This window comes from Streptomyces sp. NPDC005438 (genome assembly GCF_040606315.1).
In the GTDB taxonomy this organism is placed as follows: Bacteria; Actinomycetota; Actinomycetes; order Streptomycetales; family Streptomycetaceae; genus Streptomyces.
Map to the genome: position 1 here is coordinate 345,061 of NZ_JBEXEP010000004.1, position 57,671 is coordinate 402,731.

General features: G+C 72.6%; 47 protein-coding genes (2 of these 47 only partly in view). 28 read left to right on the forward strand and 19 right to left on the reverse strand.

All coding sequences use genetic code 11. The features are described 5' to 3' along the window. The 4 genes from ABZT14_RS11810 to ABZT14_RS11825 form a co-directional block, all read left to right on the forward strand. Positions 1–478, forward strand: the 3' portion of a protein-coding gene (locus ABZT14_RS11810) for an HGGxSTG domain-containing protein (RefSeq protein WP_356299858.1). Its footprint begins 245 nt before the window's first position; the window shows 478 of its 723 coding nt (coding positions 246–723); the start codon falls outside the window, past its left edge; its stop codon occupies positions 476–478. Between the two features lie 172 nt (positions 479–650). Next, the gene (locus ABZT14_RS11815; RefSeq protein WP_356299860.1) at positions 651–818 is read left to right on the forward strand and encodes a type II toxin-antitoxin system Phd/YefM family antitoxin; all 168 of its coding nucleotides are present in this window, start codon (positions 651–653) and stop codon (positions 816–818) included. 75 nt (positions 819–893) lie between these two features. Next, positions 894–1,061, forward strand: coding sequence for a hypothetical protein (locus ABZT14_RS11820; protein WP_356299863.1), 168 nt, complete (start codon positions 894–896; stop codon positions 1,059–1,061). A gap of 23 nt (positions 1,062–1,084) precedes the next feature. Continuing rightward, positions 1,085–1,696, forward strand: a complete 612-nt coding sequence (locus ABZT14_RS11825; protein ID WP_356299866.1) for a hypothetical protein — start codon at positions 1,085–1,087, stop codon at positions 1,694–1,696. A gap of 31 nt (positions 1,697–1,727) precedes the next feature. On the opposite strand, the gene ABZT14_RS11830 is transcribed toward ABZT14_RS11825, so the two are convergent. The 3 genes from ABZT14_RS11830 to ABZT14_RS11840 are packed head-to-tail and all read right to left on the reverse strand — an operon-like array spanning position 1,728 to position 4,080. After that, positions 1,728–2,249 (reverse strand): hypothetical protein, encoded by a 522-nt coding sequence (locus ABZT14_RS11830; RefSeq protein ID WP_356299868.1) that lies wholly within the window; start codon positions 2,247–2,249, stop codon positions 1,728–1,730. Between the two features lie 56 nt (positions 2,250–2,305). Further along, positions 2,306–2,836 (reverse strand): GNAT family N-acetyltransferase, encoded by a 531-nt coding sequence (locus ABZT14_RS11835; RefSeq protein WP_356299871.1) that lies wholly within the window; start codon positions 2,834–2,836, stop codon positions 2,306–2,308. Continuing rightward, the gene (locus tag ABZT14_RS11840; RefSeq protein ID WP_356299874.1) at positions 2,833–4,080 is read right to left on the reverse strand and encodes an XRE family transcriptional regulator; all 1,248 of its coding nucleotides are present in this window, start codon (positions 4,078–4,080) and stop codon (positions 2,833–2,835) included. Before ABZT14_RS11840 ends, ABZT14_RS11835 begins: the two co-directional genes overlap by 4 nt. 248 nt (positions 4,081–4,328) lie before the next feature. Here ABZT14_RS11840 and ABZT14_RS11845 point away from each other — a divergent pair, with 248 nt between their 5' ends. The 3 genes from ABZT14_RS11845 (at position 4,329) to ABZT14_RS11855 (ending at position 5,857) form a co-directional block, all read left to right on the forward strand. Continuing rightward, positions 4,329–4,742 carry an ATP-binding protein gene (locus ABZT14_RS11845; protein ID WP_356299877.1) on the forward strand — a complete coding sequence of 138 codons (414 nt, stop codon included), beginning with the start codon at positions 4,329–4,331 and terminating at the stop codon, positions 4,740–4,742. After that, positions 4,739–4,924 (forward strand): hypothetical protein, encoded by a 186-nt coding sequence (locus ABZT14_RS11850; protein ID WP_356299880.1) that lies wholly within the window; start codon positions 4,739–4,741, stop codon positions 4,922–4,924. Before ABZT14_RS11845 ends, ABZT14_RS11850 begins: the two co-directional genes overlap by 4 nt. Before the next feature lie 411 nt (positions 4,925–5,335). Further along, complete coding sequence (locus ABZT14_RS11855) at positions 5,336–5,857, forward strand: YceI family protein (RefSeq protein WP_356299882.1); 522 nt, start codon at positions 5,336–5,338, stop codon at positions 5,855–5,857. A gap of 132 nt (positions 5,858–5,989) precedes the next feature. On the opposite strand, the gene ABZT14_RS11860 is transcribed toward ABZT14_RS11855, so the two are convergent. From ABZT14_RS11860 to ABZT14_RS11875, 4 genes are all read right to left on the reverse strand, one after another. Next, entirely contained in the window at positions 5,990–7,612 is a 1,623-nt protein-coding gene (locus ABZT14_RS11860) for a hypothetical protein (protein ID WP_356299885.1), read from the reverse strand. Between the two features lie 637 nt (positions 7,613–8,249). After that, a complete protein-coding gene (locus ABZT14_RS11865; RefSeq protein ID WP_356299888.1) occupies positions 8,250–9,710 on the reverse strand; it encodes a TIGR00366 family protein in 1,461 nt (486 codons plus the stop codon). Positions 9,711–9,735: 25 nt separating this feature from the next. Continuing rightward, the gene (locus tag ABZT14_RS11870; protein WP_356299891.1) at positions 9,736–10,677 is read right to left on the reverse strand and encodes an ornithine cyclodeaminase family protein; all 942 of its coding nucleotides are present in this window, start codon (positions 10,675–10,677) and stop codon (positions 9,736–9,738) included. A gap of 26 nt (positions 10,678–10,703) precedes the next feature. Next, positions 10,704–14,090, reverse strand: a complete 3,387-nt coding sequence (locus ABZT14_RS11875; protein WP_356299894.1) for a molybdopterin-dependent oxidoreductase — start codon at positions 14,088–14,090, stop codon at positions 10,704–10,706. A 209-nt stretch (positions 14,091–14,299) separates the two neighbouring features. On the opposite strand from ABZT14_RS11875, the gene ABZT14_RS11880 reads away from it, so the two are divergent. Together ABZT14_RS11880 and ABZT14_RS11885 are read left to right on the forward strand one after the other, a co-directional pair. Next, positions 14,300–14,983 carry a GntR family transcriptional regulator gene (locus ABZT14_RS11880; RefSeq protein ID WP_356299897.1) on the forward strand — a complete coding sequence of 228 codons (684 nt, stop codon included), beginning with the start codon at positions 14,300–14,302 and terminating at the stop codon, positions 14,981–14,983. A gap of 104 nt (positions 14,984–15,087) precedes the next feature. Then, positions 15,088–15,894 (forward strand): class I SAM-dependent methyltransferase, encoded by an 807-nt coding sequence (locus ABZT14_RS11885; protein WP_356299899.1) that lies wholly within the window; start codon positions 15,088–15,090, stop codon positions 15,892–15,894. On the opposite strand, the gene ABZT14_RS11890 is transcribed toward ABZT14_RS11885, so the two are convergent. After that, positions 15,895–17,475 (reverse strand): serine hydrolase domain-containing protein, encoded by a 1,581-nt coding sequence (locus tag ABZT14_RS11890; RefSeq protein WP_356299902.1) that lies wholly within the window; start codon positions 17,473–17,475, stop codon positions 15,895–15,897. A gap of 86 nt (positions 17,476–17,561) precedes the next feature. On the opposite strand from ABZT14_RS11890, the gene ABZT14_RS11895 reads away from it, so the two are divergent. Continuing rightward, entirely contained in the window at positions 17,562–18,188 is a 627-nt protein-coding gene (locus ABZT14_RS11895; protein WP_356299904.1) for a TetR/AcrR family transcriptional regulator, read from the forward strand. A gap of 39 nt (positions 18,189–18,227) precedes the next feature. On the opposite strand, the gene ABZT14_RS11900 is transcribed toward ABZT14_RS11895, so the two are convergent. Beyond that, the gene (locus ABZT14_RS11900) at positions 18,228–18,620 is read right to left on the reverse strand and encodes an MmcQ/YjbR family DNA-binding protein (protein WP_356299907.1); all 393 of its coding nucleotides are present in this window, start codon (positions 18,618–18,620) and stop codon (positions 18,228–18,230) included. Positions 18,621–18,828: 208 nt separating this feature from the next. Next, positions 18,829–19,473: a YceI family protein gene (locus ABZT14_RS11905; RefSeq protein ID WP_356299910.1), complete on the reverse strand. Its 645-nt coding sequence runs from the start codon at positions 19,471–19,473 to the stop codon at positions 18,829–18,831. A 701-nt stretch (positions 19,474–20,174) separates the two neighbouring features. Between ABZT14_RS11905 and ABZT14_RS11910 the strand changes: the two genes are divergently transcribed. Next, positions 20,175–21,866, forward strand: coding sequence for a SpoIIE family protein phosphatase (locus ABZT14_RS11910; protein ID WP_356300187.1), 1,692 nt, complete (start codon positions 20,175–20,177; stop codon positions 21,864–21,866). A 156-nt stretch (positions 21,867–22,022) separates the two neighbouring features. Beyond that, positions 22,023–22,331, forward strand: a complete 309-nt coding sequence (locus ABZT14_RS11915) for a hypothetical protein (protein WP_356299912.1) — start codon at positions 22,023–22,025, stop codon at positions 22,329–22,331. A gap of 112 nt (positions 22,332–22,443) precedes the next feature. On the opposite strand, the gene ABZT14_RS11920 is transcribed toward ABZT14_RS11915, so the two are convergent. Then, positions 22,444–22,983 carry a YbjN domain-containing protein gene (locus ABZT14_RS11920; RefSeq protein ID WP_356299914.1) on the reverse strand — a complete coding sequence of 180 codons (540 nt, stop codon included), beginning with the start codon at positions 22,981–22,983 and terminating at the stop codon, positions 22,444–22,446. 178 nt (positions 22,984–23,161) lie between these two features. Between ABZT14_RS11920 and ABZT14_RS11925 the strand changes: the two genes are divergently transcribed. Both ABZT14_RS11925 and ABZT14_RS11930 read left to right on the forward strand, forming a co-directional pair. Then, complete coding sequence (locus ABZT14_RS11925; RefSeq protein WP_356299917.1) at positions 23,162–23,941, forward strand: hypothetical protein; 780 nt, start codon at positions 23,162–23,164, stop codon at positions 23,939–23,941. A gap of 65 nt (positions 23,942–24,006) precedes the next feature. Then, positions 24,007–24,639 carry a hypothetical protein gene (locus ABZT14_RS11930; RefSeq protein WP_356299920.1) on the forward strand — a complete coding sequence of 211 codons (633 nt, stop codon included), beginning with the start codon at positions 24,007–24,009 and terminating at the stop codon, positions 24,637–24,639. An 873-nt stretch (positions 24,640–25,512) separates the two neighbouring features. Here ABZT14_RS11930 and clpB read toward each other — a convergent pair. Then, positions 25,513–28,107 (reverse strand): ATP-dependent chaperone ClpB, encoded by a 2,595-nt coding sequence (gene clpB / locus ABZT14_RS11935; protein WP_356299923.1) that lies wholly within the window; start codon positions 28,105–28,107, stop codon positions 25,513–25,515. 125 nt (positions 28,108–28,232) lie between these two features. On the opposite strand from clpB, the gene ABZT14_RS11940 reads away from it, so the two are divergent. The 4 genes from ABZT14_RS11940 to ABZT14_RS11955 all read left to right on the forward strand — a co-directional run bounded on the left by ABZT14_RS11940 (position 28,233) and on the right by ABZT14_RS11955 (position 31,090). Next, complete coding sequence (locus ABZT14_RS11940; RefSeq protein WP_356299926.1) at positions 28,233–28,703, forward strand: pyridoxamine 5'-phosphate oxidase family protein; 471 nt, start codon at positions 28,233–28,235, stop codon at positions 28,701–28,703. A 259-nt stretch (positions 28,704–28,962) separates the two neighbouring features. Further along, positions 28,963–29,736 (forward strand): enoyl-ACP reductase FabI, encoded by a 774-nt coding sequence (gene fabI / locus ABZT14_RS11945; protein WP_356299929.1) that lies wholly within the window; start codon positions 28,963–28,965, stop codon positions 29,734–29,736. A 210-nt stretch (positions 29,737–29,946) separates the two neighbouring features. Next, positions 29,947–30,444 carry a hypothetical protein gene (locus tag ABZT14_RS11950; RefSeq protein WP_356299931.1) on the forward strand — a complete coding sequence of 166 codons (498 nt, stop codon included), beginning with the start codon at positions 29,947–29,949 and terminating at the stop codon, positions 30,442–30,444. Between the two features lie 319 nt (positions 30,445–30,763). Then, positions 30,764–31,090, forward strand: coding sequence for a hypothetical protein (locus ABZT14_RS11955; protein WP_356299933.1), 327 nt, complete (start codon positions 30,764–30,766; stop codon positions 31,088–31,090). A 108-nt stretch (positions 31,091–31,198) separates the two neighbouring features. Here the strand turns inward: ABZT14_RS11955 and ABZT14_RS11960 are convergent, their stop codons facing one another. Further along, positions 31,199–32,482: an adenylosuccinate synthase gene (locus ABZT14_RS11960; protein ID WP_356299936.1), complete on the reverse strand. Its 1,284-nt coding sequence runs from the start codon at positions 32,480–32,482 to the stop codon at positions 31,199–31,201. A 247-nt stretch (positions 32,483–32,729) separates the two neighbouring features. On the opposite strand from ABZT14_RS11960, the gene ABZT14_RS11965 reads away from it, so the two are divergent. Next, positions 32,730–33,533 carry a diacylglycerol kinase gene (locus tag ABZT14_RS11965; RefSeq protein ID WP_356299938.1) on the forward strand — a complete coding sequence of 268 codons (804 nt, stop codon included), beginning with the start codon at positions 32,730–32,732 and terminating at the stop codon, positions 33,531–33,533. A gap of 227 nt (positions 33,534–33,760) precedes the next feature. Here the strand turns inward: ABZT14_RS11965 and ABZT14_RS11970 are convergent, their stop codons facing one another. Beyond that, complete coding sequence (locus ABZT14_RS11970; RefSeq protein ID WP_356299941.1) at positions 33,761–34,294, reverse strand: MarR family transcriptional regulator; 534 nt, start codon at positions 34,292–34,294, stop codon at positions 33,761–33,763. A 133-nt stretch (positions 34,295–34,427) separates the two neighbouring features. Between ABZT14_RS11970 and ABZT14_RS11975 the strand changes: the two genes are divergently transcribed. Then, complete coding sequence (locus ABZT14_RS11975; protein WP_356299944.1) at positions 34,428–35,348, forward strand: ABC transporter ATP-binding protein; 921 nt, start codon at positions 34,428–34,430, stop codon at positions 35,346–35,348. Beyond that, positions 35,345–36,985 carry an ABC transporter permease gene (locus ABZT14_RS11980; RefSeq protein WP_356299947.1) on the forward strand — a complete coding sequence of 547 codons (1,641 nt, stop codon included), beginning with the start codon at positions 35,345–35,347 and terminating at the stop codon, positions 36,983–36,985. The genes ABZT14_RS11975 and ABZT14_RS11980 overlap by 4 nt, the downstream gene beginning before the upstream one ends. 480 nt (positions 36,986–37,465) lie before the next feature. Here the strand turns inward: ABZT14_RS11980 and ABZT14_RS11985 are convergent, their stop codons facing one another. The 3 genes from ABZT14_RS11985 to ABZT14_RS11995 form a co-directional block, all read right to left on the reverse strand. Continuing rightward, positions 37,466–39,358: a serine/threonine-protein kinase gene (locus ABZT14_RS11985; protein ID WP_356299950.1), complete on the reverse strand. Its 1,893-nt coding sequence runs from the start codon at positions 39,356–39,358 to the stop codon at positions 37,466–37,468. A 14-nt stretch (positions 39,359–39,372) separates the two neighbouring features. Then, on the reverse strand, positions 39,373–41,187 hold the full coding sequence (locus ABZT14_RS11990; RefSeq protein ID WP_356299953.1) for a protein kinase: 1,815 nt from the start codon (positions 41,185–41,187) through the stop codon (positions 39,373–39,375). A gap of 420 nt (positions 41,188–41,607) precedes the next feature. Next, positions 41,608–43,380 carry a protein kinase gene (locus tag ABZT14_RS11995; protein WP_356299956.1) on the reverse strand — a complete coding sequence of 591 codons (1,773 nt, stop codon included), beginning with the start codon at positions 43,378–43,380 and terminating at the stop codon, positions 41,608–41,610. Positions 43,381–43,797: 417 nt separating this feature from the next. Here ABZT14_RS11995 and ABZT14_RS12000 point away from each other — a divergent pair, with 417 nt between their 5' ends. The 3 genes from ABZT14_RS12000 (at position 43,798) to ABZT14_RS12010 (ending at position 46,744) form a co-directional block, all read left to right on the forward strand. Next, positions 43,798–45,165, forward strand: a complete 1,368-nt coding sequence (locus ABZT14_RS12000; protein ID WP_356299959.1) for an aspartate aminotransferase family protein — start codon at positions 43,798–43,800, stop codon at positions 45,163–45,165. A gap of 4 nt (positions 45,166–45,169) precedes the next feature. Continuing rightward, positions 45,170–45,949, forward strand: a complete 780-nt coding sequence (locus ABZT14_RS12005) for a GntR family transcriptional regulator (protein ID WP_356299962.1) — start codon at positions 45,170–45,172, stop codon at positions 45,947–45,949. Between the two features lie 144 nt (positions 45,950–46,093). Then, a complete protein-coding gene (locus tag ABZT14_RS12010; protein WP_356299965.1) occupies positions 46,094–46,744 on the forward strand; it encodes a hypothetical protein in 651 nt (216 codons plus the stop codon). Positions 46,745–47,393: 649 nt separating this feature from the next. On the opposite strand, the gene ABZT14_RS12015 is transcribed toward ABZT14_RS12010, so the two are convergent. Next, positions 47,394–48,086: an SLATT domain-containing protein gene (locus ABZT14_RS12015; RefSeq protein ID WP_356300190.1), complete on the reverse strand. Its 693-nt coding sequence runs from the start codon at positions 48,084–48,086 to the stop codon at positions 47,394–47,396. Positions 48,087–49,208: 1,122 nt separating this feature from the next. Between ABZT14_RS12015 and purD the strand changes: the two genes are divergently transcribed. The 4 genes from purD (at position 49,209) to ABZT14_RS12035 (ending at position 56,345) form a co-directional block, all read left to right on the forward strand. Further along, positions 49,209–50,483, forward strand: coding sequence for a phosphoribosylamine--glycine ligase (purD, locus tag ABZT14_RS12020; protein ID WP_356299968.1), 1,275 nt, complete (start codon positions 49,209–49,211; stop codon positions 50,481–50,483). 590 nt (positions 50,484–51,073) lie between these two features. Beyond that, the gene (locus ABZT14_RS12025) at positions 51,074–52,690 is read left to right on the forward strand and encodes a hypothetical protein (RefSeq protein ID WP_356299970.1); all 1,617 of its coding nucleotides are present in this window, start codon (positions 51,074–51,076) and stop codon (positions 52,688–52,690) included. 344 nt (positions 52,691–53,034) lie between these two features. After that, complete coding sequence (locus tag ABZT14_RS12030) at positions 53,035–54,507, forward strand: N,N-dimethylformamidase beta subunit family domain-containing protein (RefSeq protein WP_356299973.1); 1,473 nt, start codon at positions 53,035–53,037, stop codon at positions 54,505–54,507. A 938-nt stretch (positions 54,508–55,445) separates the two neighbouring features. After that, positions 55,446–56,345, forward strand: coding sequence for a phosphoribosylaminoimidazolesuccinocarboxamide synthase (locus ABZT14_RS12035; RefSeq protein ID WP_356299976.1), 900 nt, complete (start codon positions 55,446–55,448; stop codon positions 56,343–56,345). 975 nt (positions 56,346–57,320) lie between these two features. Here ABZT14_RS12035 and ABZT14_RS12040 read toward each other — a convergent pair. After that, positions 57,321–57,671 carry the 3' end of a carbon-nitrogen family hydrolase gene (locus ABZT14_RS12040; protein WP_356300193.1) on the reverse strand. Its footprint extends 426 nt past the window's final position, so the window shows 351 of its 777 coding nt (coding positions 427–777); the start codon falls outside the window, past its right edge — the gene reads right to left on this strand; its stop codon occupies positions 57,321–57,323.

Below are 57,671 nucleotides of genomic sequence, written 5' to 3' on the forward strand. Positions count from 1 at the left end.
CGCCCGCGCCGACTGGGAGGCGACCTACGGGGAGTTGGGCGACGCCGAGGACCCGGGCTTGATCATGCAGCGCGAGATCCAGTGGACGGCCGCACACGTGAAGTGGCTGCGGGACCGGGTGCAGGAGACGGAGGCCGAGGCGCTGGTGTGGGGTGTGGAGTCTGAGGCCGACAAGGGCGCCACCGAGTTCCCGGGCATCGACACCACGTACTCGGCCCGCATCCACGGCTGGGTGCGGCTGTACGGGCAGGAGCGGGACCGCCTGTTCAAGATGATCGAGACGGCGGCCCGGATCGGTCTGGACGAGCGCCTGGTACGGCTCCAGGAGATCCAGACGACGATCATGTTCGAGATCGTGAACCGTGCGCTGGAGACCTTCGGGGTGGAAGCCCGGAAGCCGGAGGCATCCACGGTGATGGCCTCGGTGGTCCGGGAGGTGATGGCGGAGCGTCAGGCCCGGGGCCTGCCCGCCGCGTGACCGCCCGAGCCCTGTTCGCGCCCCGGACGGGGCTTGGGTGCGTCCGGCCCGCCCCAGCCCCGCAGACGGCCGCCTACGGCCCCGGCGAAGCGGCCCCGCGGTTGCTACCACGCTACCTCTGACCTGCGAAAACAGGTCTGAGCACCCGTAAAGACGGGAGTAAACTGTGTACATGGATGAAGCCACCCGCATCGGTCTCCGCGACCTCCGCCCCGACCTCGGGCGCCGCGTCGATGCGGCCTACTTCCAGGGCGAGCCGACCGTGATCACCAAGAACGGTGAACCGCGCGCCGTGCTCGTGCCCTTCGAGTGGTTCGAGACCGTCACCGCAGCCGAGTAACGAAGCGGCCCCGCCCGAGAGTTGCAGCTCCCGAACAGGGCCTAGCCGACCACCAGACATCACCTGGAGTTCGACATGTTCAACGCTACCGTCACCGCCCCGGCCCCCCGGACCGAGACCGCGCCGCTCTCCCCCCTGCGGTGCCTCCAGCTCGTCGCGGCGGCCCTGGAGCCCACCCCGGACGTACTCCGCTACCGCGCCGCACTCGCGGCCCTGGTGGATCCGCGCGGTGGCACCCGGTGAGCCCGGCCCGTACTCCGTTCTGGGTGCGCGTACTCGCCACCGTTGGGCGGCCGGTCGTACTCGTCGTCGCACTCGGCATGTGCGCCCCCGGCGAGTACCACCTTGCCCGCCTCGCGGGCTGGAGCGACCCCTTCGCCTACGGGATGCCGGTCGTGCTGTCCGCGTACGCGGGGATTGCCGCTGCCGTGGCGTCCGCCCGCCGTGCGGGCGAGCCCGGCCGCTGGTCCGCGATCGTCGGCGCGGGGCTCGCGCTCGTGCTCGCCATCGCCGCACAGGTCGTCTCGCACCTGATCGGCACCGGCCACGCACCCGCCGACACCCCCGTACTCGTGGCGGCCACCTCGCTCGTACCCCCGGCGGTCGTCGGTCACCTGCTGCACTTGGCCGCGATGCCCGCCGTACCCGAGCAGCCGCCGGTACTCGCGGCCGTGCCCGCATCCGAGCGGGTACGCCCCGCACCCCGTACCCGCACTCGCGCCGTACCCGCCGCGCCGGGTACCCCGGACCCGCTCACCGCGCGGGTACGGCAGGAGTACGCCGACGGGTACCCCTCGGTGCGGGAGCTGAAGACCCGGTACTCGATCGGGCAGGCCCGCGCCCAGCGCATCCGGGACGGCCTGGCAACGGCGGGCTGAACACGAGCAGGCGTGTTACCAAGCTGCCCAGTCAGGGCGCCTGATCTGCGTCTGTCTGGAGCGCCTTACGCCCGGCCCATACGAATTTCGTCAAGCCTTCCCGTACGTCACCTGTGATGTCACCGCCGAAGCCGATCGGCCGTCCATCGTCATCACTTGGCTCCCCCGTCTCGAACATAATGAAGGCGTTTGCGTGCAGGTCACCGAAGGCATCCACCACCGCGTGTGCTGCTTCGCTCACAGCGTCCGGTCCTTCTAAGTCCACTTCCGCGAGAAGGTGTTGCAACCTAGAAAACCGAGTGTCAAGTACGCGGTGGATGGCTCCTGCAGGGGCTTCGTGCGTTTCCTCTGACACGAGGTCCCAGACAGCCTCGTTGGCTTCCCGACACGCCGTCAGAAAGTCACTGTAGATCTTCCGCCTCGGCTCCCGGAGTGCCAGTTTCGCGTTGCTCCTCACCTGGGCCTTCGTCTGCCAATAGGCAAGAAACGCGCCCAACGACGCTACGGCGCCGGTGATCCCGGCGCCGAGCACCGCTGCAAGTCCTGAATCCATGAGTGCATGATGTCTGCTTGCTGCACCGCTACGGCTCCGGGGCGAAAAACCAGCAGTCAGGGCAGCGGCAGATCCACCAGCATCACGGCGTACACCGGGGAGTCGGGGAACGGCTGGTCCTCTCCGATCTTGCGGTAGCCCCACGACTCGTAGAGAGACTGGACCTTCGGGTGCGTCACGTCCACCAGCAGCGCCGCCAGGTCGTCGTCCCGAGCATCCATCAGGGCCCGGTGCAGCCGCTCCGCCGCGCCCGTCTTCCGCCACTGCTCACGTACCATCAGCTCCGAGAAGTGGAACGTGCGGGCCTTCTCCGGCGCCGGGTCCAGGTGCTCCCGCCACCACTCCCGGCCCTCTGCGCCCGGGGCGCCATAGGCGAAGCCCGCTACCTCGTCCCCGTCGTACGCGATCACGCAGGAGAAGCCGGGGTTCCCGCCCCAGTGGTCCACGAACCAGGGGAACTTCCGCCTGAATTCGTCATCGGCCATGCGGTCGGCGTGCACATCCGCGTGCACGTCGATGAGCACCTGCCGGATCTCCGACAGGTCGTCGTGGCCGTAGTGGCGTAGCTCCAAGGCGGGGGTCGTCATCGAACTTGGCTCCATTCTGATCGGTATCGGTCTTCCCACTCTCGTGCGGTCACGGAGTCCGGCGCCAGAGTGATCAAGTCGCGGAGGAAGTCCCCGAGATAGGACCGCATCCGGCCCGGCAGGGGATCACCGGCCATGAGCGCGAACACCCGATCCGCCGTGGCGCACGCCTGGTCTACGTCGCGCTGGTGGAGCTGGGTGAGGGCGAGTTGCAGCGTGGCCAGCGCGCGGTTGCGGCGGTACTGCTTCGGGATGGTGGCCAAGGCTCGGTGAGAGGCCGCCTCCGCGCCCGCTGCGTCCCCGATCTCGTCCCGCACGATGGCGGTGATAGCCATCAACTCCGCAGACCCGTAGAAGGCCACCCAGGACGGCCGGAGCTCGTCCATGCCTGCCTTCGTCAAGGCGTCTTCCGCATGCCCCAGCGACCGCAGGGCGCCCCGCCGGTCCCCGGCGCTGGAATGGCCGATGGCCGTACGGGCGTGGGCGAGGGAGGCGAACAGGGGGTCTCGGCGGGTGATGGTGGTCGCCTGGGCAGCCTGGCCCGCGTCCACGGCTTGCGAGAACTCCCCGCGATGCAGCGCGAGCATGGCGTGCGAGTTCCACACGCGAAGCTCCGCCACCGGGTCCTTCGCCATGCCCGCCAGGTACAGCGCGCGGTTCAGGTGCCCCAGCGCGCGGTCACTCTGGCGAGCGTCCACGGCCGACCAGGCGGCCGACGCGGTGTAGTTCGCGGCCACGCTGAAGAGGCGCTGACGGATGCGCTGGGAGGCGGCCCGCTTCTGCAACTCCAGGGCCTCGGTGGCGCCCGCCAGGGCGGACCGCTCCAGGGCCTCGTGCCCGCCTCTGGAGGCGTCCAGGGCCGTCAGGGCGTCCAGGCCGCTGCGGAGCCGGATCACGTCCGTGGTGCCGACTGAGTGCGGCCGGGCGGCGACCAGGGGCACGACGGCGGCGGTCGTGCCGGTGGCGGCGGTGAGGAAGTTCCTGCGGCGCACAGGGTCCTCCGTCCTCGTAGGGCTGCGTCTGCCCGCCGGGGGCCTGAAGCCCAGTTCCTCGGCGGTACAGCCGAATACTGCCTCCAGGGCTTCCCGCTGCCGAGGGTGAGGCCATCGGGTCTTTCCGGTCAGCCAGTGCCGCACTGTCCGGTCACTGACGGTGCCTTCCCTGCCGAGCGACCGGAGGTAGTCGTTCACGGCCTCCGCCAACTCGGCCTGGGTCAGTGCTTCTTCGGCCAGTGCATCCGTCAAGTGCCTGTTCGCCTCCACGGTTTCAAGGTAGCGAGGTAGCGGGATTTCGGCGTGGGAGCGACCGCGAAATTTCCGGTTGCCGCTGGTGCACGCTGGCGCGAGTTTTCCTCACGGTCTGTCACATCACCTCGTTCACTGAGTGACGGGCCGCCATCAACAGGACAGCGCGACGGCCCACTGGAGTGGTCCGCCCCTGCGTCCCCCGTCGGGGGCGGGCCGCACCTCCCGCTCACCGACGAGGGGTCCTGATGACCGTGACCACCACATCCCGACCGACCGGGCATCCCGGCTACAGCGAGACCCTGCCCCGGGAGCCCGAGAGCGCCGCGACCGCCCGCCGCCTGGTGCGCGCCGCGTGTGCTGCGTGGCACCTGGACGACCTGGCCGAAGAAGGCGCGCTGGTCGTCTCCGAGCTGGTGGCGAACGCCGTCCAGCACGCCCGGCGCGAGAGCATCCGCGTGGTGGTGGAGCGCGCGGCTCAGGACGTGGTGCGGGTGGCGGTCGCGGACCTCTCCCGGGAACGGCCCGTGGAGCGCGAGGCGGACGACGATGAAGAGGGCGGGCGCGGCCTGCTTCTCGTGGCGGCGCTGGCCGCCGACTGGGGCACCGACGAACGGCACTGGGGGAAGGTCGTCTGGGCGGACCTGGAGGGCGTGAAGTGAGCGAGAAGCGGAGCCCGTGGGTGGGCGATCTGGTCCACGACGAGGACACCGACCGGGACGGCATCGTCACGGACGTACAGGGCGGTGCCCTGTGGGTGCTGCGCCCCGAGATGGGGACGGGCCGCCAGTGGACCTCGGAGCACCCCGAGCGCCTGACCGTGCTGGAGGCGCGGCAGAGCTGAAGCACGGCGAAGCCCCGGCCGGTGAACACCACCGAGCCGGGGCTTCGTCGTCTCACGGTCGTCTCACACAGATCTCACAGACTGGGTGGACTCACGTGGAAAATCGGCGCTGAGCTGGACGTTTTCGCGTGCGTGGAGACTCCTTGGACTCACAGAGACGGGGTTCGTACAACTACGGATCAGAAGGTTGCAGGTTCGAATCCTGCCGAGCGCGCAGCGAGAGAGCAGTTCAGAGGCCCCGCCTCCCTCAGAGGGAGACGGGGCCTTCTGCGTTTTCCGCGGCGTGATCCCGGGTGGGGCGTCCCCGTGGCCGGGGTCGGAGTTCGCTGAGGGCGGGGCGTGGCGGTCCGGTGGGTGAGAGAGTCTGACGAGCCAGACAGCGCGCGACCGAGGGTTCGGAGGGACCGGGACATGAGTACAGCGGGTGTGGAGGGGCTGCCGAGGACCGGCGGCTACGTGATCGACACGGAGGCGTCGACGGTGCGGTTCCGTACCCGCGCCATGTTCGGGCTGCTGCCGGTGCGCGGGACCTTCGCGATCAGCGAGGGCCGGATCACGGTGGGCGACCCGGTGGAGGAGTCCGCGGTACGGGTGTCCGTGGCCGCCGCGACCTTCGACTCGGGCAACACCAAGCGGGACGACCACGTGCGGTCGGACGACTACCTGGACGTCGAGAACCACCCCGAGATCGTCTTCGTCAGCGAACAGGCGGAGCGGTCCGGTGAAGGGGGCTACCTGGACGGGGTGTTGACCGTCCGGGGGGTCACCACCCCGCTGGAGGTGGCCGTGGACTCGGTGACCGTCGACGGTGACCGCTTCACCGCGCGGGGCAGCGCCGAGGTGGACCGTTACGCGATGGGGCTGACGAACGCCAAGGGGATGACGGGCCGGCGCCTGAAGGTGGAGTTGCAGGTCGTGGCCACCGCCGAGTGACCGTGACCTCAGGGGACGCGTGCCTGGAGCGCCCTCGAAGGGCGCGAGGGATCAGACGGGTGAGTGCTCCGGCCCGGAGCACTCACCCGTGCGCGTACCGGTCCGTCCCCGTCGAGGGGCCGGTCGGTCGGGTCAGGGTTTGAGGAGGGGGCGGAGGGCGTCGCGGACGTTCTTCCTGGAGGGGGTGACGTGGGTGTTGGACGGCGGGCCGATGTCGGTGCCGTAGGTCTCGTACCGCAGGACACGGGGGCAACTGGAGCCGCTGATCTGGATCTTTCGGTCGGCCACGAGCTTGCCGGTGCGTAGTTCGTAGACCTTCACCGGGAGCTTGATCCGACGGAAGGTCACCTTGTAGGGGAAGCTTGAGAGCTTGCGCTTCTCGTAGAGGCAGGAGCCCACCGAGTCGCCGTTCTTCTCCTCCCCGACGCAGACCACCGTGGTGGCTTTGGTGGGGTCGGTCGTACGCCAGCCGCCCGGAAGCTTGCCGGTGTACTTGGAGCCGCCGTGGACCAGGGCGCGGTTGTGCCCCTTGCGGTAGGGGGCGGCGGCGCTGTACCGGGCGGGCTCGTCGCAGTAGCGGGGCAGGGCGTCGCCGTAGCCCCCGGTGAGCAGGCCGCGCACCTTCCGCAGTTCCAGGGCGTGGGTGGCGCGGGTGACACCCGCGCGGGCGGCCTTCGCCTGGGTGCTGTCGGGATGGTGGTCGACCACCTCCTGGTAGCGGGCACGGGCCTTGGCCCAGGCGTCGTCCTCCATCAGGGAGTCGCCGCACTTCCTGAGCGCGGCGGGCACGGTACGCGCGGCGGCGCGGGTGGAGCGGTCCAGCAGGTCGCCGGTGCGCTCGCGCTGCCACAGCCACCTGGTGACGGCGGCGGTGTCGCAGGGCTCCCGGGCGGCTCTCCCGGAAACCTGGCCGAGGAAGGTGTCGAGGGTGGTCGCGGTGATCGCCCGGTTGCCGGGCAGTACGGCGGAGAGGGTACGGAATCCCCGCTCCAGGGCGCCGGTGTCACCGCGTAGGCCGGTGCGCAGGTCGCGGGAGGCGGCCCGAAGGCGGTCGCAGGACCGGGCCAGCCGATCTCCGCGCGCGGCGTCGGGGGCGTCGGCCAGCCGGGTACCGAACCACAACTCGGACTGCCGCCCGGTGAGTTCGGGGCAGTCGCCGTCCTGGTGGGCCGCCCGTACCTGGTCCGCGACCCGCAGGCCGTCGAACCGCAGGAAGCCGGCGAGGAGCAGGACGACCAGTGCGGCCCCGCCCCAGATCAGGTGGGGACGTTGCCAGCCGATCCGGCGCCTCGGGCCGACCGGGGGCTGCCCGGTCTGGGGCTGCCCGGTCGGGGCGGGGTCGGGGGGCGTCTCGTGGTGGTCCGGCGCTGGGGTGTCGGCGGGTTCTGCGGGTGCTGCGGGCTCCGCCGCGGGGGCGTCAGCCGCTGGCGGTTCGCCGCTCCTGTCGGGGGTGGTGCCGGGTTCCGTGGCCGGGGGTGGGGACGCCGGGTCCGTCACGGTACGGGCGAGCCAGGCGCCGTGGGCGATGCCGGCCGCCCAGAACAGGAGCAGCAGGAGGTCGCACCACGGGGAGGCGACCGTGTACACCACGGTGAGCAGGGTGACGGTGCCGAGAAGCGCGAGGGCCGCCGGCAGCCGGCGCCCCATCAGGGCGTAACCCGCCCCGGGGAGGGCGGCGTTGGCGAGGCCGGCCAGCAGGGGGTCGGCGGGCTCGCGCGCCGGAGGGGGTAGCGCGAGTCGGAGGCGCTCCACCACGCGGGACGTCAGCCCGGGCCCTCTCGGAGTGGGGGGCGGGTAGGGCGGTGGGGGAGGAAAGGCCGGGGGCGGCGGTAGGTCCCCGGGCGATGTGGTCATGATGCTCCTGCCCTTCGGTGTGCCGGTTCGGATCGGGTGTCTCGGTGGGGCCGGTCACGTCGAGCGGTCCCCCCGTGCCCGATCGCCGTGACCGGCCCCACCGGGTCCCATCAGAGAGGACCGGCTTCCTGTTCAGCACCTGGACAGCGGTGACGTGAACAGGGTTTTTCGCGGTCAGATCCCGCCGCACGGGCCGGAGTTGGTGTCGGGGCGTGGGCCGTGTGCGGCGTCGCCGTTCCGTGCGGAGGGGCAGGGTGACCGGACGGTGCCTTTACCTCGTACGTAACGGCACGGTGGCCCCGTTGCCCCCCTGTCCCGTCGTACTTACGGGAGCGGTGACCGGGATCGGCCGTCGCCCCGCCCGCGCGGGCATCGTGCCCGGGCGCTGGCTGGCTCCGGCGCCCGGGCCCCCACCTCCCCGGGAGGTCGTCCCCATCCGCCTTCCACCGGGGAACTCCGCGCACCCACCCCCTGGCTTCCCCCGCCCCACGTGGTGTGGCCCCCTCCGGGGAGGGGGCCACGAGGTGCGGGTGGTGGGTCAGGGTACGGCGGGTGGGCTGTAGCCGAGGGTGTAGGAGAGCCCGGTCAGCAGGGCGAGGGCCAGGGGTGCGAGGAACAGCAGCTGGAGGAAGGTGAAGCCCACCAGGTGCCGTGCCCTCAGTTTGAGGATGCCGAGCAGCGGCAGCATCCAGAACGGGTTGATGAGGTTGGGGAGGGACTCGGCGACGTTGTAGACCTGCACGGTCCAGCCGAGGTTGGCGTGCAGGTCGTTCGCCGCGTCCATCACGTAGGGCGCCTCGATCAGCCACTTGCCGCCGCCGGAGGGGATGAAGAAGCCGAGGACGGCCGAGTAGACCGCCACCACCAGGGGGAAGGGCGCCGCCGAGGACAGCGAGGTGAACGCCTGGGTGACGTAGTCGGCGACCGAGTGGCCGGCGCCGTTGGTGGGGCGGGTGAGTACGGCGGCGATCGAGGCGTAGATGGGGAACTGGATCAGCACGCCGCTGGTGGCGGGAACCGCCTTGGCCACGGCGGTGAGGAAGCTGCGGGGGCGCCAGTGCAGCAGCATCCCCAGCAGCAGGAACAGCAGGTTGTAGGTGTTGAGGCCGGAGATGGCCACCAGGGGGTCGGAGCTGGCGAACTCCTGGACCGCCCAGCCCACGCCGAGGGCCACCACCAGTACGGTCAGCAGCGGGCTGTACTCCAGCCACTCGCCGGGCCGTGAGCGGGGCGGCAGCTTCTCCTCCTCCTCGGTGTCGAGGTCCACGCCCAGGTCGTGGGCGCTGCGGACCTGCGGGCCCCGGGGCGCGGAGAAGTAGGCGACGGTGACCACCACGGCGATCAGTACGACGGCGATCAGCATCGACTGCCACAGGAAGATGGTGTCGCGGAACGGGATGACCCCGGTGATCGGCATCAGGTTCTTGGGGATGCTCTCGGGGTTGGCCTGGAGCTGGGCGGCCGAGGAGCTGATGCCCAGGGCCCAGACGCTGCCCAGTCCCATGAAGGCCGCGGCTCCGGCGGCCCGGTAGTCGAGCCGTAGCTCGTCGCGGCGGGCCATCTGCCGGGCCAGCAGGCCGGAGAAGATCAGGCTGAACCCCCAGTTGAACAGGGAGCTGACGGTGCTCACGGTGGCGATCAGGGCGATCGCCCTCGGCCCGTCGGAGGGGACCGCCGCGATCCGGGCGATCAGCCGGTGGGCCACCGGCGCGGTGGCCACCACGTACCCGCCGATGGCGACGAAGGCCATCTGCATGGCGAAGGGGATCAGGTCCCAGAAGCCGTTGCCGAACTCCTGGGTGACCGAGGCGGGGGAGGCGCCGATGGACAGCGCGGCGGCGGTCACCACCACGAGGGCGATCAGCGCGAAGATGAACGCCTCGGGGAACCACTTCTCGGAGAAGTTCGACATACGGACCGCCAGACGTGACAGCGGTCCGGTCTCCTCGGTGCCGGCCGGTTCTCCCTGGGGGCCGGGTACGGCTTTGCTTGCCTGCATCACTGCTCCTGGGTGCTGGATGGGGTCACGTGCTGGTGTAGACGGTCACGGCCGCGACGAGGTCGGTCAGTCCGGTGCCCACGGTCTTGAAAACGGTGATCTCCCCCTCCTCGCGCGGCCGGGGGGTGGTCCGGGCGCACAGTTCGGGGAGGGTGGCGGCGACGTCCTCTTCGGTGAGGACGCCCCGGGCGAGCGCGGTGGCGATCTCCCCGGCCTCGGTGAGGGCGACCGGGTGGTCGACGAACACGGTGGCGCGGCCCAGCAGGGAGGGGTCGACCTCGTGCATCTCGGGGCGGAAGCTGCCGATCAGGTCCAGGTGGGTGCCGGGGGTGATCCACTCGTCACGGAGTACCGGTTCGCGGGCCAGGGTGGCGGTGGTGATCAGGTCGGCCCGCCCCACGGCCGAGGGCAGGTCCTCCACGGGGCTGGCGTTGACGCCGCGCCGTACCAGGTCGGCCGCGAGTGCCCGGGCGCCGGCCGGGTTGTGGGGGTCGGCGACCAGGGTGGTGCTGAGGTGGGGGCGTACGGCGGCGTAGGCGTCGTACACCGCGCCGCCGATGTGACCGGTGCCGACGATCAGGTGGGTGCGGGCGTCCTCGGGGGACAGCAGGGCCGCCCCGAGGGCCGCGGTGGCGACGGTACGGCGGCGGGTCAGCTCGCCCCCGTCGATCAGGGCGAGGTGTTCTCCGGTGCGCCCGTCGGCCAGTACGTAGGCGGAGGACAGGGCGGGCAGGTTCCGGGCGGCGTTGCCGGGAAAGACGTCGACCAGCTTCACCCCGAGGAACTCCCGGTTCCAGGCGGGCATCACCAGCAGGGTCGCCCCGGCCTCCTCGGCGGTCCCCTCGTCCAGGGCGTAGTGCTTCCTGGGGGGTACGGAGGCCTCGGTGGCCATGCCGGACCGCAGGGCCGGGATGAGGACGGGGTAGTCCAGCCGGTCGGCGGTCCGGGCGGCGTCGAAGTACTGCACGGGGTGGTTTCTCCTCCGGTCGTGGTTCAGGCGTCCAGGACGACGTCGCTGGTGGGGACGGCCTGGCAGGTGAGGCAGGCGTCCTGGGCGTCGGGGGGTTCGGTGAGGTGGGTGACCGAGCCGGCGAGCAACCGCACCGCGCAGCTCTCGCACTGGCCGACCCGGCAACCGCTGGGCAGCCGCAGCCCGTTGCGTTGGGCGAGGTCCAGCAGGGGGCCGTCCTGGGGTTGCCAGGTGAGGGTGCTGCCGGAGGCGCGGAAGGTGACCTCGTACCGGGCGTCGCCCTCGGGCAGGGCCATCGGGGGTGGGGCGAACCGTTCGGAGAAGATCTCGAAGCGGGGTACGCCCCGGGCCACCAGTCCCTCGGTGACCTCGCGGATCATGGTGTCCGGGCCGCAGAGGTAGAAGCGGGCCCGCTCCTCGATGTCCCGTGGCGAGACGGACTCGGCGGTCACCCGGCCCAGGTGTTCGTAGGTGCGGCCGATCCGGTCCTCGGGGCCGGGGCGGCTCAGGTGCCGCACCAGGCGCAGCCGGGGCAGGCGCGCGGCCAGCCGGAGGACGCGGTCGCGGAAGCAGGAGTCGGCGCTGTCGCGGTCGCCCTTGTGCAGGGTGATCCGCTGGCCCTCGGGGTGGTGGCGGGCCATCTCCTCCAGCTGGCTGAGGAAGGGGGTGATGCCCACTCCGGCGGCCAGCGCGACCACGGGGAACGGCGGGTCGACGGGGAGGGTGAACCCTCCGGTGGGTGGGCCGAGGGTGACGGTGTCGCCGACCCGCAGGGAGGTGTGGACGTGGGTGGAGGCGGCGCCGCCGGGCAGGAGCCGTACGCCGATGGCCCGCCCCTCGCCCGGTGCGCTGGTGAGGGAGTACGACCGGACCACCTCGGCCCCGCCCCGGAGGCCACTGAGGGTCACCTCGACGTACTGCCCGGGGCGGTGGGGTACCAGGTCGGCCCCGGTGCCGTCGGCGGGGCGCAGCCGCAGTTCGGTCACGTCCCGGCCCTGGGGGACCTTCTCCACCACGGTGAACGGGTGGGTGCCGCCCCGGGGTCGGGGTCGGTCCGGGTGGTCGGAGGGCACGCCGATGTCGCAGGGGACGCCCCGCATCTGGAGGGAGCCGCTGACCGGGTCGGCGGGCCGGCCGGAGACGGCGGCGTTGAAGTTGGCGCCGCCGCGCACCGGGTCGTGTCCGGGCAGGCCGAGGTCGGGGGACTCCTCCCACCAGCCGTACTCGGCCACCACCACCCGGGGGTCGAGGTCGGGGTCCAGGACGGCACGCATCTGGAAGGCGCCCCGGTCGGTACGCACCCGCACCAGGTCGCCGTCGGCGAAGCCGCGTCGGCGGGCGAGGTCGGGGGCCACCTCGACGGTGGGTTCCGGGTGGCGGCGGCGCAGGGAGGGCAGGGCGCGGTGCTGGCTGTGGCAGTAGTAGCCGTTCTTGGCGCTGGTCAGCAGCAGGGGCAGGGTGTCCGGGTGGGTCGGGCCGGCGTCCGGTACGCCGGGCTGGCCGGCTTCGGCCAGCCGCGCGGAGTACAGCTCCACCCGGCGGCTGGGGGTGGCGAACCCGGTGACCCGGCCCCGCTCGTCGCGTTCGGCGTACTTGCGGTAGCGGGTCTCCAGGGGGAAGCGGACGCCTTCCGGGAAGCGGCGCAGTGCGTCGGTGGTGAGGCCGGAGGGGCGCAGCTGGTGGTTCCAGGCGGCCTCGATGTCGCCGTGGAAGAAGTCGTCGCCCATGCCTAGTCGGCAGGCCAGGTCGAAGACGATCTCGGTGTCGGAACGGGAGGCGCCGACCGGTTCGACCATCCGTTGGCGCAGCTGGACCCGTTCCTGGGCGGTCTGGCTGATCTCGAAGCCGACCTTGAGGGCCTCGCGTTCCCAGGGGCTGTTGACCGGGAGGACGAGGTCGGCGTACTCGGCGGTGGGGTTGAGGAACAGGTCGCAGTGGACGAAGAAGTCCAACGCGGCCAGGGCCTCCCGGCCGCGTTCCGGGTCGGGTTGGGAGACCAGCAGGTTGGCGCCGAAGGCCATCAGGGCCCGCACCCGGTACGGGACGTGATCGAGCATCGCGGTGTAGAGGTCGTGGCTGGTGACCCAGCCGGTGGCCGGTGGTCCGAGGGGCCGTTCGGCCAGGCCGAGGGTCTTGGCGCGCTGCTCGGGGGCCATCTGGTCCAGCGAGGTGACCGGGTTGACCGGCACCCTGGGCCACAGGACGTTGCCGCCGGGGGCGTCGTAGCAGCCCTTGAGGGCGTAGAGGGTGGCGATGGCCCGTTCGGTCTGGGTGGCGTTGCCGTGCTGGCCCACCCCGGTCCAGGAGTGGTAGGCGACGGTGCGGGCGGCGGCGAACTCCTCGGCGAAGGCGAGGAGTTCGTCCTCCGGTATCCAGGTGTGCCGGGCGGTCTCGGCCGGGGTCCACGGTGCGCAGGCGCGGGCGTACAGCTCGAACGCGGGGTGGACGGTCACCGGCCGCCGTCCGCCGTCCACCCGGAGGGGCACGATGTACTCCCCGCGCAGCGCGAGGTCCTCGGGGCGTTCGGCGGGGTGGCGGGTGTCGTAGGGGCGGGGGTGGCCGGTGGCCAGGTCCCAGACCGTGAGGCCGTCGCCGGCGTCCGGGTCCAGTTCGTCGGCCCGTAGTGGTTGCCCGGTGTCCTGGCGGATCAGGGTGGGGCCGTTGGTCCAGGACCGTACGAAGGCGTCGTCGTAGTGGCCGCCGGTGATGAGGTGGCGGGCGACGCCGAGGGCCAGGGCGGCGTCCGTGCCGGGGCGGACGCGCATCCAGTGGTCGGCGTCCCGGGCGCTGGTGGAGCGGCGGGGGTCGACGACCGCGAGCCGGGCGCCACGGTCCAGGCCCTCGCGTACCGCGACGGCCTGGGCCAGCCAGGTCTTGGCGGGGTTGTGGCCCCACAGCACGGCGAGGTCGGTGGCGGAGTAGTCGGCGGTGGGCTGGCCGCTGCCGAAGGTGAAGGCGTGGGCGAAGTCCTTGTGCCAGTTGCAGATCTCGGTGGAGTAGCAGGTGTTGGAGGCGCCCATCAGGCGGATGAGGCGTTCGACCCAGTCGATGGAGTCGGACATCGGCGTACCGCTGGGTGAGGTGACCGCGAAGGCGATGGCCTCGGCGCCGTTCTCCTCGCGGAGGGTGGAGAACCGTTCGGCGACGGTGGCCATGGCCTCCTCCCAGCTGATCTCCTCCCAGCCGGGGTCGTCGGCGCCCTTGGGGCGGGTACGGCGCAGGGGGCTGGTCAGCCGGCGGGTGCTGTGCGCGATCTCCGGGGCCGCGCGGCCCTTGGGACACAGCGCGGTGCCGGTGGGGTGCTCGGGGTCGGGTGCCACCTGGGTCATCCGCCCGGACTCGACGGTGTACACCGCGCCGCAGCGGGACCGGCACAGGGTGCAGTATCCGCGCTTCTTCTCAGACGACACGGGTGGGTCCTTCCGTGCGGGGACGAGCGGGGGCACTGGTCAGGGGGAGGCCGGTGGCTACCAGTGGTGGGGCCGTGGGTGGTGTCGCCGTGGGGGTGGGGCGACGAATCCATCTGGCCGGTAATCGATTACCGCTTAGCGTTGCCGGGTAGTATGCGAACCGCCGAATCGCGGTGTCAAGGCTCGGGGGAGCGAGAGGGAGGCGTCGGGTGCAGCGACTTCAGCGGGTGAGCCTGCGGGACCAGGCCCTGGTGATCGTGCGGCAGGCCATCGTCTCGGGGGAGATCGGACCGAACGAGATCTACTCGGCCTCCGCCCTGGCCAGCCGGCTCGGAGTGTCCAACAGCCCGGTACGCGAGGCCATGCTGACCCTGGTCAACCAGGGCATCCTGGAGCCGGTCCGCAACCGGGGCTTCCGCATCGTGCCGATCAGCGAGCACGACCTCGACGAGATCGGGGAGATGCGCCGGATGCTGGAGATCCCCGGGGTGGCCGCCCTGGTGGAGCGCGCCAGCGACCGGGACATCGAGGCCCTGCGCCCCGTCGCCACCGAGATCGAGACGGCCGCGCGCTCCGGCGACATTCCCGTCTTCCTGGAGGCGGACCGCCGCTTCCACCTGGGGCTGCTGGAACTGGGCGGCAACAGCCGGCTGGTGGAGACGGTCGCCCAACTCCGCGACCAGACCCGGCTGTACGGGGTCAGCGCCCTCGCCGAACAGGGCACCCTCCAGCAGACCGCGCCCGAGCACTTCGAGATCCTGGACGCCCTGCTGGCCCGGGACGTGGCCGGGGTGGAGGAGGTCATGACCCGCCACCTGGACCACGTCCGTGGCGAGTGGGCCGCCCGTACCCCGGAGAGCGCCTCCCGGGCGGGTTCGGCACCCTCCTCCTGAACCGGCGCGCCCCGGTGGCGGGTGGGCGGTGACCGCTGGCCCCCGCTCCGAGGACACCGGAGCCGACGACAGCTTAGGCTTGCCTCACCTGTGAGGGGGTGCGTATGGACGGGTCGGAGCTGTCCGGGGTTTCCAGAACCACGCTGTGGACGCTGCACAACCGGGCCACCGAGGCCGCGCGGCCCCGGCCCCTGCTCGAAGACCCCCAGGCCGTGCGGCTGTTGAGGGAGATCGACTACCCGTACGAAGAGACCTTCGGCAAGCCCAGCCAGAGCCACGCGCTCCGTGCCCTGTGCTTCGACCGGGTCGTCCGGCGCTTCCGACGGGAGTGGCCCCAGGGCACGGTGGTCGCGCTCGGGGAGGGGCTCCAGACCGGCTACTGGCGGCTGGGCGACCGGCGGGCGCCGTGGGTGACGGTGGACCTGCCCGAGGTGGTCGCCCTGCGGCGGCGGCTGCTGCCCGAGGAGGGCAACCTCCGCCAGCTCGCCCTGTCGGCCCTGGACCGCTCCTGGCAGGACGAGGTCGAACCCGGCCAGGGGGTGCTGCTGTCGGCCGAGGGCCTGCTGATGTACTTCGAGCCGGAGCAGGTGTACGCGCTGCTCAGGGACTGCGCCCGGCGGTTCCCCGGGGGCTGGATGATCTTCGACAGCATCCCCCACTGGTTCAGCCGCAGGACGCTGCGGGGCCTGCGGCTCACCCCCGGATACACCGCGCCGCCCATGCCGTTCGCCCTGTCCGTACCCGAGGCCGCGAGGTTGCCGGAGCGGGTGCCGGGCCTGGCCTCGGCCACCGACCTGCCCCTGCCCCCGGGCCGGGGACCGTGGCGGTATGCCGCCACCCTGGGCGGCCTGCCCCTGCTGCGGGGCGTGCGCCCCTCGATCACCCTGGTCCGGTTCGCCCACCGCTCCTAGCTAGGCGTCCACCGGTCCCCCGGGGCTCGACCGGCGGGCCCGGTGGAGCCGTCGGGCGGTCAGCCAGAGCCGCTGGAGCGCCAGGAGCGGGGCGAGTACGAGTGCGGCACGGACGCTCCAGCCCAGGTCGGGGGCCCAGAGGGCGATGGTGGACAGGTCGCTGTCCACCATCGCGGGCAGCCCCCACCCCAGCAGCGCGGTCAGGCCCAGCGCCCCGGTCACGGCCAGCCCCCCGGTGACCGCGGTCCGCCGGGGGGTGCGGGGGGTACGGGCGGTGGGGCGCCGTAGCGCGGGGGCGAGGAGGGCCAGCAGCAGGAGCGGCACCAGGGCGCAGGTGGCCCAGGGCAGCCCGGTGAACAGCGGGTCGGCCCCGGTGGTGGTGGGGTGGGTGCCGGAGAGGATCTGGGCGGCCCCGAACGCGGCGTCGGTGAACTGCCGGTCGCGGAGCACGCTGAACGCGTTCTGGAGCAGGATCACGGCGCGGTCGCTGTCCGGCAGCAGCACCACCATCGCCTGGTAGCCGGGAAGGGCGCCGCTGTGCCAGACGGCTCGTTGTCCGGTGCCCTCCAGGGTGGTGACCGACCAGCCGAGGCCGTAGTGGTCGCCGCTGCTGGCGACCTGGCCCCGGTGGGTCTCGGCGACCCCCCGGGCGGAAAGCACCCGCTGGCCGTCGAGTGCGCCCCCGTTGAGCTGTGCCCGGGCGAACCGGGCGAGGTCACCGACGGTCCCGCCGAGGTAGCCGTAGGGGGTGCCGGAGCCGTCGAAGGGCGCGTCGAACCGTACGGGGTGGCCGAGGAGTTGGCGGTGTCCGGGGCTGACCCGCTGGCGCCGGAAGTCCCGTTCGGTGGCGACCGCGTGCCGCATCCGCAGGGGGTCGAGGACCTCGCGGCGTAGCTGTGTGGCGAAGGGGCGGCCGGTCAGCTCCTCCACCAGTGCCCCGAGGACGGCGTATCCGGCGCTGGAGTAGGAGTAGGCGCGGCCCGGGGGCGCGGCGGGGCGGACGTCGGCGAGGTCGCGTACCGCCCGACGGAGCCCGTCGGGGCGGTTGTCGTAGCGGTCGGACACCAGGTCGCTGGCCGAACGGGGCAGCCCGCTGGTGTGGGTGAGCAGGTGGCGCACCGTGATCCGGGCGGAGGCGTCCGGGTCGGCCAGCCGGAACCAGGGCAGGTGGGCGCGGACGGGGTCGTCCAGGTCGAGGCGTCCGGCCTCGGCGAGCTGGGTCACGGTCAGGGCGGTGAACGGCTTGGCCACCGAGCCCCAGAGGAAGGGGGTGCCCGGGGTGACGGGTCGGCCGTCGCCGTCCCGGCCGTAGCCCCGGGTGTGGGTCACCCGGCCTCGTTCGACGACGGCCAGCGCGGCTCCGGGGGTGCCGGTGGCCGCCATCCGTTCCCGTATGTGGGCGTCGACCCGGGCCAGCCGCTGCCGGTCGGTGCGGGAGCCCTCGTGCGGGGTGGCGGCCACCGCCGGGGTGGTGCCGGTCAGCAGGGTCAGGAGGACGAGAAGGGTGGGGAGGGTGAGAAGGGTGGGGAGCGACTTCCCCACCCGGTGCGGGGGTCGGCCGTGCGGGAGGCGGGGTGCCATGGGGGTCCGTTCGGTGGGCGGCGGATTTTTGCAATATAGCCGTACGGTTTAAGGCTCGGCAAGGCACGGCTGGCTACCCTGGCCCCATGCCGAAGGTCGTCGATCACCAGGAACGGCGCGCCCAGGTCGCCGAAGCCGTCCAGGAGTTGATCACCGAGGGCGGCCTGGACCGGGTCACCGTGGCACGCACGGCGGCCACCGCCGGGGTCTCCGTCGGACACGTGCAGCACTACTTCCGCAGCAAGGACGAGATGCTGCTGTTCACCCACGACAGGGTGGTCGCCGGCATCCTCGGCCGGGTCTCGAAGCTGGAGGAACGGGCGGCCGAACAGCGCCTGCCCATCCGCGAGGTGGTCACCGAGGGGCTGGCCGAGTGGCTGCCCTTGGACGCCCGGCGACGCTCGGCGTTCCGGGTCACCCTGGCCTTCCTCGGCCGTACCGTCGACAACCCACGACTGGCCCGCGCCCACGCCGAGACCGGACGGCACATCAGGGAACTGCTGGCCCGGGCGGTACGCAACGGCAAGGAGTGCGGGGAGGTGCCGGAGGAGACCGACCCGGAACGGGCCGCGCTCGAACTCCACTGCCTGGCCGAGGGGTTGGCCGCCCAGCTCGGCTCCGACCCCGACCCGGCGACCGCCGACGCCGCCCGGGAGACGCTCGCCGCGCGGGTGGGCGGGGTCTTCCCCGGCCGCTGCCGGCAGTACGACTGACCCGCGCCCGGGCCGGTCAGCGCTCCCCAGGTGCCTGGATCAGCGGCTGTCGGGGCGCTCGGGGAGCGACCGCACCAGTCGGGCCGGAGCCACCGTCCGGTAGGCGTCCTCCACCAGTTCGGCCACCTCGTCCCAGTCGGGCGCCCGGCCCGACTCCAGCACCAGGCGCACGCCCAGCCAACCCCGGCCACCGACATAGGGCGGGCGGAAGAAGCGTTCGGGATCCTCGGCGAGCAGCGCGGACTGGGCGCCGTCGGGCGCCGCGCACCAGAAACCGGTGTTGCCGTCGCCGTGGTGGTCGTCCACCCAGCTGAGGAACATGCGGCGGACGAAGAAGGACGGCGACCCGTGGCTGACCCGCTCGGTCACCTCGGGCAGGGCGAGGCAGCGGGTGCGTACCGCCTGGAACAGCGCGTCAGGGTCCTGGGCCATGCGGCGCACGGTACGTCGCGGTGGCCGTACGTACCAGGGGAACACCCCGACGGGGCACGGTGGCGCGGGGCGGGCCGCCCGGTCGGGGTGGGGGACCACCGAGGTCACCGACCGGGCCCGCTGTCCTGGCGGCCGGCCCCGGGTGCTCCCCTTCCCGTCTTGTCGGCGGGGGGCCTGGGGTGGCCGCGCGCACCGGGGCGCGGAATCCTCAGGAGACGCGGATCGCGGAGATGTCCAGCTCCAGCTTGATCTTCTCGCTCACCAGCACACCGCCCGTTTCCAGGGCCGCGTTCCAGGTCAGACCCCATTCGGTGCGGTTGATGTGGGTCGTACCGTCGAATCCGACCCTTTCCACACCAAAGGCGTCGACCACCGAACCGGTATAGACAAGGTCCATGGTCACCATTCGGACCTGGTTTTTGATCGCCAGTTCTCCGGTCATTTGGTAGGAGTCTTCACTGGTCTGTTCCGCTGAAATACTGCGGAACGTAATCTCGGGGTAACGCTCCACATCGAAGAAGTCCGGGCTTCGTAGATGTTCGTCCCGCTGATCGACTCGGGTGTCGATGCTGCCGACCTGGATCCGCACCTGGGCCCAGCAGAATTCGGGGTGCTCCCCGTCGAGGTGCAGGTGGCCCTCGAAATCGGTGAAAATGCCTCGGACCCGGGTGACCATGGCGTGCCGGGCGGCGAACCCCATGCTGCTGTGCGCGGGGTCCAGGACCCAGTCACCGGTCAGCTTGAGCTTGGACAGGTCCGTGGTGAACGTCGGGCGGGCCGGGGCGCGTTGGGGCTCCACCGGTGCCGGCGCGGTCGCGTGCTCTTTTCTGCGGAGGAGACTCAGAAGGCCCATGGGTGCCCTTTCCTGTACTGGTATTTCCGGGATTCCCAACTGGGATAAGGCGGCAAAAGAGGGGTCGATGTCAAGGGCTGCCGTCCGGGGGGTTTCGTGTCGTGGTGAATGTACCGGATTCTCCGCCGCCCGGTCGCGGGTGAATTGACGCGCCGTTCATGGCACCCAGTGTCTTCCGGGCGACTTCGGCGACCCTCATTCGGAATTGCCGAACGGTGTCGTTCACGCGCCACGGACGAACCGCCGACCGGGAAAGCGTACGCGCTCGCCGGAGGTCCGATGAGGTCCAATTGGGAGTCGCGGAGGCCGGGTTGGAACAGCCGCCCCTTTCCGGTACCGCGTGACGCGCGGGCCTCCCCGCCGTACGGGCCGCCCCGCCGTGACCCAAGATCGTCACGGCCCGTGGGCGTGACCGGGCCGTGTGAAGGGCCCGTACCCGCTTCCCTCCGGCATCTCGACGGGCCCCACGGGGGTGACCTAGTGTCCTGAAAGGTCGGGGGCGAGCGCCCAGCGGCCCGTGGCGTGCCGCCCCCTCGTGGGACAGACCGTCCGTGGCCCAGCCGACAGGCGGCACCCCTGCCACCGGGTGACACTGAGAGTCACAGGATGGCCATGGAGCGGGACAGGAGGCCAGCACGGTGAACCGTGGCAGTCGCGAGCGGCGCCCGTCCCGGTGGGGCGACGTCTCCCGACCCTTTCGGCTGCGCCGGAAGACCTCGGCTCTCATCGAGCGGCTCGACGAACGCGGCCGGCTGGCCTGGCTGAACGACGCCAGCTCACAGATCGGCACCACCCTCGACCTGGAGCAGACCGCCCGGGAACTCGCCCGGTTCGCGGTGCCCAGACTGGCCGACGCCTGCGCGGTGGACCTGCTGGAGGCGGTCCTGCGGGGCGAGGAGGGGAAACGGGTGATGGGGGCCGAGGTCCCGGTCATCCGCGCGATAGCCGTCCACACCGTGCCGGAGCTACAGATCCTGGAGTCGGACCCCATCGGCAGCGTCTCCGCGCACCCCGGCGCCCTGATGACCGACCGCTGCCTGATGCGTCGCGAGTCGGTGCTCATCAGCCACCTCACCGAGGCGGACCTGGCGAAGGTGGCCCCGACCGAACGGCGGGCCCGCAAGATGCGGGAGGCCCGGGTGCACAGCTACATGGCGGTGCCGTTGATGGCACGCGGCGTGCTGCTCGGTACGGCGGACTTCGCGCGGGCCGGCGGCAGCCCCGCGTTCACCGCGACCGACGTGGCCCTGGCGGAGCAACTCGCCTCCAAGGCGGCGGTGTTCATCGACAACGCCCGCCTCTACGGCAGGGAACGCGAACACGTGGTGACCCTGCAACGCAGCCTGCTGCCCCGGGCGGTGCCCAGCACCCCCGGCCTGTCGGTGCGCGCCCACTACGCCCCGGCGTCGGAGGCGCGCGGGGTCGGCGGTGACTGGTACGACGTGGTGGCGCTGCCCGGCGGCCGTACCGCGCTGGTGGTGGGCGACGTGATGGGGCACGGACTGTCCGGGGCGGCCACCATGGGGCGGCTGCGGGCGGTGGCCCGCACCCTGATGACCCTGGACATCGCGCCGGAACGGGTACTGGCCCGACTCGACCTGGCCACCCGCGACCTGGAGGACGACCAGGTGGCGACCTGTCTGTGCGCGGTCTACGACCCGGCCGACGGCACCTACACCCTGGCCAGCGCCGGGCACCCCCCGCCGTTGCTGGTGGCCCCGGACGGGTCGACCGCCTTCCTGAACGTACCGGTGGGGGCCCCGCTGGGGGCGGGGGTGATCCCCTACGACGCCCTGGAGCACCGGATGCCGGACGGCGCCCGGCTGGTGCTCTACAGCGACGGACTGGTCAAGAACCGGGACGACGACGTGGACACCCAGCTGGAGGGGCTGCGGCGGTCGGCGTCCACGCTCGGCCCGGAGGGGCTGGACGACGGCCGGCTGCTGGACCCGGTGCCCGGTGGCGACGGCCGGTTCGACGAGAGCGTGCTGGTGGTGGCGCGGACCGGAGGAGGCGTCGAGCCACGGCTGCGGGTGTGGGACCTGCCCCTGGACGGTACGGCCGCCTCGGCGGCCCGCAAGCTGGTCAACGAACAGCTGCTGCTGTGGGAGCTGCCGGACCTGGTGGACGTGACCGAACTGGTGGTCAGCGAGCTGGTGGCCAACGCCCTGCGGTACGGCGACGGGCCCGGCAAGCTGCGGCTGATGTACGACGAGCGGCTGATGATCGAGGTGTCGGACACCGGACCCGACCTGCCGCAGATCCAGCACGCCGGGGTCCAGGACGAGGGCGGCCGGGGCCTGCAACTGATCAACATGCTGTGCCGCAGCTGGGGTTCGTGCCGTACGCCGGCCGGCAAGGTGGTGTGGGCCGAGCAGGAGGTGCCCGGGTAGGCCGGGTCCGCTCCCGTCACCCGCGACGGGGCGGGCCGTACCCACGCGGGGTTGAGTAGCCGTACTCAGGTGCGCGGGCGGTACCGCGACGAGAGTGGGAGGCGTCGAGGGACACCAGTACGAACGCGGGAGGAACCGGTGACGGTGACAGTGACGGTGAGATCAGTGATGTCGGCGATGTGGGACAACTGGCTCTCGCGGACCTACCTGGCGCTGGTGGCCGCCTCCGTGCTCTTCGTGGTGTGGGACACCCTCTACGTCGAACACGAGGACGCCTCGCTGGCTGGGGTGTGGCCGCTGCTCGCCACCGCGCCCACCTCCGTGGCTTTGCTGAGGGCCCTGCCGGACTCGCCGGCCGGCTACTACGTCCTGGTGCCTCTGGCCGCCGGACTGAACGCGCTGGTGCTCGGCCACCTGGTGCGGCTGAGCCGGCAGGGGCGGTACGAGCGGCTGAACCTCGACTGAGGCGTCCCCGTCAGAACAGGCGGAACAGGCAGGACAGTCGGGACAGGGGTGGGACGGACGGAAGGGGCGGCCCGGGTGAAGCACCCGGGCCGCCCCTCACACGATCCGTGACTCAGCTGTCGTCGGAGTCCGAGTCGGAGTCGGAGCCGGACTCGGCGTCCTTCTCCAGACCCAACTGCTCCACCAGCCACTTGTCGAACTCGATGGAGGCACGCACCCAGCTGACGGTGCTGGAGACGAAGTGCTCCAGGGAGACGCCGGTGCCGATCAGCATCTGCGCCTCGCCCACCAGACGTACGGTGCCGTCGTCGTGGGTGTGGCTGTAGACCTTGGGCCACAGGGTGCGACGGTTCCAGTCGTCGATGGACTCCAGCAGCAACTGCTTGTCGTCGATCGAGTGTGGACGGTCGTAGAACGTGCGGACGGAGAAGACCTGCTGCTCCTCCTCGCCACGGAACATGAAGTACGTGCGGAATTCCTCCCACGGCGCGGCGAGGTCACCCTCGTCGTCGACGACGTACTTCAGCTCCATCTGCTCGAGGAGCTGCTTGACCAGGTCCTGGTCGGGCACCACAGGACCGGTCGGGCCGGAGTCCTGCGGCTCGGGCTGGTTGCCCCCGAAGTTCGGAATCGAGGACGGGTCGATACTCACCGTGGATGTCCCTTCATAAGGTTGTCGCCATCCTCCCCCATCAACGCCCAGTCCTGGCAAGCCCGGAGGTGCCGGGGGCGCGTCGTTGCCTCCCCTCCCAGTGTCCGCCCTTTCCCCGCGCCCCGCCGACCCGCAACCGCTTCCCGTCCTGCGGGCGTCACGGTGGGGGGAGGCGGTTATGGGAGGCGGCGCGGTCCGGTACGGGTTCCAGCGGGCACTGTTCGTGCCGCTGTCGCTGTGCGGTGCGGTGCTCGCCCTGGGCGCCCCGCTCCAGGACAGCACCGTGGACGCGCTGGCCCTCGCGGGGTTCGCCATGCTGTCGCTGTGGGCCGCCGCCGTACTGCCTGGCTGGCTGACGGGGGCCCGGCCCAGTGGAAGGGACCCGTTGGCGGCCCTCGGGCCGGCCTACTCCTCCGGGCGTTCGGCAGTCGCGGTACGGGCCCTGCGGGGGACCCTGGCGCTGGCGTCACGCCTGGTGTTCGCGTCGGTCTTCCTGTGCTTCGCCGTACTGACCGGGAGGCTCGGGGTGGCCGCCCTCGTCGCTCCCCCCGACCTGGGGACGCTGGTCGGAGTGCCTCTGGGCGTGCTGGTGGGCGTGCCGCTGGGACTGGCCTCGGCCGCGCTGGCACTGGGGGGCGGCTGGCAGACGCTGGTCATCCTGCTGGGCCGCGAGTGGTCGTCGTACGGGGGTTACCGGGAGCAGTCGGTGCGGCGGGTCGAGGTCCGTTGGGCACCGCTGCCCCAAGACCCCCGACGGGAACGGGAGCGGTCCGGCACGCCCCTGGGGCGGGCCAGGACCTCGGTCGCGGCGGCGCTGTGCGCCCTGGGCGCGCTGTCGTCCCTCGCCGTGGTGGCGCTGCTGCTGGTAGGCCACCACTACGCGGAGGCCCTGGCGGGGGTGGCGACGGCCGCCACCCTGCTCGGGGGCGGGGTGGCCGTAGTCCGAGGGAGCGGGTGAGGGCGGTGCGGTCGGCTACGGCGACGATGGCGCCGCGAACTGTCACGAAGCGAGGGGGAAGCGGGATGACTGGTGGACGTAGGACCAGGGCGGTGGCGCTGACCGCGTTGGCCGTGGTGCTGTTCCTGGGCGCCACGCTGCTCGCGCTGAGCGTGTTGGGGTTCCTGTTGGAGAACCACTATGTGAACGCCCTGGTGGCGGCGGGGTTCGTCGGGCTGCTGGTCTGGGGCGGGGTGGCCCTGGTCCTCCGGGCACGGCGTACGCCCCCTCCGGTACGCGGAGGGCTGACCGAGACGTCGAAGCGGATCGCCGCACGGAAGCGGGGCGGCGCCGGGGGCAGAAGGCTGAGCACCGGCCAACGGGTCTTCCGCCTCTGCTGCGCGGTGCCCCTGCTGCTGGTCGCGGTCAGCCTGCTGCCGGCCGCCGTGTACGGGATGTTCCAGGGCGAGGAACCGCCCGTCATGGGGATGGTGTTGGGGTTCGGCGGTCTGTGCGGGTACGCCGGTCTGCGGCTGACGAACGTGCTGAAGCCCGCCGGTGGCGGCGGTGGTGGCGGTGGCGGTGGTGACGGCGGGGGCGGTGGTGACGGCTGTGGATCCAGCGGTGATTCCGGTGGCTGCGGCGGAGGCCACGGCTGCGGAGGCGGAGGCTGTGGCGGGGGCGGCTGTGGTGGGGGAGGTTGCGGCGGCGGCACCTGAGCCGCCGAACCTCGGCCGGCGCGCCCGGTGCTGTACGAGGACGGTGGCCGTCGGCGGGGACGCGCTCCCGGTGACGGTCCCGCGCACCGGGAGGCCCGTACGAGTCCCGGACCCCGGTGAGGTCACGCGTACGCGAATCCCGTCCCGGGGTTCCGCCCTCGGGCGAACGGCCATCTCCCGGCCCCCACCCCGGACGGAGTGCCGGCGCCTCGCGGCAACGGGACCTCGGTCACCGCTCCCCTGGCCGCCGTCCTCCGCGTGGCCGCGCGTCTCGGGTTGCCGCTACCTCGGGGTCGGGGGTTCCTCCACGTAGCCGTGCCTCGGGGTGGGGGTCCCCTTCGGGGCCGCGTCTGGGGGGGTGCCGTTATCTCGGGGTCGGGGTCTCTCTTGGACGCCTGCGTTGGGGTCGCGGGCCCCGGGGTTACGGGACCGGGGTCACCCCCAGCCCTCAGGTCGCCGTTCCCCGAGTCCCTGTCACCGGGGGCGTGACAGGACGGTGCCGGGGTCACGGGACCGGGGTCACCGCCATCCTGGCTCGCCTGCCCTCTTCGGGGCCGTGTCCCGGGGGTGCCGCTGCCTCGGGGTGGGGGGTCCCCTTTCGTGGCCGTGTCTGGGGGGTGCCGTTATCTCGGGGTGGGGGTTGGGTTCTTGGTGGGCGGCCTCGGGGCTGAGGTCCTCCTTGAGCGCCCGGGTTGGGGGTCACGGGTCTCGGGGGTGCCGCAGTCCGGGTCACGCGACTCGGGGTCACGGGACCGCCCCGGGCACCCCCAGCCCTCAGGTCGCCGTTTGCCCGAGTCCCTGTCACCGGGGGCGTGACAGGACGGTGCCGGGGCCGCTTGCGCGGTCCCGGCACCGGTGGAGGGGGGCGAGGGATCAGTCGGAGGTGGGGCCCACCAGCAGTTCGTTGCCGGCGCGGTCCACCCGTACGGTGTCCCCGTCCCGTACCTCGCCGGACAGGATCTCCCTGGCCAGCTGGTCCCCGATGGCCGTCTGCACCAGGCGGCGCAGCGGGCGGGCACCGTAGGCCGGGTCCATGCCCTCCTCGGCCAGCCAGGTCAGCGCCTCCTGGGTGACGTCCAGGGTGAGGCGGCGGTCCGCCAGACGACGCCCGAGGGCGTCGATCTGGAGCTGGGCGATCCGCCCCAACTCCTCGCCGGTGAGCGGGGAGAACACCACCAGGTCGTCCAGCCGGTTGAGGAACTCGGGCCGGAACGCGGCCCGTACCGCCGCCAGCACCTGTTCCTTGCGGTCCTCCGGCTTGGTCAGCAGCCCGTCCATCACGTGCTGGCTGCCCAGGTTGGAGGTGAGGATCAGGATGGTGTTGCGGAAGTCGACCGTGCGCCCCTGCCCGTCGGTGAGCCGACCGTCGTCCAGCACCTGGAGCAGGATGTCGAAGACCTCGCTGTGCGCCTTCTCCACCTCGTCCAACAGGACCACGGTGTACGGGCGGCGGCGTACCGCCTCGGTGAGCTGCCCGCCTTCCTCGTACCCCACGTAGCCGGGCGGGGCGCCCACCAGCCGGGCCACCGAGTGCTTCTCGCTGTACTCCGACATGTCGATGCGGACCATCGCCCGCTCGTCGTCGAACAGGAAGTCCGCGAGCGCCTTGGCCAGTTCGGTCTTGCCCACACCCGTGGGCCCGAGGAACAGGAACGAACCGGTGGGGCGGTCCGGGTCGGCGACCCCGGCACGGCTACGCCGTACCGCGTCGGACACGGCGCGCACCGCCTCGCTCTGGCCGATCAGCCGCTGGCCCAACTCCTGCTCCATCCGCAGCAGTTTCTGGGTCTCGCCCTCCATCAGCCGGCCGGCGGGGATGCCGGTCCAGGCGGCCACCACCTCGGCGATGTCGTCCGGCCCGACCTCCTCCTTGACCATGGTGTCGCGTTCCTTGGCCTCCTCCTCGGCCTCGGCCGCCTCCTCCAACTGCCGCTCCACCCCGGGGATCTCCCCGTACAGCAGCTGGGAGGCGGTGTCGAAGTCGCCGTCGCGCTGGGCGCGCTCGGCCTGGCCGCGCAGCTCGTCCAGCCGCTCCTTCAGCTCACCGACCCGGTTGAGGCTCTGCTTCTCCTTCTCCCAGCGGGCGGTCAGACCCCGCAACTCCTCCTCGCGGTCGGCCAGTTCGCGGCGGAGTCGCTCCAGGCGCTCCTGGGAGGAGGCGTCCGACTCGTTCTGTAGGGCCAGCTCCTCCATGCGCATCCGGTCCACGGAACGCTGGAGTTCGTCGATCTCCACCGGGGAGGAGTCGATCTCCATCCGCAGCCGGGAGGCGGCCTCGTCCACCAGGTCGATGGCCTTGTCCGGCAGGAAGCGGGAGGTGATGTAACGGTCGGAGAGCGCGGCGGCGGCCACCAGGGCGCCGTCGGCGATCTGCACCTTGTGGTGCGCCTCGTAACGTCCCTTGAGGCCACGGAGGATGGCGATGGAGTCCTCCACGCTGGGCTCGGCCACCAGCACCTGCTGGAACCTGCGCTCCAGCGCGGGGTCCTTCTCGATCCGCTCGCGGTACTCGTCCAGGGTGGTGGCGCCGACCATCCGCAGCTCGCCCCGGGCCAGCATCGGCTTGAGCATGTTGCCGGCGTCCATGGCCGAGTCCTGGCCGGCCCCGGCGCCCACCACGGTGTGCAGCTCGTCGATGAAGGTGACGATCCGGCCGTCGCTGTCCTTGATCTCGGCCAGTACGGTCTTGAGGCGCTCCTCGAACTCGCCCCGGTACTTCGCGCCGGCCACCATCGCGCCCAGGTCCAGGGAGACCAGCCGCTTGTCCCGCAGGGACTCCGGCACGTCCCCCTTCACGATCCGCTGGGCCAGCCCCTCGACCACGGCGGTCTTGCCGACGCCGGGCTCACCGATCAGCACCGGGTTGTTCTTGGTGCGCCGGGAGAGCACCTGGACCACCCGCCGGATCTCCTGGTCCCGGCCGATCACCGGGTCGAGCCCGCCCTCGCGGGCGCGGGCGGTCAGGTCGGTGCCGTACTTCTCCAGCGCCTTGTAGGTGCCCTCGGGGTCGGCGGTGGTGATACGGCGCCCACCCCGGGCTTTCTCGAAGGCCTCCAGCAGGCCCTGGGCGGTGGCCCCCCGCTGCTGGAGCAGCTCACCGGCCTGGCCGCCCTTGTGGGCGATGCCGATCAGCAGGTGCTCGGTGGACAGGAACTCGTCCCCCAGCTCCTTGGCCCGCTCCTTGGCGTCGGCCAGCACCGACAGCAGCTCCCGGCTGGGCTGCGGCCGGGCGACGGTGGACCCCTGCACGCTGGGCAGGGCGCCCAGCTGCTTCTCGGTCGAGGAACGGAGGGCCGCCGCGTCCACCCCGGTGGAGGCGAGCAGGTCCAGGACGTTCTCGTTCTCCTCGCCGGTGAGCAGCGCGAGGAGCAGATGGCTGGGGGTGATGTCCGGGTGGCCGCCGGTCAGGGCGCTGCGCTCGGCGGCGCCGATCGCCTCCCGGCTCTTGTTGGTCAGCTCTGCGTCCACGGTGCTGCGCTCCTCCTCGGGTCGGCTGTGCTGAGTTTACGGAAGACCACGGTTCGCTTGCCATGGCCACCCTACGACAAGTTGAGTCTAATACACTCAACTCTGTGCCGGCTAGTTTCGTTCCCATGACCCGTGATGACCCCTCTGCCCCCTCTCGTCCCTCCGCACCCCGGCCGCCGGAGGCGGCCCGGCCGGAGCCGCCGGAGCCGTCTTCGGCGGTGGTCGCCTTCTGGGCCGAACCCCACCACGCCACGTTCACCACCCACCGTCCCGACGGCAGCCCCCATGTGGTGCCCGTCTGCTCCACCTGGGACCCCAGGGCCGGGATCGCCCGCGTCCTGGCGAGCGGCGACAGCCGCAAGGTCCGCAACGTCCTGGCCGCCGTCGACCGGGACGGCCTCGCCCGGGTCGCGCTGTGCCAGGTGGACGGCCGCCGCTGGGCCACCCTCGAAGGCCGCGCCGTGGTGCGGCGCGAGCCGGAGCTGATCGCGGACGCGGAGCGCCGCCACGAGGCGCGCTACCGGCGCCCACCCCGACCCAACCCGAAGCGGGTGCTGGTCGAGATCACCGTGGACCGGGTGCTCGGCAGGGGTTGAGGTCGGGTCGGGTGAGGTAGACACGGGGTGTGCCCGTTCGGTCACCGAGCAACCGCGGTGCGCGGTCTGGCCGGTGACCTCTCCTCGTTTGCTCCGCGAACCTTTCGTGAACCCTCCGCCGCGCGACAACAGAATGGTCACAACTGCCCCCGAGGTGGGGGCACTTACCGCTGGTTATGGGAGTTACTCCTCCAGTACGAAGTGACACCCGATCTGACGCCATCAACCCGATGGCGTGGAAACCGCGGAAGGATCGTCAATGGGCGGAATCATCGCCGGCAAACGCGTCCTGATCACCGGCGTGCTCACGGAGGGCTCCATCGCCTTCCACGCCGCCAAGGTCGCGCAGGAGGAGGGGGCGGAGGTCCTGCTCACCGGCTACGGACGGATGTCCCTGGTCAGACGTACCGCCGACCAGTTACCGAAGCCCGCCCCGGTGATCGAGCTGGACGTGACGGACCCCGAGCAGCTGGCGGGACTCGCCGAGCAGGTGCGGGACCACTTCGGCCCGGACGCGCCCCTGGACGGGGTGGTGCACTCGGTGGCCTTCGGGCCGCCGGGGGTGTTCAACCTGATGGAGGCCTCCTGGGAGGAGGTGAGCACCGCGGTCCAGGTGTCCGCGTACTCACTGAAGTCCCTGGCCGGGGCCTGTCTGCCGCTGATGCCCCAGGGCGGCTCGGTGGTCGGCATCACCTTCGACAGCCAGGTCACCTGGCCGTCGTACGCCTGGATGGGCGTGGCCAAGTCGGCCTTGGAGTCCACCAACCGTTATCTGGCGCGGGAGTTGGGGCCGCGCGGCGTGCGCTGCAACCTGGTCGCCTCCGGCCCGCTCACCAGCATCGCCGCCCGCTTCATCCCCGGGTTCCGGGACCTGGCCGAGCCCTGGGACACCTCCCGGGCGGTCCTCGGCTGGGACACCGGTGACCCCGACCCCGTCGGCCGGGGAGTGGTCGGCCTGCTGTCGGACTTCTACCCGAAGACCACCGGTTCCGTCATCCACGTGGACGCCGGAGTACACGCCATGGGTGGCTGAGTCCGCCATCCCGTGTCGAAACGGCCGGCCCCACGTTGACCACGCGGGGCCGGCCGTTCCGTGTGCCCTGGCCTGGCGTTCCGCGCGGTACGTCCGCGCGCGGTCCACGCGTCCACGGCGACCGGACGCGGCCCCACCGTGGTGCGCGCCGACAGCGGGCGCGCCACGGCACCGCTCCAGCAGCTCCGTACGACCGGGAAGAGGACCGCCATGTCACACCAGCCCCACACGCCCCTTGTGCCCAGCCGCCCCCGTAGCCCCCGCCGTCGGCGGACCCTGCTGGCCGGTGGCCTGGCCGCCGGTCTGCTGGCCGTCGGCCTCACCGGCGGCGCGCAGGCCGGCCCCGTACACGGCGCCGACCAGCGGGCGACCCACCCCACCGAGCGGGTGCGGGACTTCTACCTGAGCTACCTCACCGCCCGGGGCGAGAACGACCGGCAGCGGGCGCGGAAGCTGCGCGCGGACCACCTGACCGGCGAACTGCGCGAGCAGCTCACCGCGTGGGAGAAGAAGCACCACGCCGACGGGGTCACCCGCGCCCAGAACGTACCGGTGGGGGCCCGTACCACCACCGACGGCTCGGGCGCCGGCCACAGCTGGGTCGTCGTCACCCTGGAGTGGGACGGCTCCTCCCCGGACGGCAAGCTGCACGTCCAGACCGACAACGCCAGCGGGCGGATCTCCGACATCAAGCGCTGGTCCCGCTAGGGCGCGTCGCTCGGATCCCGGGAGGTCGGCGAGCGCGTTCCGGTGTGGTGGGCGGTGGGACAGCGCGGGGCGGAGGAGGAGCCGATGCGGCGCATCGGCGACCCCGGCCATCACGGCGACCACGCCCCCGGTGACACCGCGCGAGCCTCGCGGTGATCCGAACGACGCACCCCAGCCCCCGAGGCGTCCCCGGGCGGCGGTGATTCCGGGGCTCTCGTCGCACCCCTGTCGCGGGCCTCGGGCGCGCCGGGGCCCGCGATACGGTCGGGCCCGCCCCGGCGAGCGGGCCGAGGCGTGTCAACGCCCAGGGGAGGCAGTGGTGTTCGGGTTCGGCAAGCAGCCGGCGTCGGTGCTGGTGGTACGGGAGGCGGAGTGGCTGGAGGAGGCGCTCACCCGGGCGTTGGCCTCGGCCGACGAGGCGGAGCGTCCGGGCCTGGAGCGGGCGGTCGAGCTGGTGGCCCGTGAGCGGGACCGGGCTGACGGTGAGGTGACCGCCCGCTGGGTGCGCGAGCGGCTGAGGGACTCCGGCGCCGACCCCCGTACCCGTCCGGTGCAGGCGATCAAGGCGTTGCGGGAGGCGGTCCCGGGTCTGGGGCTGCTGTCGGCCAAGGAGATGGTGGAGGAGGCCGCCCGGTACGAGGACTGACCGGCGCCGGGGCGTGGGGGCCGGGTGGGCGCCCCGGCCCCGGCGTACGCCGGTCTCCGTACGCCCGGGTCAGGGCCGGCGGGCGCCTGACCCGGTACGTCCGCCTCCTCAGAGGAACGAGTTGATCTGGATGGTCTCGTCCCGGCCCGGTCCGACGCCGATGGCGGAGATGGGCGCCCCGGACATCTCCTCCAGGGCCCGCACGTACGCCTGGGCGTTCCTGGGCAGTTCCTCGAAGGAGGTGGCCCGGCTGATGTCCTCGGACCAGCCGGGCAGGTTCTCGTAGATCGGCTTGGCGTGGTGGAAGTCGGTCTGGTTGTAGGGGAGTTCCTCCACCCGGCGGCCGTCGATCTCGTAGGCCACGCAGACCGGGATCCGCTCCCAGCCGGTGAGGACGTCCAGCTTGGTGAGGAAGAAGTCGGTGAGCCCGTTGACCCGGGTCGCGTAGCGGGCGATGACCGCGTCGAACCAGCCGCAACGGCGGTCCCGGCCGGTGGTGACCCCCCGTTCGCCGCCGATCCGGCGCAGGGCTTCGCCGTCCTCGTCGAACAGCTCGGTGGGGAAGGGGCCGGCGCCGACCCGGGTGGTGTACGCCTTGAGGATGCCGATCACCCGGTTGATCCGGGTGGGCCCGACCCCGGCACCGGTACAGGCGCCGCCGGCGGTGGGGTTGGAGGAGGTCACGAACGGATAGGTGCCGTGGTCGACGTCCAGCAGGGTGCCCTGGCCGCCCTCGAACAGCACCACCCGGTCCTCGTCCAGCGCCTGGTTGAGGACCAGGGTGGTGTCGGTGACGAACCCCTTCAACTGGTCCGCGTAGCCGAGGAGTTGCTCGACGACCTGGTCGGCCGAGATGGCACGGCGGTTGTAGAGCTTGGCCAGCACCTGGTTCTTGAAGTCCAGGGCGGCCTCGACCTTCTGGCGCAGGATCGACTCGTCGAACAGGTCCTGCACCCGGATGCCCACGCGGTTGATCTTGTCCGCGTAGCTGGGGCCGATGCCCCGCCCGGTGGTGCCGATCCGGCGCTTGCCCAGGAACCGTTCCGTCACCTTGTCGAGGGTCTCGTGGTACGGGGTGATCAGGTGGGCGTTACCGCTGAGCAGCAGCTTGGAGGTGTCGACGCCCCGCTCGGCCAACCCGCCCAGCTCGGAGAGCAGGACCGCGGGGTCGACGACCACGCCGTTGCCGATGACCGGGGTGCACCCCGGCGAGAGGATGCCCGAGGGAAGCAGGTGCAGCGCGTACTTCTGGTCCCCGACGACGACGGTGTGCCCCGCGTTGTTGCCGCCCTGGTAGCGCACCACGTAGTCCACGGAGCCACCCAGCAGGTCGGTGGCCTTCCCCTTGCCCTCGTCTCCCCACTGAGCACCGAGCAGCACAAGTGCGGGCACAGGCGTACACCCCTTTCGGGTGGGGCATGGTCCCGTTGCGCGGCGGCGTGCACCACTCAACCAGCGGGTTCACCGTCGCGACACCCGTGAACCGGTGCCCCGGATCGACGAAGCCCCTGGCGCAATGGCGACAGGGGCTATTGCACCGAGAGATTACCGGACGCTCTTCGAGGCTGGCGAGCTACCCGCCGTCCGACCGTGGGGCTCTCGATCCCGTCTTCTCCATGACTCCCGAGGGAGGAACCAGGTGTCGGCCCAGGACCTGTTGGTGGTCATCGACCCGGCCGCGCGGCAGATCGACGGTGAGTCGGTACGCATCGCCCGCGACGTGCTGAAGGGAGGCTCCGGCGAGCTGAAACTCTGCCTCCCCGAGGGGCCGGAGGAGTTCGTGCGCGCCCTGGACCGACGGGGCGGGCGGCACCCGGTGGTGATCGGCGACGACCACTCGCTGGGGCTGGCGGTGCGGACCCTGTACGCGACGAGGGCGTACTCCGGTACCGGGCTGTCCCTGGTGCCGGTGGGGGAACGGGTGCGGCTGGCCCGCTCGTTGGGCGTGCCGCACCGGGTGGTGGACGCCGCGCGGGCGGTGCTGGCCGGCCGTACCCGGGCGCTGGACCTGCTGGTCGACAGCGACGGCGGGGTCAGCTGCGGCCCCCTGCTGCTGGAGGGGGTACGGGGCTCACCGGAGGGTCACGGTGCCCCGGAGGCGTCAACCGGCTGGTGGGGCGGGCCCGTTCGGGCCTACCGGGCCCTGGCCCGTACCGTGACGGGCCCCCACGGCGACTGGTTGCCGCGCGTGGAGTTGGACGGCCGCCCCCTGTGGTCCGAGCCGCCCTCGGCGGTCGGCGCGATCGCGCTCAGCCCCCGGGAGGGCGCGGCCGAGGTACGGGTGGAGCCCCGCCGCAGGGGCAGTCCGGTCACGGCCCAGGCGGCCCGGATCACCGTCTCCGGCGGGCCCTTCCGTTGTCGCGGCGAGGGGCCGCGGGTGGACCGGGCGGAGACCATGACCTGGAGCCTGGCCCCGGCCGCACTGCGGCTCACGGTGGGCTGAGCCGCCCCGACCCGGTGGGTGGGCGCCGCGACGGTTCCGGTCCGCACGGCCAGGGGTCCCCAGGTGGGCGCGCTGGACCCGCCGAAGCCACCCCCGGGGTGGGGCGACGACGTACGGGGCCGTGGGCGGGCGGAGCCACCCGACTACGGACGCGCATCCGCCCCGTCGCCGGACGGTCGGGCGCGACCCCCGACGCCGGTACCCGCTCCCCGGGGGCTACGGGAGGGTCAGCGGCCGTCCTCGGCACGCTGGGCCCGCTGCCGCTTCCAGCGGTCCAGCAGGGTGGACAACTCGCCCTGCATGAAGGTGAGGAACTCGGTGCTCTCGCTGAGCCGTCGGCCGGCCGGGGTGTCCTCGCCGAGCGTGGTCACCGCGTGCTGGAAGGTGGCCCGCCAGCGGTCGAGCAGCGCGTTGCGGCTGGAGATCGCCTCGTGCCAGACGTCGGCCTGCACCCGGTACCGCTCCCGGCGGGAGCCCGGTTCGCGTTCCCGGCTGACCATGTGCACCTGGGACAAGTAGCGCACGGCCTGGGAGATGGCGGCCGGGCTGACCTGGAGGCGTTCGGCGAGTTCGGCCGAGGTGAGGGCGCCGCTGTCGTCCATCATCAGGCAGGCGAACACCCGGGAGGCCATCCGCTGCATTCCGGCCTCGGTGAGGTCGGCGGCCAGGCGCTCCACGAGTCGGGCCACTTCGGCGTCGTAGGGGCGGGTGCCCGCCTCCCCCTCGCCGGGCTCCGTCCTCCCCGTCGACCGCTGTGCCACCGTGCCCCCTCTCGGTCGGTTCTGGTCCGCCCCCGGTCACGGACGTGCCGTGGTGCGGAAGCCTATCCGGCCGTTGATCTGCTGAAAATTATGAGACTTCACAAATTTATGAAACAAGCGTAGCTTCGGCTCCATGAGGACACCAGCCATGGCCGTGTCGGTCTCCGGCCTCGTGAAGACCTTCGGACGCACCCGCGCCCTGGACGGACTGGACCTGCGAGTGGAGACCGGAGAGGTGCACGGGTTCCTCGGCCCCAACGGCTCCGGGAAGTCGACCACCGTGCGGGTGCTCCTCGGACTGCTGCGCGCCGACCGGGGCGCCGCCCGGGTGCTGGGCCGTGACCCGTGGACCGACGCCGTCGAGCTGCACCGCCGCATCGCCTACGTACCCGGGGACGTCACCCTGTGGCGCAACCTCTCCGGCGGCGAGGCCATCGACCTGCTCGGCCGACTGCGCGGCGGCCTCGACCCCCGGCGGCGTCAACTGCTGCTGGAACGCTTCGAGTTGGACCCCACCAAGAAGGGCCACACCTACTCCAAGGGCAACCGCCAGAAGGTCGCCCTGGTCGCCGCCCTCGCCTCCGACGTCGACCTGCTGATCCTCGACGAACCCACCTCCGGCCTGGACCCGTTGATGGAGGCGGTGTTCCAGCGGTGCGTGGCCGAGGAACGCGACCGGGGCCGCACCGTACTGCTGTCCAGCCACATCCTCAGCGAGGTCGAGGCCCTCTGCGACCGGGTCAGCATCATCCGCGCCGGGGCCACCGTCGAGACCGGCACCCTGGCCGAACTGCGGCACCTCACCCGCACCAGCGTCCACGCCCAACTGGAGCGGCCCCCCGAGGGCCTGGACCGCGTCCTGGGGGTGCACGACCTGGAGGTCGAGGGCGACCGGGTACGGCTCCAGGTCGACAGCGACCGGCTGGGACCGGTGCTGTCCGCCCTGACCTCGGCCGGGGTACGCGGGCTCACCAGCTCGCCGCCCACCCTGGAGGAACTGTTCCTGCGCCACTACCAGGACCAGGACCCCACCCCGGCCGAGGCCGCGTCATGACCTCCGCCCTCCACCCGCCCGCCACGGGCCCGTTGTCCCGACTCACCGGCACCCGGACCCTGTTGCGGCTCGCCCTCCGCCGGGACCGGGTGGTACTGCCGGTCTGGGCCGGGGCGCTCACCTGGGTACTGCTCCAGACCGCCCTGGCCTTCCGGCAGCTGTACGACAGCGCCGCCGAACGCGCGGCCACCGTCCACTCCGCCAACGGCAACGGCTCCCTGCGCGCCCTGTACGGGCCGGCCTACGACTCCTCCGTCGGCGGACTGCTGTCCTGGCGGATGATGGCCTTCGGAGCGGTACTCGCCGCGCTGATGAGCATGATCCTGGTCGTCCGGCACACCCGCGAGGAGGAGGAGACCGGCCGCCAGGAACTGCTGTCCTCCGGTGTGGTGGCCCGCCACGCCCCGCTGGCCGCCGCCCTGTCCACCGCGACCCTCGCCAACCTGCTGTTCGCCGTACTCACCGTCGCCGGGCTGGTCGCCCTCGGCCAACCCGCCCTCGGGTCAACGGTGTTGGCGCTCGCCCTGGCCGGAGTGGGGCTGGTGTTCGCCGGGGTCGCCGCCTGCGCCGCCCAACTCACCCAGAGCGCCCGCCTCGCCAAGGGCCTCACCGGCGCCGTACTGGGCGCCGCCTTCGCCCTGCGCGCGGCCGGGGACGCCGACAGCGGCACCGTCGACGGCTCCACCTCACCCCTGAGCTGGCTCTCCCCGCTCGGCTGGGCCCAGCAGTCCCGCCCCTACGCCGGCAACCACCCCGGCCCCCTGGCCCTGCTACTGGTCACCGCACTGGTACTGGCCCTGGCCGCCCACCTGGCCGTGACCCGCCGGGACGTGGGGGCCAGCTTCCTCGCCACCCGGCCCGGGCCGGCCGTCGGGCGGCTCGGCGGCACCTGGGCCCTGTCCTGGCGACTGCAACGCGGCACCCTGCTCGGCTGGGCGGTGGGCTTCGCCCTCGCCGGCCTGCTGTTCGGCTCCATGGCCGAGGGCGCGGCCGAACTGGTCGGCGACAACCAGGCCACCCGCGACATCATCGCCCGCATGGGCGGCCGGGCCGGTCTGACCGACGCCTTCCTGTCCGCCATGGTCGGGGTGTTCGGCATGGTCGCGGCCGTGTACGCGGTCGGCGCGGTACTGCGCTGCCGCTCCGAGGAGTCCGAGGGCCGGGCCGAAGCCCTGTTGGCCGGCGCCCTCGGACGGCTGGAGTGGGCCGGCTCGCACCTGGTGTACGGGCTGCTCGGGGCGCCCCTGCTGCTGGCCCTGGCCGGAGCGTCCATGGGACTGGCGTACGGGGTCTCGGCCGGCGACCCGGGCGCGGTCGGCGAGGTGACCGTGGCCGCGCTGGCCCAGGCCCCCGCCGTATGGACCCTGACCGGGATCGCCGTACTGGTGGTGGGCCGCTGGCCCCGGCTCTCCGGCGCGGTCTGGGGACTGGTCGGCGTGGTGCTGGCCATCGGCTGGCTGGGCCCGGCCGTGGACCTCCCGCAACCCCTGATGGACCTCGCCCCCTTCACCCACCTGCCCAAGTTGCCGGGCAACGCGGTGAGTTGGCCCCCGTACGGCTGGCTGACCGCACTGGGACTCGCGACCACCGTGGCCGGCCTGCTGGGACTACGCCGCCGGGACCTGGACCTCAGCTGACCCCCGACCGGCCCGCCCGGCCCGGTCGGGCACGCCGGCGGTGAGGGGCGCTCCCGGGCGTGGGAGGGGTGGTCGGGGGCTCGCGCGGGGGAGGGACGCCGGCCGGCTCGGTGGGCGGCGGGGGCTCGCGCGAGTGCGGGGCTCCCTCCCGGGAGGGGGGCCGGCCGGTTCGGTGGGGGTGCCGGGTTGCTGGTGGGCTCCCGCTTGGGAGGGGTGCGGGGTTGCTGGGGGCTCCCCCACGGGTGGGTGCCGGGCCGGTTCGGTGGGGGATGGGGTTCCCGTCGGGGAGGGATGCGGGGTTGCTCGGGGCTCCCGCTCGGGCTCCCCCTTCTGGGGTGGTTCCCCCACGGGTGGGTTGGCCGGGGCGCGGGGGTGTTCGGCCGGGCGTGACTCGGGGCGGGCCACCGCTCCTCGTCCGGGTCTCTCGAAGGACATCCCTCTCCCGACCACCCTCGAGGCCGACGGGTCCTCCTCGTCCGGTCACTCCTCCTCGTCCGGGTCCCCCTTGGTGTAGGTGCGGCTGTTCTGGTCGTCGAAGTACTCCCGGGTCAGCTGGTTGTCGCTCAGCTTCAGGCGGGACGCCTCACCGGCGTTGCAGACCCCACGGGACTCCGCCCGGTCCACCGTGGCCGGGCCGATGGTCAACGGGGACCGGGTCGACAGCAGGTCGGCCGACAACTCGCAGTGGGAGCCGGGTGTCTCGTGCACGATCTCCACCGCCGCGCTGCCCCGGGGCGCCCGCCGGACGGTCAGCCGCTGGGTGCCGCCGGCCGGCAACGCCGTGGTCCAGGTACCGAGGTAGCCCTCGGAGATGGTCGCGCCCTTCGGCTCCCGCACCAGCTTGCCGACGGGGGTGAACTCCTCGTCGGGCAGTTCCTCGCCGCCCTCGCTCTCCTCGTCGGCCCCCGACTCCCCGGTGCCCGCCCGCGTCGCCGCCCACCGCAGCCGGTCGCCGGAACCCCCGTCCCGGGACAGCCGGTACGTACCGGACCGGCAGCCGTTCTCCGGCTTGGCGTCCACCACCTTGGTGCGCACCGTGAGCCGCTTACCCCCGGACAGCAGCTTGCCGTCGCTACGGCACTGGTGGTCCGCGCCCACGCTGCTGGTGCTCACCACCACGTCCCCCACCTCGCCCGAGGTGACCGTGAAGCTGCGGAACTCCAGGTCACCGCCGGTGTTCCGGTGGGTGCCCGACCAGGTGCCCAGCATGGCCGGGAGGATGTCGCTGTCGCCGGAGGTGCGGGCGGTGCCGCCCCCGTCGTCCATCGCCGTGTACGCCGCTCCACCGCCGGCCAGCAGGGCGGCGACCACGGCCACCGTCAGCCAGGGGGCGCGGCGTCGACGGGGCGGGGCGGGCTCGGGTACCGGCTCCTGGGCCGGGGGGTCGGCCGGCAGTGACCGGGTACCGGTGACGTTCTCGGTCGCGGCCTCGGAACGGTTGCGGGAACTGCCCCCGGGCGGGGTGTCGGTGTCCAGCAACCGTACGGCGTGCTGGCCGAGTTGGGCGATCAGCGCCGCCGGCAGCCAGGGGGCCGAGGCGGTGACGCCGTGCCCCACCGGCTGTACCCGTTCGATCAGCTCCTCCGGGACCGGCCGGGCCGTCGGGTCCTTGGCCAGACAGTCGGCCACCAGGGGGCGCAGGGACTCGTCCACGTCGTCCAGTCGGGGTTCGCCCTCGGTGATGCGGTACATCACCGAGTGGATGCCGCCGCTGGGGGAGCCGAAGGGCAGCACCCCGGTGGCGGCGAAGGCCAGCACCGAACCGAGGGAGAACACGTCGCTGGCCGTGGTCAGCGACTCCCCCATGATCTGCTCGGGCGACATGAAGCTGGGCGAGCCCACCACCGTGCTGTTGGTGGTGAAGGTGTGCTCGGACATCGAGTCCAGGGCGCGGGCGATACCGAAGTCGATGACCCGGGGCCCGTCGATGGTCACCAGGATGTTGGAGGGCTTCAGGTCGCGGTGGACCAGCCCCGCCCCGTGGATGTCCCACAGCGCGCTGGCCAGCCCGTAGGCCAGGGTGCGTACCGAGTCGGTGGGCAACGGGCCGTGTTCGGAGGGGGAGATGACCCGCTCCAGGGAGGGGCCGGCGATGTAGCCGGTGGCGACCCAGGGGGTGGTGGCCTCGGTGTCGGCGTCCAGTACCGGGGCGGTCCAGCGTCCCCCGACCCGGCGGGCCGCCTCCACCTCCAGGTGGAACCGGGCCCGGAACTCCTCCTGTTGAGCCAGCTCGGCCTTCACGAGTTTCACGGCGACCGTGCGTCCACCCTCGGAGCGGGCCAGGTAGACGCGCCCCATCCCGCCGACACCGAGTCTGCCCAGCAGCCGGTAGTCCCCGATCCAGGTGGGGTCCTCGGGAAGCAGGGGTTCCATGGGTACTCCTAGCGTCAACCCGACGTGGGTGGCGCGATGGGCCGTTCGTTGAGGCGCTCCTGTTGGAGCCGGGTCAGTCGTAGCACGTACGCCGCGCCCAGCAGGGCGGCGACCGCGCCGACCAGGTCGCAGAGGATCTGGGTGCCCAGCCAACTGCGGGCCACCTCGACCGAGTTCTGCTCGTACCAGTACTCGTCCCAGCCGGTGTTGAGGACCAGATAGGACAGGGCGGCCAGCCACCAGGCGGACAGCAGGAACGCGTACCGCTGGTGGTGGGCCCGGTCCCGGGGACGCCGGGCACTGATCCACCACACGTCGTTGGCGATGACCTTGGGCACCACCAGGTTGAGGCCCGGCACCAGCCAGGACGGCACCGCCCACACCGGGGCCACCCGCAGCTGGGTGGGCTCCAGCCAGCGGGCGACCACATGGGCCCGCCAGAACCAGGCCAGCCAGGCCAGGGCGGCCCCGAGGTGCGCGTACAGCAGCCCGTGCCGGGCGTCGTCGGTGTCCGCCCGCAACGGCGGCAGCGAGGCCGGTCCGGCCAGGCCCTGCGCGGTGATCCGGTCCGTCAGCTGGTGCAGGCTGGACGCCTCCCGCAGCAGCAGGGCGCCCACGGTCAGCAGCAGTGCCGAAGTGGCCGCCGCCAGCGTCCAGTCGAGCAGGGGCCGGCGCGCCGCCTCCGGCACCGGGGCCAGCTGGCGCCGAGGCGCGGGCACGGTACGCCACCTCGGGTGCACCGGGGCGGCGGCCGGTGGCCGGGAGGCCCGGGAGGGCGGCACCGGCAGTACGGTCACGCCCTGGTGCGGGCCACCACGGGTCGGCGCCTCCCCGCTGGCCGCGCCCCGGGACGGGACGACGACGGTACGGGGCCGGGCCAGGGGGAAGCCGCCGGTGGCGGGTTCCGCCCCGGGAGCCTCGGCGCCGCCGGTGGCGGTGTCCAGGTCCAGCAGGTCGGCCGCGTGCCGGCCGAGCTGGGCCAGCACCTTGGGAGGCAGCCAGGTCGGGGTGAGGCTCGGTCCCGGCACCCCCAACAGCTCGTCCACGGTGGGACGTTGCCCGGGGTCCTTGCGCAGGCAGTCCTCGACCAGCCGGCGTAGCGGACCGTCCAGCCCCTCCAGGTCCGGTTCCTCGCCGACCACGCGGAACATCTGGGCGTGCGAGCCCCCGCTGGGCGCCCGGAAGGGCGGGCGCCCGGTGGCCGCGTACGCCAGCACCGAACCGAGGGAGAACACGTCACTGGCCGGGGTGACCGGTTCCCCCCGCACCTGCTCGGGGGACATGAAGCCGGGGGAGCCGATGACCGCGCCGGTCCGGGTCAGCTCGCTGGTGGCCAGGGCGTCCAGGGCGCGGGCGATGCCGAAGTCGATGACCTTCGGCCCGTCGATGGTGATCAGGATGTTGGAGGGCTTGAGGTCGCGGTGGATCAGCCCCGCCTCGTGGATCGCCGCCAGGGCGTTGACCAGTCCGGTGGCCAGGGCTCGTACCGACTCCGGGGGCAGCGGGCCGTACCGCTGGTGGACCACCTCGGTCAGGGAGGGGCCGGCGATGTAGCCGGTGGCGACCCAGGGGGTGGTGGCCTCGGTGTCGGCGTCCAGTACCGGGGCGGTCCAGCGTCCCCCGACCCGGCGGGCGGCGGCCACCTCCTGGGCGAAGCGGGCCCGGAACTCCTCCTGTTGGGCCAGCTCGGGCCGCACGAGTTTCACGGCGACGGTGCGTCCGCCCTCGGAGCGGGCCAGGTAGACGCGTCCCATGCCGCCTCCGCCCAGCCTGCCCAGCAGCCGGTACCGCCCGATCCGGCCGGGGTCCTCGGGGGACAGCGGTTCCATGCGGGGTGCTCCTCGGGTCAGCTTCCGGTCAGCTCGTCGATGGGTCCAGGTCGATCGCCGTGGCGTCGGGGGGCTTCTCGTGGAGGGGCGCCGGGGCCGGTCGGGCGCCCCCGGTCACCGGGGCCGCGCATCGGCTTCCCTCCGCACGGCCCACGTGCCGGCTCCCCGGCCCGGAGCGGCGGGGGTGGCCCCGGGGCGCGGCGCCCTGAGCGCCGAGGGGTCCGCGTGCCGTCGTACGGCGCCCGTCGGGCGCCCCATCGCCCCGCGCCGTGGACACAGCAAGGCGGAGGAGGCGTCGATGCAGCGCATCGACGGCAGCGGCCCACGGCGGCCCACGGCGGCCCACGGCGACAACGCGGCGAGACGCGGCACGCCCGGTGACACCACACGCGAGCCTCGCAGTGATCCAAGCGGCATCCCCTAGCCCATACCGGCCAGTCGGCGTTCCTGCGAACCGGAGAGCCGGACCACCACCAGCACCGCCAGCAGCGCGGCCACCACGCCCAGCCAGTCGCCCATGGCCTGGAGGGCCAGCAGCCCCTGGGCGCCGTGCACGTCGTCCTCCGAGGTCCAGTTGGCCCAGATGGTGCAGGTGTTGATGACGGCGTGCCCCAGCCACACGGTCCACCAGCCGTTGAGCAGGGCCCGGGAGGGTCGCACGTTCCACGGCAGGTGGGGTTCGCGCAGGCTGATGTTCCAGATGTCGTTGGCCATCTGCTTGGGCAGGAAGAACGCCACCACCGGGATGAACCAGCCGCCCACGGCCATCGCCGAGGAGTGCCGCAGCTGTTGGCCGGACCCCAGCACCTCGGCGTTGATGTACAGCCGTCGGAACCACACCACCCAGCTGGTGATCACCGCCACCTCGGCGACCAGGATCAGGGCCCGCAGCACGTCGGTGCCGTCCTTCCAACCGGCGTAGCCCCGCACGTTGTTCGGCGCCACGAACTGCAGGGCGCTGTCCAACTCGTTGTAGACGTGCAGCTTGTAGAAGCCGTCGATCAGCAGCAGCACCAGCAGCAGGCCCATCAACCAGGACGTCAGCTGCCCCAGCAGCCGGGGGGACACCGCGTCCCGCAGCGGCCGGCCCGTGCCGCCGCCGTACATCGACTGGTAGCCGGTGGCCGCGTAGTTGGTGGCGTACGGGGACGGCGCCGCGTACGGCGACTGGTACGGCGAGGCCGGCGGGCTGAACACGCCCGCCGTCGGAGGGGTCGACGGGACGGACGGGGTCGGGGGCGCCGTCGGGGGCGTGGGCAGCCCGTTCGCCCCGGACGCCGGCTGCCCCTCCGGGTCCTCCACGTTGAGCAGCTCCACCGCGTGCCGCCCCAGGTCGGCCAGCACCTCCCCGGGCAGCCAGGTGCGCGGCACGTCCCCGGCCGTACGGGCCAGCAACTGGTCCACGGTGGGCCGCTGTTCGGGGTCCTTGCGCAGGCAGTCCTCGACCAGCCGGCGCAGCGGCCCGTCCAGCCCCTCCAGGTCCGGTTCCTCCTCCGCGATACGGAACAGCAGGGTGTGGATCCCGCTGTCGGCCGTACCGAACGGCATCCGCCCGGTGGCCGCGTACGCCAGCACCGCGCCCAGGCAGAACACGTCACTGGCCGGGGTGACCCGGGTACCGCGTACCTGCTCGGGCGACATGAAGCCGGGCGAGCCGATGACCGCCCCGGTCTGGGTGACCCCCTGGGCACTGGTGGCCAGGGCGTCCAGGGCGCGGGCGATACCGAAGTCGATGACCTTCGGCCCGTCGATGGTGATCAGGATGTTGGAGGGCTTGAGGTCGCGGTGGATCAGCCCCGCCCCGTGGATCGCGTGCAGGGCCTTCACCAGCCCGGTGGCCAGGGCCCGCACCGTCTTGTCCGGCAGCGGCCCGTAACTCTCGTCCACCACCTCGGTCAGCGAGGGGCCGGCGATGTACCCGGTGGCCACCCAGGGCGTGGCGGCCTCGGTGTCGGCGTCCAGCACCGGGGCGGTCCACTCCCCGCCCACCCTGGTCGCCGCCCGCACCTCCTGGTCGAAGCGGGTACGGAAGTCCCGTTGGCCGGCCAGTTCCCCCCGTACGACCTTCACCGCGACCGTGCGGCCCCGGTCGGAACGGGCCAGGTAGACACAGCCCATCCCTCCCTCGCCCAGCTTGCCCAGCAGCCGGTAGGCACCGACGGTCCGCGGGTCGTCCACACCCAGCGCTCGCACTGTGCTGTTACCTCCCCCTGTTGGCCGGCCCGACAACCACGGGCCACCTCACCCTTGTCCCCTCGGTCCCCCGGACCTGGCCCGACTGTACGGTCCGCCCGCGAGTTCCCCCACCGCAGTACGAGGCGGCACTCCGGCGTTCCCGCAGGATAGGCGGCCATCGCCGGCCGTAGGCGACCGGAGCCGGTCCTGATTCGGTTCCGTTACCGGAGCCCGGTGGTGACCCCACCCGGCGCCGGCGTACGGAAAACCCGACCCCCCGCCACACCCCCCTGATCCCCCCACACCCCCGTGACCAGGGCCGCCACCCGGGAGGCGGCACAAAGGGAGCCCTCCGGTCCGGGGGCGTCAACCAGGCCCGATGGCTAGGGTGGACGGCCGGGGGCCAGCGTCGAAGTCAAGTGAGAGGTGACAGGAATGACCAGTGAGTCCGGCAGGCCCGACAAGGCGACGGTCAAGGCCGCAGACCGCGCCCACGTCTTCCACTCCTGGTCCGCCCAGGGGCAGATCGACCCGCTGGCGGTCGACCGGGGGGAGGGCTCCCACTTCTGGGACATGGACGGAAACCGCTATCTGGACTTCTCCTCCCAGCTGGTCAACACCAACATCGGGCACCAGCACCCCAAGGTGGTGGCCGCCATCCAGGAGCAGGCCGGCAGGATGTGCACCATGGCGCCCGGCTTCGCCATCGACGTGCGCTCCGAGGCCGCCCGGCTGATCGCCGAACGCACCCCCGGCGACCTCAACCGGATCTTCTTCACCAACGGCGGGGCCGAGGCGGTGGAGAACGCCGTCCGCATGGCCCGCCTCCACACCGGCCGCGCCAAGGTCCTCAGCACCTACCGCTCGTACCACGGCGCCACCTCACAGGCCATCAACCTCACCGGCGACCCCCGCCGTTGGGCCTCCGACACCGCCAGCTCCGGGGTGGTGCACTTCTTCGGCCCCCACCTGTACCGCAGCCACTTCTACGCCGAGACCGAGGAACAGGAGTGCCAGCGGGCGCTGGCGCACCTGGAGGAGACCATCGTCTACGAGGGCCCCGGCACCGTCGCCGCGGTCATCCTGGAGACCATCGTCGGCACCGCCGGAGTGCTGATGCCCCCCGCCGGCTACCTCGCCGGCGTCCGCGAGATCTGCGACCGGCACGGGGTGGTGTTCATCCTCGACGAGGTGATGGCCGGCTTCGGCCGCACCGGCACCTGGTTCGCCGCCGACCTCTACGACGTCACCCCCGACCTGCTCACCTTCGCCAAGGGCGTCAACTCCGGCTACGTCCCCCTCGGCGGCGTCGCCATCTCCGAGGCCATCGCCGCCCAGTTCGAACAGCGCCCCTACCCCGGCGGGCTCACCTACTCCGGCCACCCCCTCGCCTGCGCCTCCGCCGTGGCCACCCTGAACGCCATGGCCGAGGAGGACATCGTCGGCAACGCCCAGCGCATCGGCGAGCGGGTGCTCGGCCCCGGCCTGCGGCAGATCGCCGAACGGCACCCCTCGGTCGGCGAGGTGCGCGGCGTCGGCGTGTTCTGGGCCCTGGACCTGGTGCGCAGCCGGGAGACCCGCGAACCCCTGGTGCCCTACAACGCCTCGGGGGACGCCAACCAGCCGATGGCCGAGTTCGCGAACGCCTGCAAGCAGGCCGGGCTCTGGCCGTTCGTCAACATGAACCGCACCCACGTGGTGCCGCCCTGCACCATCACCGAGACGGAGGCCAAGGACGGTCTGGCCATCCTGGACGGCGCCCTCTCGGTCGCCGACCGGCACACCGTCGCGGCAGGGAGCTGAGGGCGTGATCCAGCGCAGTACCCTGCGCGCCCAGATCGCCGCCGCGCTGCGCGAGGACATCGTCGCGGCGCGGCTCCCCGCCGGCCGGCAGTTCACCGTCAAGGAGATCGCCGAACAGTACGGGGTGTCCGCCACCCCCGTACGGGAGGCCCTGGTCGACCTGTCCGCCCAGGGCCTGCTCGACATGGAACAGCACCGGGGCTTCCGGGTGCACGAGTTCGGGCTCGCCGACTACCGCGCCATGGTGGAGGCCCGGGCCCTGATCGTGGAGGGCGTGTTCCGGCAGGCGATGAGGGTGACCGGGCCCGGGCAGGCCCCGGGCCAGGTCGCCCGGCAGGTGGCCGAACAGGTCCCGGAAGCCACCCAGGACCTCATCCACGAGGCGGTCAGCGCCACCCACGACGCGGAGGTGGTCGCCGGTGTCGTACGCCGGGGCTCAGCCGCCGAACGCGCCGCCCTCAAAGGCGAGTTGGACGTACTGATCGGCTGCGACCTGCGGTTCTGGCGGGAACTCGGCAGCACCCTGGCCAACCCCTACCTCAGCGAGTTCCTGGACCGGATACGGGTCCAGTGCTGGGCCTACGTGGTCCCCCACCTACGACAGCGCCCCGACCTGAGCGGCCAACTGTGGTCCGGCCACCGGGAGTTGGCCGAGGCCATCCGCGACCAGGACGTACCCGCCGCCCGCCGGCTGGTCGCCGACTACAACGCCCACTCCCTGGCCCTCGGCGACACCGTCAGCGAGGCGTCGGGGAGCGGCACCGACCCCCACCGGTACGGGTGAGGCCCACGGGGCCAGCGAAACACCCGACGTCACCACCCCCCCGGCCCCGTCGGCCCGCCGCCGTTTACAGCGAGTCGATCACTGGGCCATCCTGGAACCAGGGAGTCCGCGCGGACTCCCAGCCGGCGTATAGAGGAGCACCCCTTGGCCTGTGATCTCTGGCTGGTCCCCCTCGTCGACGTGCTGTGCCACAGTCCCGACAACCCCTTCGCCGAGGAGATCGCGACCTACGACAAGGCGCTGAACGCCTCCGGGCTGCCCTCGGTACCGGTCTACGCCTACATGCCCGGACTCTCCGGCGAGGTCGCCCCGGTGGCCGGCTTCGACTACGACGCCCTGCACCTGCTGCGCCGCGCCCGGCTGCTCCAGCTGTGCGGGCTGGAGGTCACCCCGGTCGACGTTCTCGGCGGCGACTACGAACAGCTGCTGGAGATGTTCGAGCCCACCGCCCAGACCTCGCACCTGGTGTGGCACTACGACCACGCCGGGGCCTACGTCCCCATCGACTTCCCCGCTCCCCTGGCCAACGACGAGCTGCTGGAGGGCGGCGGCCCCCTCGGCTCCTCGCACGGACTGCTGAGAGAGCTGGAGGCGGTCGCCCACACCCTGGGCATCGACCACGCCAACCCGCCCCCACCACCCGAACCCCCCACCCGCCCCACCGAGTTGGACGAGCCGGCCACCGTGCCGCACTACGGCGACGGCCCGTTCGCCCGGGAACGTCACGTCTGGCTGGGCCTGCACACGGCCGCCACCCGTAGTCTCGCCCAGGGCTCGATGATCATCTTCAGCTGATCCCCTCCAGGGGAGGTGATCAGCTGACCCTGGCGCGGTCACGGTGGCAGTGGGTCGGTGACCGGTCGGCGGGTGGATGGGCGGTTGGGCTGGCGGGTTGGCGGTGACCGGGTACGAGGGGCGGTGGTGGCCGTCGTTCACCCTCTGTGCCCTGCCGTGGGTGGGGCCGGCCGGCTGGGTCGCGGTGGCAGTGGGTCGGTGACCGGTCCGGTGGTCGGACGGGTTGGCGGGTTGGCGGGTTGGTGGTGAACGTACGAGGGCGGTTGGTGGTGGCCGCCGTTCACGGTTCATCCCTCTCGGGCAGGGGCGCCGGCCTGGGCGCGGTCACGGTGGCAGTGGGTCCAGGTGACCGGTCCGGTGGCGCCCCGGTACGGCGGTGGTGGGTGGCCGTCGCCGTCGGTCCACCCCGGTCGCGGGGGCGGTACGCCCGGGGATGCCGGGGCCCGTACACCAGGGGCAGAGGCGCCGTGAGGGCGGCGGTGTCCCGCCCACGAGGTCACGCGGTCCCCTCGGGTGGGGGCTTGGCTCGCCCGTGGCCGGCTGAGGTGGTGGGAGGGGCCGGGAGCGGAGGCCGCCCCGGGGCTCAGCGCGGAGCCGCGTCGGAACATCCCCGCGGGGGGCTCCCACCCGGTGAGGGCACCGCGAGGGCTCAGCGCTCCGGTGGACGCTGCCGGGGCATGTTGGCCCGCACCCCGGGCGGGGACGGGAAGCGGTTCACCGGGGCGGCCGGCGCGCACTCCGGGTGCCGGCCACCACAGCCGGCCTCCCGTGCCACGGCCACCCCGCCGACCCCGGTCGGCACCGAGGGGGCGCCCACCCGGAACTCCACCATCCAGTCGGAGGTCTCGGCCCGTACCAGCCCCGAGACGTCCTCGGTGAACCGGCGCAGTACCGCTAGGCAGCGTTCCGCCGCCTCACCCGCGCTGCCCTCGGTGGGGCCCAGCACCTCCCGTACCGACTCGGTCGCCCAGTCGTACTGCAACTCCTCAAGGCGCCGCCGTACCGCCTGGGCGGTGGCCATGTCGCGCATCCAGCCCGAGGTCAGGCCGAAGAAGCGGTCACCGGCCACACAGGCCGCCGCCGCCAGCAGTGCCGGGTACCCCCACACGCCCAGGCCGGCCCCCAGGACCCCGGCCAGTTCCAGCAACGGGAGCGCCGCCCCGGTCACCGCGCCCAGCGCGGCCCCCAGTCGCAGCAGTCGCGCCCACCGACGCTTGCGCCGTCGGTCGGTCAGGTACCAGTCGATGACCCACAGCGCCCCGTCCTCCACCCAGCGGTACAACTCGTCGAGCCGCTCGGCCGGTTGCTCCCAGTCGCCGGAGGGGAACACCCGGCCCGGCAGGTCCCCACGGCCACCGAACCGGCCCCGGAACCCGGACCCCGGTGCCCGTCTCCGGGCCGACCGCTCAGACCGGCCCGCGAGAGCCGGATCGTCCTCGGGGTGCCTAGATGGCTGACTCACCCGTCGCTCCTTGAACGTGGAAAAGTGACCACCGCGATCACAGTGATGCCTGGCGGCGAGCCCCTGGCAGCGAGCCCCTGACACTGGCTCTGGACAGAGGCTCCCGGCGGTCAGGCCGGACAGCGACTCCGGCGAGCGGCTCCGAACAGCGACTCCGAGGAACCACTCTGGAGAGCCGACTCCCGACAGCGGTCCCCGTGTGACACCTCCGGCGACACAGGGACCCACGGTTCACCAGGACCACGGCGGAGACCCTTCCTACCCCCAAACGTGGCAACGCGACGCCACTTTCCGGCGCGTTACGAGGAGGGAACACCCCTCATCAGCTAAGGGACCTCGGGCCATACACCCGAAAGTGTGCCCAGCCGCCGGGCCCGGACAGACGTCCGCCCGACCACCCCGCCGCCGTACAGGCGGCCCTCCCCGACCACCCGACCCCGGCAGGAGCCAGCAACGGCGACCTCCCCTCGGGGGGTGGGAGGCCTCCTCTTCGCGGGGGAGCCTGCGCGCGTGCGCTCGCTCGCGGGGGCTGGCCCTTGAGGGGGTGGGATGGTGGGGCCCTGGCTTTCCGGGGGAGGGGCCGGGCGGGAACGGTAACTTCCGTGCGCGGCGGGGGTGTTGTGGGTGCGCCACCAGCTCCCGTGGGTGGTGGGCGTTGTGGGTCGTGGGGACGCGTAGGACCGGAGGGCTGGCTCCTGTGGGGGAGAGCGTGGGTGTGCGCTCGCTCCTCGGGGCTGACTCGTGGGGAGGGGTCCGGTGGGGGGCAGGAGAGCGGGACTGGCCTGTGAGGGGGAGTGGGGTCGCGGGGGTGACAACTCCCGGGGGCGGTCGGGCGGTTGTCGATGGCCGAGGCGTACGGGGGTGGGCCGTGCCCGGCGCGTACGGCTCCGCCTCCCGGCCCCCGGGGAAGCGAACAACGGAGGTCACGCTTCGAAGGGCACCGGCCTCCCTCGCCCCGGGGCGTGACGTACCACCCGCACCGCTCCTCTAGGGTGAGCGACTGTGAAGGTCCTCGTCATCGGCGGCGGCGCCCGCGAACACGCCCTGTGCCGCGCCCTTACCCACGATCCCGACGTCACCGCCGTCCACTGCGCCCCCGGCAACGCCGGCATCGCCGAGGTGGCCACCCTCCACCAGGTCGACCCCCTCGACCCGGCGGCCGTCACCCGCCTCGCCGCCGACCTCGGCGTACGGCTGGCCGTCGTCGGCCCCGAGGCGCCCCTGGTCAACGGGGTCGCCGACGCCCTGCGCGCGGCCGGCGTCGACACCTTCGGCCCCTCCGCCGAGGCCGCCCGACTGGAGGGCTCCAAGGCCTTTGCCAAGGACGTGATGGCCGCCGCCGGGGTACCCACCGCGCGTTCCTACGTGTGCTCCACCCCGGAACAGGTCGACTCCGCCCTCGACGCCTTCGGCCCCCCGTACGTCGTCAAGGACGACGGGCTGGCCGCCGGCAAGGGCGTGGTGGTCACCGAGGACCAGGCCGCCGCCCGCGCCCACGCCGTGAGTTGCGCACGCGTGGTCATCGAGGAGTACCTGGACGGGCCGGAGGTGTCCCTGTTCGCCGTCACCGACGGCGAGACGGTCGTCCCGCTCCAGCCCGCGCAGGACTTCAAGCGCGCCCACGACCAGGACGAGGGCCCCAACACCGGCGGTATGGGCGCCTACTCGCCCCTCCCCTGGGCCGACCCCAAACTGGTCGACGAGGTCCTGCACACCGTGCTCCAGCCCACCGTCGACGAACTCCGCCGACGCGGCACCCCCTTCTCCGGGCTGCTGTACGCCGGCCTGGCCCTCACCAGCAGAGGCGTACGGGTCATCGAGTTCAACGCCCGCTTCGGCGACCCGGAGACCCAGGTCGTCCTCGCCCGGCTGCGTACCCCCCTGGGCGGGCTCCTCCACGCCGCCGCCACCGGCAACCTCGCCGAACTGCCCCCGCTGCGCTGGTCCTCCGACGCCGCCGTCACCGTGGTACTGGCCGCACGGGACTACCCCGCCACCCCCCGTACGGGCGACCCCGTGCAAGGCCTGGACCAGGTCGCCGCCGAGGACGCCCCGCACGCCTGGGTGCTCCACGCCGGTACCCGGCGCGACGAGCAGGGGCGGGTGGTCAGCGCCGGGGGACGGGTCCTGTCCGTCACCGCCACCGGAGCCGACCTCAGCACGGCACGCGACCGCGCCTACCGCGCCCTCTCCCGCCTCCACCTGGACGGCGCCCACCACCGCACCGACATCGCCCTGGCGGCGGCCCGCGACGAGGCTTCGGGGCAGTCCGGGTAGTCGAGCGGTGGTCGGACCCCGACGGTGACTGGCGGTTCTTGCCCGGGTCCCGGTGCCGGGGTCGGTGCCTTCCGGGGGGCGGGCGCGGGTTGGCCGTCCATGTGTCGGGGGGACCGTCACCGTCCGACACCGCGCTGTCGGTGACCGAGGACCGGCCGCTGTGACGGCCCCCGCGTTCGGCCCGGCTGTCGCTGGCGCCCCCCTGCGGGTCACGGCGCCCCGCGCCGGCGTACGCGGCCGTACGGCGCCGCTCCGGTGGCGAGCGCGCGCCCCATGGGCGCCCCATGAGGCCCCCGCCCGTCCCCCCGTGGACGCCCAGCGGGCGAGCCCTCGCGTACGGCTGATCCCGGACATACCGGGGCGGCCAGGGGCACCCTCCTCCCGCCCCGATACGCAATAGCTCTACCCAGAGCCATTCCATCGAGTGACGGTCACCGGGATTCCGGGACGGCGTCGCCCACCCCAACTAGTGTTCCCCGCAAGCCAAGTTCCGTCGTCTGGCCCATCGCGATTGCGGTGTCGGCCCGCGGTGTCACAGTGGGGGCATCACGCACCGCGACGACGAGACCCGGGGGGTGACACACCGGCCCATGACCGCACACGACACACAGGAACCCGGCGCGCCCGCGTACGCCCGCGCCGTACTCCGCATCCGAGGCGCCGCCCTGGCCCTCGCCCTCCTCCCCACCGCCCTCGCCGTCATCGGCCACACCGCCCGGGCCCAACACCTCCTCCCCCCGAGCTGGGACACCCCCCTCACCGTCCTCACCCTCCTCGCCGCCGCCACCCTGCTCGGCACCGCCGCCCTCGCCCTCGCCATCTCCCGCGCCCGACCCACCCCCATCCCCACCGTCGAGGTCCCCCACGACAGCGCCCCCGACCTCCACCACCTCATCCAACGACTCGCCCACCAACTCCAGGTCCCCGCACCCCACACCCTCGCCCTCACCCCCGACTGCGACAGCTGGCTCGAAGACCAGCACCCACCCCGCCGGCCCCTCACCCGCGCCCCCACCCCCCGCCACACCCTCGTCATCGGCTCCCCCTTCCTGTGGTGGATGCGCCCCGCCGAACTCCGGGCCCTGCTCGCCCCCGTCGTCGCCGGCACCGCGCCCGCCAGCGACCCCGACATCCGCAGCGCCCGCCGCCTGGTCCGCGCCCTCGACGCCGCCAGCACCCCCCACCCCCGTACGACCGCCACCCGCCCCTGGCACGCCCTGGTCGCCCGCTGCGCCCGCGCCCTGCTGCGCCCCATCACCCCCTACGCCCAGCGCATGGAACAGCTCCTCGCCCTGGGCGCCGCCGAACACGCCCGCGAGGTCGACCTCGGCCCCCGTATCGCCGCCCAGGAACAGGTCGGACTCGCCTACGCCGGCTGGGACCGCCTCCTCACCCGGGTCGCCGAACCCGCCTGGCGCCTCGGACGCTGGCCCCACCAACTCCACACCGGCGTCGCCCACGCCCTCGCCGAACTCTCCCAACGCGACCGGCTCGCCGGCGACTTCTCCCACCGCCTCGACACCCCCGCCGCCTCCGCGCTGCTCACCGACCCGGCACGGATGGACGAGACCGTCTCCCTGCTGACCGCCGAACTCTGCCACGGCCCGACCCCCGACCACTGGTCCCCCGTGGACTGGGACCACTACCCACTCCAGGTGGTCGACCAGCACTGGCGCCGCGACGCCCGCCGGCTGTTCCACACCCTCGACGGCCTCCCCGAACCCGCCCCCGAGGAGGCCGCGCCGACCCCCGAACCCGCCTCCGTCGGACGCGCCCCCCACCGCGGCGCCCCCACCCGCGACGGCGGCACCCCCGCCCCCGACTGCGACCGGCTCGAAGGGCCCACCCTCGCCCGCCTCCTACGCCACCTCACCCCGGAGCGGCTCGACACCCTCGCCGCCCGCCTCAGCGCCGTACACGCCCGCACCGAGCCCCCCACCCCGGGCGGCACACTCCAACCCCCGCGCACCGGACGGGAGTTGATGGCCGATCACCTCACCGCCGCAGTCTGCTGCGCCGCCGTCGACAGCGGGCGGGCCAGCCCCGACCTCGACTGGCTGGACGGCCCCGCCCTCCGCCACGACGGCCACACCCTCCAACCCGACGGCCCCGTGGGCGAGTTGGTCGACCACGGCGACCCCACCCCGTTGCGCGACTGGATGGCACACCACGGCATCAGGGCCGACCGGCCCATACGACTGGAGTAAACCCATACGAGCAGAAACGAACCCGACACAGTCGAAGTGAAGCCCATATGACCCGGGTGAACCGGACACCTTCAAACACGGCCAAAAAATCCGGGCGACCGCCCCACCGGGGATCGAATCGCGCGCACCTGGGTAACGCCCAAGGGGAAAGCCTGCGTTGGCCGCCCGACGAGCCCGCGACAATTGGTGAGGTTCCGCTCGCATGATGTGATGGCCCCCGGCGCGAGAACGCCACCGGCCATCCGGGCAACCGACGAAGGACGCACACCGCGCGGAGCGAGAACACCGGACGCCAGCACCACGGCGCGAAGACCGCAGCGCGGTCGAGGGAGGGGAGCTGGCAGATGGGCGCGGGGCAGGGTGGACGATGGGAGTCGGGCGCCCTGGCGCACGGGGTCGCGGACCCCTTCGGCCAAGGGCCCGTGCCCTGGCTGCGCGGCAGCGAGAACTACTTCGACAACGGCCAGGTCATCCCCTGGTACGTCGACACCCCCGGCACCACCGACCCGCACCACATCCGCTCCGGCCACGGACTGCGTACCTCCGACGACGTCACCTGCCAGATCAAGGGCTTCGCCTCCAACGGCTCGGTCGCACCCGGCGAGTCCATCGACTTCCGCGTCACCGTCAACCCCCCGCAGCCCTTCAGCGTCGACATCTACCGCATCGGCCACTACGGCGGCGCCGGAGCCACCAAGATCACCACCAGTCCCCGGCTCGCCGGCATCGTGCAACCCGCCCCCCTCGCCGTGGACCGCACCGTCTCCTGCCACCACTGGTGGCTCTCCTGGCGCCTCCAGATTCCCGACTACTGGAGCACCGGAGCCCACGTCGCCGTCCTCACCACCGCCGACGGCTACCGCTCCCACGTCCCCTTCACCATCCGGGGACCCCACACCGCCCCGCTGCTCCTGTTGTTGCCCGACGTCACCTGGCAGGCGTACAACCTCTTCCCCGAGGACGGGCACCTCGGCGCCAGCTTCTACCACGCCTGGGACGACGAGGGCCGACTACTCGGCGAAGCCGACGCCGCGCTCACCCTCTCCTTCGACCGCCCCTACGCCGGCGCCGGCCTGCCCCTCCACGTCGGCCACGCCTACGACTTCATCCGCTGGGCCGAACGCCACGACTACCCCCTCGCCTACGCCGACGCCCGCGACCTGCACTCCGGCCGCATCGACCCCACCCACTACCGGGGGCTGATCTTCCCCGGCCACGACGAGTACTGGTCCATCCCCATGCGGCGGGCCGTGGAGAAGGCCCGCGACGCCGGTACCAGCCTGGTCTTCCTGTCCGCCAACACCATGTACTGGCAGGTCGAACTCGAGAACCTCCCCTCCGGCGCCCAGGACCGGCTGCTGACCTGCCACAAGAGACGCGGACCAGGACGCCCGGCCCTCTGGAGGGAACAGGGCGAGCCCGAACAACAGCTCATCGGCATCCAGTACGCCGGCAAGGTGCCCGAACCCCATCCGCTGATCGTCCGCAAGGCCGAACACTGGCTCTGGCAGGGCATCGACGCCACCGAGGGCACCGAACTCCCGCAGCTGGTCGCCGGCGAGGCCGACCGCTACTTCCCCCGCACCAGCCTCCCCGAGCACGACGAACGGCTGCTCCTCGCCCACTCCCCGTACCAGGACGTCCGGGGTACCCGCCGCCACCAGGAGACCTCCCTCTACCAGGCCCCCAGCGGCGCCCTGGTCTTCGCCTCCGGCACCTTCGCCTGGTCGCCCACCCTCGACCGCCCCGGCCATGTGGACGACCGCGTCCAGCGGGTCACCGCCAACCTGATCGACCACATCATCGGCCCCCGCTAGAGACGGGGGCCGAGGGAGTCCAGGGGGCTTCCAGGGGCTCAGGCGGGCGCGTGGCCAGGCTGGGGTGTCCCGTCCGCCTCAGAGCGCCACCGGTGTTCCGGGACGACCCGAACCGGATGACCTGGTGCCCTCGTCCGCCCCGGGACGCCGTGCCGTGCCCCGGTTCCACCGTGTGGGGACACCGCCCGTTGTCCGTGCGCCGTTCCTCGGGGGAGACGGCGCCCCTCCGTTCGTACGGGCATGTCGCCGGGGTGACCTGAGGGGGCGCTCACATGGCGGGAGACGGCGCCCCTCCGTTCGTACGGGCACGGTGTCCGTCCCACTGAGCGGTGCCTCGTCCTCTGGCCGGTCGGTGACCTCCCGGTCGGCGACAACGTGGGGGCGGTGGTCGGGTGGGCCGGCCGTCCGGGGGCGGCCTGTCGGGGAACGGTTCGCCGGGGTGCGTGGGGTGCTGTCCGGGGTGGGGAGGGTGTGGGTGCTGGGGCGTTGCTGGTGGGGATCACTCCAGGTGGGGCCACTCGTAGGGCTCGTAGGGGGAGGGCCGGCCTTCGTGGTGGGCAGCGCCGTGTCGTGTTCCTCCGCCGGTTCCGGGTTCACCGCACTTCGGGGCCCGCGGTCACTTGTTGGGGTCGGGGCTGGGGCGGCGGGGTCGCCGGGCCGGGCACGCCTGGGGGTCGCCGGGGATGTTGGGGGGCGCCGGGGTGCGCTCACGAGCCACGGGACGGGCGGTGCCGGGGCTGGGGCTGGGGCGGGGTGGGGTTGGGGGTGCGGTCGCCGTCCAGCGGGGTGCACGAGGGCGTGCGTTCGGGCATCAGGGGCCGCCCTGGTGCCCGGTTCGCATTCGCGAGTGGCCCCTGCGAGGCTGGGCCCGGTGGCTGGACAAGAATGACCAACGAGGGCAACCACCACCACATCACCACCTCGTCAGGAGTCACACCGTGTCTGGATTCGTCGAGAAGCCCCAGCCCGCCCAGGTGCCGGGACTGGTGCATCTGCACACCGGAAAGGTGCGCGACCTCTACCGCAACGGTGACGGACACCTGGTGATGGTCGCCTCCGACCGGATCTCCGCCTACGACTGGGTGCTCCCCACCGAGATCCCCGACAAGGGCCGTGTCCTGACCCAGCTCTCCCTCTGGTGGTTCGACCAACTCGTCGATCTGCTTCCCCACCACGTGCTGTCCACCGAGCCACCGGCCGGCGCCCCCGAGGACTGGAAGGGGCGCACCCTGGTGTGCCGGGCCCTCGACATGGTGCCTGTGGAGTGTGTGGCCCGGGGGTACCTCACCGGTTCCGGGTTCGCCGAGTACCAGCAGACACGAACCGTGTGCGGTCTGGCCCTGCCCGAGGGGCTGGAGGACGGTTCACGGTTGCCCTCGCCGATCTTCACCCCGGCCACCAAGGCCGAGGTCGGGGAGCACGACGAGAACGTCACCTACGAGGAGGTGGCCCGCCAGGTCGGCGCCGAGACCGCCACCCTGCTGCGGCAGCACACCCTGGCCCTCTACTCCCGTGCTGGGGAGATCGCCGAGGAACGCGGGATCATCCTGGCGGACACCAAGTTCGAGTTCGGTTTCGCCGGCGGGGAGTTGGTGATCGCCGACGAGGTCCTCACCCCGGACTCCTCCCGCTTCTGGCCCGCCGACCAGTGGCAGCCGGGTCGGGCTCAGCCGTCGTTCGACAAGCAGTACGTACGGGACTGGCTCACCGGGCCCGACTCCGGTTGGGACCGCACCAGCGAGGAGCCTCCGCCGCCGTTGCCGCCGCAGGTCGTGGAGCAGACCCGCGCCAAGTACGTCGAGGCGTACCGACTGTTGACCGGTACGCCCTGGGAGTAGACCCTCCTGCCGGGGTGCCGGGGTGCCGGGGGTTGGCGAGGTGGTGGGCTGCTGGTTGGGCAACGGGTTTGGTTGTGGGGGATTTTCCCCGGCCCCCCTTTCCCCCCAAGCCCACCCTCCACCACCTCCTCCGAGACGCCCGAGGGTGCGCACAAACCGGCCCCCAGGCGTGGACGACCTCCGCTCCACCCGCTGTCCACGACACCACCCCCACCCCCCAAAGATAGGGAGCCAAAGCCCCTCCACAGAGCAGGGTGAAAGCAGCCGGTCACAACGAGCCCGCACGGTGCACGAACGGAGATCACCGCGGCACCACCCATCATCACCCACCCACCAAAAATCCCCGAAGTTATCCACAACCCCCTATCCACAGGCCCCAATCCACCACAAAACCTGTGACAACCCGACCCCACCCCACGCACCCCCAAACCCCGAGTGCACCCCTCCAACCAGCTCACCCACCCACCAGTAAACCCACCACCAAGCACCCACCCGACCCGCCCCAAGCCCCCACCCCCAACCCAAGCGACACCCCACCGCACTGCACCCCACTGAGCCCCCACCCCACCCACCCCACTGAGCCCCACCCCACTGCCCCGCCCCACTCCCCCCCGCCTCCTCCGAGGCGCCCCGCATCAACTCCGTTGCGGGCACAGGGGCCGGCGAGGCGCCCACCCCGTAGGCACTCACCCCGTAGGCACCCGGACCACACCGCCCACTGCCCCACCCGCCGCCCCATCCACTGCCCAACCCACCGCCCCACCGACGGCCCGTCAACTCCCCTCAGTCAGGTCTCCGTTGGCCACCCTCGTGGCGCGGCACCGCCGGTGCGCCACCCCCATACCGCACCCCCTCCGAGGCCGGCGCTCCCCGAGGCCGGCCCCCTGGAGAGCTGTCCGGCCGTACGGCCGGACAGCCCCCGGACCCCCCGGACAGGCCCGCCCGGGGAATCCCCCGAGGCCCGAGGCCCCGGGGTCAGAGCACCCGGTCCTTGAGGGCGGGGAAGGACTCCCGTACCGAGGCGACCTGGGACAGGTCGAACTCGGCGGTGACCACCCGCTCCTCGTTGTCCTCGGTGGCGGCGACCACCTCGCCCCAGGGGTCGTAGACCGCGCTGCGGCCCGCCTGGGGTACGCCCGCGTGCTCGCCGGCGGTACCGCAGGCCAGGACGAAGGTCTGGTTCTCCACCGCCCGGGCGCGGGCCAGCAGGGTCCAGTGCTCCGCCCGCTTGGCGGGCCAGCCGGCCGGAATCACCAGCACCTGGGAGCCGGCGTCCACCAGGGTGCGGAACAGTTCGGGGAAGCGGAGGTCGTAGCAGGTGGCCAG

What these genes read in the sequence shown, in the direction of transcription:
- ABZT14_RS11815 (WP_356299860.1), top strand. Translation starts at nt 651, where the DNA reads ATGGATGAAGCCACCCGCATCGGTCTCCGCGACCTCCGCCCCGACCTC.
- ABZT14_RS11820 (WP_356299863.1), top strand. Translation starts at nt 894, where the DNA reads ATGTTCAACGCTACCGTCACCGCCCCGGCCCCCCGGACCGAGACCGCG.
- ABZT14_RS11830 (WP_356299868.1), bottom strand. Translation starts at nt 2,249, where the DNA reads ATGGATTCAGGACTTGCAGCGGTGCTCGGCGCCGGGATCACCGGCGCC.
- ABZT14_RS11835 (WP_356299871.1), bottom strand. Translation starts at nt 2,836, where the DNA reads ATGACGACCCCCGCCTTGGAGCTACGCCACTACGGCCACGACGACCTG.
- ABZT14_RS11845 (WP_356299877.1), top strand. Translation starts at nt 4,329, where the DNA reads ATGACCGTGACCACCACATCCCGACCGACCGGGCATCCCGGCTACAGC.
- ABZT14_RS11855 (WP_356299882.1), top strand. Translation starts at nt 5,336, where the DNA reads ATGAGTACAGCGGGTGTGGAGGGGCTGCCGAGGACCGGCGGCTACGTG.
- ABZT14_RS11865 (WP_356299888.1), bottom strand. Translation starts at nt 9,710, where the DNA reads ATGCAGGCAAGCAAAGCCGTACCCGGCCCCCAGGGAGAACCGGCCGGC.
- ABZT14_RS11885 (WP_356299899.1), top strand. Translation starts at nt 15,088, where the DNA reads ATGGACGGGTCGGAGCTGTCCGGGGTTTCCAGAACCACGCTGTGGACG.
- ABZT14_RS11890 (WP_356299902.1), bottom strand. Translation starts at nt 17,475, where the DNA reads ATGGCACCCCGCCTCCCGCACGGCCGACCCCCGCACCGGGTGGGGAAG.
- ABZT14_RS11895 (WP_356299904.1), top strand. Translation starts at nt 17,562, where the DNA reads ATGCCGAAGGTCGTCGATCACCAGGAACGGCGCGCCCAGGTCGCCGAA.
- ABZT14_RS11900 (WP_356299907.1), bottom strand. Translation starts at nt 18,620, where the DNA reads ATGGCCCAGGACCCTGACGCGCTGTTCCAGGCGGTACGCACCCGCTGC.
- ABZT14_RS11905 (WP_356299910.1), bottom strand. Translation starts at nt 19,473, where the DNA reads ATGGGCCTTCTGAGTCTCCTCCGCAGAAAAGAGCACGCGACCGCGCCG.
- ABZT14_RS11925 (WP_356299917.1), top strand. Translation starts at nt 23,162, where the DNA reads ATGGGAGGCGGCGCGGTCCGGTACGGGTTCCAGCGGGCACTGTTCGTG.
- ABZT14_RS11930 (WP_356299920.1), top strand. Translation starts at nt 24,007, where the DNA reads ATGACTGGTGGACGTAGGACCAGGGCGGTGGCGCTGACCGCGTTGGCC.
- ABZT14_RS11940 (WP_356299926.1), top strand. Translation starts at nt 28,233, where the DNA reads ATGACCCGTGATGACCCCTCTGCCCCCTCTCGTCCCTCCGCACCCCGG.
- fabI (WP_356299929.1), top strand. Translation starts at nt 28,963, where the DNA reads ATGGGCGGAATCATCGCCGGCAAACGCGTCCTGATCACCGGCGTGCTC.
- ABZT14_RS11950 (WP_356299931.1), top strand. Translation starts at nt 29,947, where the DNA reads ATGTCACACCAGCCCCACACGCCCCTTGTGCCCAGCCGCCCCCGTAGC.
- ABZT14_RS11975 (WP_356299944.1), top strand. Translation starts at nt 34,428, where the DNA reads ATGAGGACACCAGCCATGGCCGTGTCGGTCTCCGGCCTCGTGAAGACC.
- ABZT14_RS11980 (WP_356299947.1), top strand. Translation starts at nt 35,345, where the DNA reads ATGACCTCCGCCCTCCACCCGCCCGCCACGGGCCCGTTGTCCCGACTC.
- ABZT14_RS11985 (WP_356299950.1), bottom strand. Translation starts at nt 39,358, where the DNA reads ATGGAACCCCTGCTTCCCGAGGACCCCACCTGGATCGGGGACTACCGG.
- ABZT14_RS11990 (WP_356299953.1), bottom strand. Translation starts at nt 41,187, where the DNA reads ATGGAACCGCTGTCCCCCGAGGACCCCGGCCGGATCGGGCGGTACCGG.
- ABZT14_RS12000 (WP_356299959.1), top strand. Translation starts at nt 43,798, where the DNA reads ATGACCAGTGAGTCCGGCAGGCCCGACAAGGCGACGGTCAAGGCCGCA.
- ABZT14_RS12025 (WP_356299970.1), top strand. Translation starts at nt 51,074, where the DNA reads ATGACCGCACACGACACACAGGAACCCGGCGCGCCCGCGTACGCCCGC.
- ABZT14_RS12030 (WP_356299973.1), top strand. Translation starts at nt 53,035, where the DNA reads ATGGGCGCGGGGCAGGGTGGACGATGGGAGTCGGGCGCCCTGGCGCAC.